Genomic DNA, 57,046 nt, shown 5'->3' with positions numbered 1-57,046 from the left:
TTTCCAGAAGCGCGGCAATGAATATTACAAGGATGGCCGCACCAAACTGGCCTACGCCATCCAGCTTCTGAGCGTTTCGCTGATTGCCTTTACCCAGCGCAACGACGCCGACATTGCGGCCGGTGAAAAGCTGGTGGACCAGCTGATCGACCAGGCCGCCACGCGATACCGCCAGGTCCGTCCCAAGCACTGATTGGGCAGGGGCGCGACTGGCTTGAACGGTGTGTTCCGGGCCCTTGCCAGTCCGGACACCATAGGCCAAAGTCACGCCCGGGAAGCCTTTGTTCCGGGCCATTCGAACGGGACACGACATGCCAGCACGGATTTCTCGCGCCACTTACGCCGATATGTACGGCCCCACCACGGGTGACCGCGTCCGCCTCGCCGATACCGAACTCTTCATCGAGGTGGAGAAGGATTTCACCACCTATGGTGAGGAGGTCAAATTCGGTGGCGGCAAGGTCATTCGCGACGGCATGGGCCAGTCCCAGCGCACCCGGGCCGAAGGGGCCGTCGACACGGTCATCACCAATGCGCTGATTGTCGACCACACCGGCATCTACAAGGCCGATATCGGCCTCAAGAATGGGCTTATCGCCGGCATCGGCAAGGCGGGCAATCCCGACACCCAGCCCAATATCGACATCATCATCGGGCCCTCGACCGAGGCCATTGCCGGCGAAGGCAAGATCATCACCGCCGGCGGCATGGACGCGCACATCCACTTCATCTGCCCCCAGCAGATCGAGGAAGCGCTGATGAGCGGGGTCACCACCATGCTTGGCGGCGGCTCCGGTCCCGCCCATGGCACGCTGGCCACCACCTGCACCGGCGCCTGGCATATCGAGCGCATGATCGAAAGCTTCGACGCCTTCCCGATGAACCTGGCCCTGGCCGGCAAGGGCAATGCAGCAGTCGCGGCGCCGCTCGAGGAAATGATCCTTTCGGGCGCCTCCTGCCTCAAGCTGCATGAAGACTGGGGCACGACCCCGGCGGCCATCGACAACTGCCTCTCGGTCGCCGACGCCTATGACGTGCAGGTGATGATCCACACCGATACCCTCAATGAAAGCGGCTTCGTCGAAGACACCGTCGGCGCCTTCAAGAACCGCACCATCCACGCCTTCCACACGGAAGGCGCAGGTGGTGGCCACGCCCCGGATATCCTGAAGGTCGCGGGCCTGCCCAATGTCATTCCCTCCTCGACCAATCCGACCCGCCCCTACACGGTCAACACCATTGCAGAGCATCTCGACATGCTCATGGTGTGCCACCACCTCGATCAGTCGATCCCAGAGGACGTTGCCTTCGCTGAATCGCGTATTCGCAAGGAGACCATCGCCGCCGAGGATATCCTGCACGATATGGGCGCGCTTTCGATCATTGCGTCGGACAGCCAGGCCATGGGCCGTGTCGGCGAAGTGCTGATCCGCACCTGGCAGACCGCCGACAAGATGAAGCGCCAGCGCGGGCGCCTGCCGCAGGAAACCGGCGACAATGACAATTTCCGCGTCCGTCGCTACGTCGCCAAATACACCATCAACCCGGCTATCGCGCATGGCATGAGCCAGCACATCGGCTCGGTGGAAGTGGGAAAGCGCGCTGATCTGGTGCTCTGGAACCCGGCCTTTTTTGGCGTGAAGCCCGAAATGGTGCTGCTTGGCGGCTCCATTGCGGCTGCGCCCATGGGCGATCCCAACGCCTCGATCCCGACGCCACAGCCCATGCACTACCGGCCCATGTTCGGCGCCTATGGCAAACTGGTCAGCCGCTCATCGGTCGTGTTCATCTCCCAGGCCGCGCATGACGCAGGCCTGCGCAATCGCCTCGGCGTCGACAAGCAGTTGCTGCCTGTCTCCAATACCCGTGGCGGCATTGGCAAGGCGGCCATGAAGCTCAATACGGCGACCCCGGAAATCGACGTGCACCCTGAAACCTATGAGGTCCGTGCCGACGGTGAATTGCTCACCTGTGAGCCGGCGACGGTATTGCCCATGGCGCAGCGCTATTTCCTGTTCTGATGGCAAGGCAATTGTTGTTCGCGAGCCGGCAAATGTTGGACAAATAAGGCGGAACCCTGTTTCCCCGCGAGAGCTTTCACTCTGTCACTCCCCTCGGGCAAGATAGACCATGCAAGAATCGAGGAGCCAGACCATGCCCTATTTCCAGCGCGACCGCGGGACCCGGACACCCTCGCAACGCAAGCTCTATGCGCTTTACGAACTGGCCTACACGCTGATCGATGTGTCGGCTGCCCTGCTCTTTCTCGTCGGGTCGATCATGTTCTTCTACAATGCGCTCGAGACCCCGGCGATCTGGTGTTTTGTTGCTGGATCGGCCTTTTTCGCCTTCAAACCAATTTTGCGGATCATCCGTGAAATTCACCTTGCCTCGCAAGGCGACTTCGAAGATCTGGCACAGCGATTCAATGGCTGATCGACCGGCAGAGATTGTCTCTCCCCGCAAACGCCATGATTATGGGCGCGCAATGACTGCCCTGCTGCCAAAGGACACTTCCATGCTCTCGCCCAAAGCCCTGATTGCCGTCGGATTTTCCCTGCTCGCCGTTCCGGCGGCCCTTGCCCAGGCTGACGTGACCACGCTCGCCACGGTACCGACGACGCCCGCAGCTTCGGCCGCGCTGACCCTGACGCTGGAAAGCGCCAGCAATATCGAGCGCCGCACAGTCAGCTATCTCTGCAACGACGAGTCCGCGTTGAGCGTGCAATATATCAACGCCGCCCCTAATTTCCTGGCGATTGTACCGGTCGAAGGCCAGAACCTGGTCTTTGCCACGACGCTTTCGGCCTCGGGGGCGCGCTATGTTTCTGGGCCCTATGAGTGGTGGAGCCATCAGGGCGAAGCCACCCTGCGCGACCTGATGCAGGACGAGGACGCCGTGCCGCTCGTTACCTGCACCGAAGCCAGCAACACGCCCTGATCCGCCCATGGTGCCCGACATTGCCCAGCAACTGTTTCCCCATATACGCATCGTCATGGGGACGATCATCGGCCTGGGGATCACCCGGCTGCTGATGACCATTGCGGGCATCATCCAGCATCCACACCGCGCCAAACGCTCGCTTTTGCACCTGCTCTGGATCGGCTCGATGCTGCTTGAGCTGGTGCTGTTCTGGTGGTGGGAATTTGCCTTGCACGAGATCGCCGTCTGGTACTTTGGCCTCGTGCTCTTCATCATGGGATACGCCACCACGCTGTTCCTGATGACGGCCCTGCTCTCACCCGATTCCATCTCCGAATATACTGGCTACGAAGACTTCTTCCTCCAGCGGCGACACTGGTTCTTCGGCCTGTTGGGCGCCACCTTCGTGCTCGACACGATCGATACGCTGATCAAGGGCCAGGCCCATTGGGCTCAGTTCGACTGGAGCTATTTCGGTCAGGTGCCCCTGGGGATTCTGCTCTGTGTCCTGGCTTGGCGCAGTGCCGACAAGCGCCTGCACCTCAGTATTGTGGCGGTGCATATCGCCTATCAAATCTTCCTCATCATCCGCTATTTCAACACGGTCAGTTAGTTTCCATGCGCCGCGCCACTGCTCATTTGCCCGCCAATCACGGCAAGACCCCCATCATCGACACCATCACCCTGGCCCATGACGAGCGCCGGCTACGGCGCAAACTGCTGACCGGCGCCAAGGGCACTGAAGTCATGGTGGATTTTCCCGGCACAGTGACCCTCGACCATAACGGGGCGCTGGAACTGGAGGGCGGCGAGCTGGTCGGCGTGTTGGCGGCCCAGGAACCGCTCTACGAAATTCGCGCCCGGGATGCTGGCCATTTGCTGCGCCTCGCCTGGCATATCGGCAATCGACATACCCCGGCGCAACTGGAACCCGACCGCATCCTGATCAAGCGCGATCACGTCCTCAAGACCATGCTGGAAGGGCTGGGCGCCAGCGTCGCAAATGTCACCGAACCGTTCTTTGCCGAACATGGCGCCTATCATGCCCACACCCATGGCGATGGCGGCCACGCCCTGTTGAACCGCAAGTGAGCGCCGACCTGCAAAAGCTGCTGACCTGGATGTCCCCGGCCTTCCCGGTCGGGGCCTTTGCCTGGTCCGCCGGTCTTGAGACCGCTATTGCGCAGGGCACCGTGTCCGACCGCGCGACCGCCCAGGACTGGATTTCCGGCGTGCTGCATCACGGCACCCTCAAGACCGACGCGATCCTGCTCGGCCATGCCCATAAGGCTCATGCCGACAAGGCAAAGCTGGCCGAACTTGCCGATCTATGCCTCGCCTTGACCGCCGCCCATGAGCGGCACGCCGAAACCACCATCACCGGGAACGCCTTCGTGCTCGCCAGCGCGGCATGGCCGGCCGCAACGCCGGTGCCGCTCCCCGTGCCCTGCCCCTACCCCATCGCCATTGGCGCCTTGGCTCGTGCCCATGGCATCGATCGCCGCGACACGCTGATCGCCTTCCTCACCACAACCGCCCATAGCCAGGTGTCGGTGGCCGTCCGCCTCGTGCCCATCGGCCAGACTGACGGCCTCGCCATCATGGCGGCGCTCGAACCGGCCATCGCGCAAATGGCCGATCTGTGCCTTCATGCCGCACTGGACGATATTGGCGGCGTGGCCTATGGCGCAGATATTGCGCAGATGCAGCACGAAACGCTCAGAACGAGGATTTTCCGGTCATGAACATGCTTTTCGCCTCATTGATGTTCATCGGCCTGTTTTCTGTCTCGATTGCCCATCTGATGTGGGCCCTCGGCCGCACCTGGCCGATCCGCGATGAGAAACTGCTGGCCCAGACGGTGGTGGGCTTCAAGGACATCGAGCGCATGCCGCCCAGACTGGCTTCGCTCGCTGTCGCCGTGGCCACATTCACCGCCGGTTGTTTTGCCCTGGCCCTGGCCGATCACGACAGCGGCGGATGGCAGCTCAATCTGACCGGTTTCGGCTTCGCTGCCGTGTTCCTGGCCCGCGGCATCATCGGCTATACGCCCTGGTGGGCGGGGGTGACGCCCGAACCCAATTTCCGTCTCAATGACCGCCGGGTCTATTCCCCGCTCTGCCTGTTCCTGGGGCTGGGCTTCCTGCTACTCATCTATCTGCGTCTCATCTGAAACACACATGGAGCAAGTCATGTCCAAGAGCCTCAACGGACCCCTGCGTATCGGCATTGGCGGGCCTGTCGGCTCGGGCAAGACCACCTTGTGTGAAATGCTGCTCAAGGCGATGCGCGACCGCTATTCCATGGCCGTGGTGACCAATGACATCTACACTCAGGAGGACGCGCTGATCCTCTCGCGCGCCCAGGCCATTTCCGAGGACCGCATTGTCGGCGTCGAAACCGGCGGCTGCCCGCATACCGCCATCCGCGAAGACGCCTCGCTGAACCTGGCCGCCATCGACGATCTCAACCGCAAGTTCCCCGATCTGGACATCGTGCTGATCGAGAGCGGCGGGGATAATCTGGCGGCCACCTTCTCGCCCGACCTGGCTGACCTCACCATCTATGTGATTTCGGTCGCCCAGGGCGAAAAGATCCCGCGCAAGGGCGGCCCCGCAATTTCGCGCTCTGACCTCCTGATCATCACCCATACCGACCTGGCGCCCTATGTCGGCGCCAGCCTCGAGGTGATGGAAAGCGACACGCAGAAGGTGCGCGAGGGCCGGCCCTATGTCTTCACCGACCTGCTGCGCCGCGAAAGCCTCGACCAGATCATCGGCTTTATTGAAAAGCATGGTGGGTTTGTCGCCGCGGCGGCGGAATAGCGCTCAGGCATATTCGCCAAAGGTGATGCCGGTCATCTGCTCGGACAGGGTCCAGAGCCGCCCGGCGACCGCTTTGTCCAGCGCCTGCTGCGGCACTTTCGATGGTGCCGGATAGCCGCGGGTTTCCGACAATCCATTGGGGCCGTAATAGCCGCCGCCCTCGGCATCCGGCGCCGTCGCCGCATAAAGCGTCGGCAAGGCGCCCTGTGCCGCCGGCTGGAACAGGAACCACAGATAGGTCCTGACCAGCCCCTGCGCGCTCATCCGCCCCGGAGCGTTATGCAGCAGATCAGTGCGTGACACGCCGGGATGGGCGGCGATGCTGGTGATGCCCCAATTGCCGGCCAGGCTCCTGCGTTGCAGTTCGAACGCAAACATCAGGCAGGCCAATTTGGATTGGCCATAGACCTCCATCGGCACATATCCCGACGCATATTGCAGATCGGCAAAATTGATCTGGCCGTTGCGGGCCGCAACGCTGGAAAGAGTCACCACGCGCGGTTGCTTGCTCTTGCGCAGGAGCGGCATCAAACCCGCCGTCAGGGCGAAGTGCCCGAGATAATTGGTCCCCAACTGCAACTCGAATCCGTCCGCGGTTTCCTTGCGCTGCGGTGGCACCATCACCCCGGCATTGTTGATCAGGAGGTCGATATGGCTCCGCTGCTGATCAAGCCGTGCGACAAAGGTCGCAACCGATTTGAGACTTGCCAGGTCGATCTCCCCGAACTGGACTTTGGCGCCCGGCACCTCGCTGCGGATCCTGTCTACCGCTTGGGCACCCTTGCGGGCACTGCGCCCGGCAATGATCACCTCCGCCCCGGCCCGCGCCAAGGCCAGCGCATCCTCAAGCCCCAGGCCGCCCGTTCCAGTGACCACTGCCACACGTCCTTCTTGCGGAGGCATATCCGCCGCAGTCCATCTGTTCATCTGTCTAGCCCTTCCGATTTTGCACTCAGTGCAGAATTAAATATTGCACTCAGTGCACAATTGCAAGAGGGCGCCTTCCGCGATAGGACAGCGTCAGGACACTTGGGATGAAAATGGGACTCCGGGAAGAAAAGCGGCAACAGACCCTCAAGCGCATCACCCAGAGCGCCATGAGTCTGTTTACCAAACACGGCTACGAGGCAACGACGCTAGACGCCATTGCGGAGGCCGCAGGCATTTCGCGGCGAACCTTCTTTCACTATTTCAAGTCCAAGGATGAAATTCTGCTCTCCCAGCAGGCCGGACTGGGTGAGCAACTGGTGGGGGCTCTGGCATCCGAACCCACTCGCGGTTCACCCGCAGAGACCCTGCAGGCAGCCATGCGGAAGATCGCAGCGTCCTATCCGCTGGAAGAACTGGTAGCCATAGACAAGCTGATGATGTCGATCGAAGCGGTGCAGTCGCGCAAGCAGGCGAACTACATCCGCGACGAGCATTTGCTGCTTGAGGCGCTGCGTGAACGCTGGCCAGAGGAAAGCGACATGTCCCTGCGCCTTGCTGCCCAGATGGCGATCGGCCTGACACGCCTGTCACTCGATGCGTGGCGCAGCGATGGCAGCACGAGGCCGATCATCGACTACCTCGATCTTGCCATCGCCGAATTGCGCCGGGAGTTTGGCGGCGCCTAGCTGGCCTTGGGCCGCACCAATGCCACCACGGATCGGGGCGGCAAGGTTGCCGTGCCTTCAGTGAAGGCGACCTCGAATGACTGGTCGGACTGGATGCCGACGGCCCACTCCCCTTCTGGCAGACGCGCCACGACCGGCTCCACGCGACGGTTGAACCAGACCAGCACGTCATCGTCCTTGTGCCGCAGATGCATGCCCAGCACCGAGGCGCCGGAATCGTTCCAGTCCGCTTCGGTCATTTCGCGTCCATCCGGGTGCAGCCAAACGACATCGCGGGCACCATTGCGATCCTGGCCGGTCAGCCAGTGGTCATGACTGACCGCGGGATGCGCCTTGCGGAAAGCTTGCAACGCACCGACGAAATCCACCAGCGCACCGTCGCCATTCTCCCAGTCGACCCAGGTGATCTCATTGTCCTGGGCATAAGCGTTATTATTGCCCTGCTGGGTGCGATACATCTCGTCGCCCTGCTGGATCAGGGGTGTCCCGCGTGAGAGGAACAGCGTGGCCAGCAGCGCCCGCACATCGCGCTTGCGGGCATGATTGATCGCTTCGTCATCTGTTTCGCCTTCAACCCCGCAATTCCAAGAGGAATTGTGGTTGTGGCCGTCGCGATTGTTCTCGCCATTCGCTTCGTTGTGCTTGTCGTGATAGCTGACAAGGTCACGCAGGGTGAACCCGTCATGCACGGCCAGCATGTTGACCCCGGCGCTGGGCTTGCGGCCCGCAACATCGAAGATTTCCGCCGATCCCGACACCTTGCCGGCCAGCGCCCCGATCTTGCCGTTCTCGCCTTTCCAGAAGGCGCGGATCTCATCGCGGTAGGTATCGTTGTGCTCGGCAAATTCCTTGCCGAACTTGCCCAACCCATAGCCGCCCGGACCCGGATCCCAGGGTTCGGCGACCAGGATCGCCTTTTTCAGCACCGGATCGGCCTTGATCTTTTCCAGCATCTCGGCTTCCGGGTTGAATCCCGGATCACGGCCCAGAATGGTCGCCAGGTCGAAGCGGAAGCCCGATACGCCCAACTCCTCGACGTAATAGCGCAGGCTCTCGATCACCAGACGCTGCACGGCGGGATGGTCGCAGCGCAGCGTATTGCCGGTGCCGGTATCGTTGACCAGATGCTTTTTGCCATCCACCTCGACCCAGCGATAATAGGTCTGCGGATCAAGCCCCATCATCGAGAGGATCGGGCCCTGGCTGTCGCCCTCGCCGGTGTGGTTATAGACCACATCCAGGATCACCGAGATGCCGGCCTTGCGATAGGCATCGGTCATCACCCGCATTTCCTGCGGGCCGCGTGGGGCCAGTCGCGGATCCACCGCAAAATAGGCCACCGGGTTGTAACCCCAGGCATTGGTGAGCCCGAGCTGGGGAAGATGTCCCTCGTCGATCCAGGCCGCTGTCGGCATGAGCTGAATGGTATCAACGCCCAGATACTTGAAATGATCGATCACCCGCCGCGTCGTCAGCCCGGCCACGGTCCCGCGCAGCGGACCCTGCACGCTGGGATGCCGCATGGTGAACCCGCGCACATTGAGTTCGTAGTAAAGGCCCGGCGCCTTTTTTCGGGGCTGAGCGGGGTCATTGCCGCCGCCCGGCACGATGGCCTTGGGCACCAGCTCAGCGGTATCCACCGCATCCTCGCGCGCCAGCCTCAGGCGCGGCGAGCGCACGAACACCCGGTCCAGATGGCGTGCGTAGGGATCAACCAGAAGCTTGTTCGGATCGAAGAAATAGCCCTGGTCGGGATCATAGGGGCCATCGGCCCGCAGGCCATAGCGCGCGCCTGGTCCGACATTGGCGATCAGCCCGGCATGCACATTGTCCTGGTGGACGTCCAGCTCGAACCGGTCGATCTCCTTGTCCTGCTCGTCAAACAGGCACACCCAGATCGCGCTCGCGCTTTCAGAATAGACGGCGAAATTGACGCCCTCCGTCGTAACGGAGGCGCCCAGATGGTCTGTGTGCCCACCATGGGGCACCAATGCTGGCTTGGTGGACAAGGCGAACCTAGGTGATGACGCTGGGGGCATCTCGCCCAGTTCTGGATTTGACCCCGGCAAGGGCCTCGGCGATCCCGATAAGGGGCTCGAGTGCGAGCTGGGTATCGAGATCATGGCGTCCATCGCTGGCCTCATAGCGTTCAAGGTAGAGCCGCAACGTGGCGCCCACCGTGCCGGTTCCGGAAAGCCGGAGCACTATTCGCGAGCCATCGGTAAAGCCAATGCGAACGCCCTGCTTGGCGCTGGTCGAGCCATCGACCGGATCGTGATAGGTGAAGTCGTCGGCAAAGGCGACCTGCAGGTCATCTTCGAAAATCCTGCCGGCCAGGTTCGGCAATTGCGCCCGCAGATCCTCGACCAGCTTGCCGGCGATGGCCGCATCGACCTCTTCATAATCGTGCCGCGTATAGTAGTTGCGGCCATAGATCTTCCAGTGTTCGCGCACGATCTCGTCGACGCTCTGCTTGCGCACTGCCAGGATGTTGAGCCAGAGCAACACGGCCCAGAGCCCGTCTTTCTCGCGCACATGGTTCGAACCGGTACCGGCACTTTCCTCGCCGCAAATGGTGACGCGGCCGGCATCAAGCAGATTGCCGAAGAATTTCCAGCCCGTCGGCGTCTCATGCATCTCTATGCCAAGCTTTTCGGCCACGCGATCCGCGGCCGCACTGGTCGGCATGGAGCGGGCGATGCCGGCAATGCCTTGCTTATAGCCCGGCGCCAGATGCGCGTTGGCCGCCAGCAGCGCCAGCGAATCCGAAGGCGTCACGAAGCGGTTCTTGCCGATGATCAGATTGCGGTCGCCGTCACCATCGGAGGCCGCGCCAAAATCGGGGCCGTCCGGGGTCATCAGCAGGTCGTACATGTCCTTGCAATAGACCAGGTTCGGGTCTGGATGCCCGTTATTGAAGGTGGGCGAAGGCGTGCCGTTGACGACCGTGCCTTTGGGTGCCCCAAGCATGCCTTCAAGAATGGCGTGAGCGTAGGGGCCGGTCACCGCATGCATGGCGTCGAACGTCATGCGGAAGCCACCGGCAAACATTGCACGGATAGCATCGAAGTCGAACAGGCTCTGCATCAGCGCTGCGTAATCGGCCACCGGATCGATCACCTCGACCACCATGCCGCCGACCTGCTGCGTGCCAATCAGATTGAGGTCGATATCAGGCGTGTCGAGCGTCTTGTAGCTGTCGATCACCTGGGTTCGTGCATAGACCGCGTCGGTGATCCGCTCGGGCGCCGGACCGCCATTGCCCACATTGTATTTGATACCGAAATCGCCATCCGGTCCGCCCGGATTGTGGCTGGCCGACAGCACCAGCCCGCCAAAGGCCTTGTAGTGGCGGATGATATTGCTGGCCGCCGGGGTAGAGAGAATACCGCCCTGACCGACCAAGACCTTGCCAAAGCCATTGGCCGCGGCAAGGCGAATGGCCTTCTGGATCGCGACATCATTGAAGAACCGGCCATCCCCGCCAATCACCAGCGTCTGGCCAGCAAAGCCTTCCAGGCTGTCAAAGATCGACTGGATGAAGTTCTCGACATAATTGGGTTGGCTGAAGACCGGCACCCGTTTCCTCAGACCAGAGGTACCGGGTTTCTGGTCGGTATAGGGTGTTGTCTCAATCGTCTTGGCTGTCATCTGTCGAATATCCGATCAATGAGGCATAAAGCTGGGCATAGCGGTTGGCGCTGGCTTCCCAGCTCACATCCGACTTCATCCCCCGCCTCTGCATTTTTTTCCATGATTTTTCATCGGCATAGAGCACCAGGATGCGCCGGATCGCATCCGCAAGGGCCGCTTGGCTGGGCGGCGCGAACTGCACGCCGGTCGCCACCTCGGCCTGGATCGCCGCCACATTGGCGTCAATGATGGTGTCATTGAGCCCGCCCACCCGGCTGACCAGCGGCACGCAGCCATAGCGCAGCGCATAAAGCTGGGTCAGCCCGCACGGTTCGAATCGGGAGGGCACCATCATCACATCGGCCCCGCCCTGCACCAGATGGCTGAGCGCTTCATTGTAGCCAGTCACCAGGCCGACCTTGCCCGGATGGGCCTTGGCTGCGCTGCGAATGGCATTTTCAAGCTCCGTATCGCCAGAGCCAAGCACCGCCAGTTGCCCCCCCGATTCCACGATCAGCGCAATATTGGCGGCGAGCAGGTCTATGCCCTTTTGCCAGGTCAGCCGGCTGACCACGGCAAAGAGCGGCCCGTCCAGAGGCTCCAGTCCAAACGCCTCCTGCACGGCACGCTTGTTGACTGCGCGCCCCTGCACGGTACCGGCTGTATAGGTCTGCGCCAGCGCCGGATCCGTGGCCGGATTCCAGGTATTCATGTCGATGCCGTTGAGCACCCCATACACCGTGGCCGAGCGATTATTGAGCAGCCCGTCGAGCCCCATGCCAAAGTCTGGCGTACGGATTTCGGCGGCATAGGTGGGGGATACCGTGGTCACCACATCGGCACATTCCACGCCGGCCTTGAGATAGCCCACCCCGCCGTAATATTCGACGCCATCCACGGAGAAGGCACGGGCCGGCAATCTGAGCTGCGCGAAGATCTCGGCCCCGAACGTACCCTGGAAGGCCATGTTGTGCACGGTCATCACTGTTTTGATGGTCGAGGACGGCCCGAACTTGACATAGGCAGGCGCCAGCCCGGCCTGCCAGTCATGGGCATGGATCACCTGCGGCCGATAGCCCTCCACCAGCCCCATCCCTAGTTCGGACGCCACCCAGCTCAACGCCGCGTAGCGCTTCCAATTGTCCGGCCAGTCCCAGCCTTCGGGCCCCATATAGGGATTGCCCGGCCGGTCATAGAGCGAAGGGGCGTCGAGCACGATCAGGTCGAGCCCTTCCACCCGCCCGGCAATCAACCGGGCGGACACGCCGAACAGATCTTCGAACCGCGCCACTTCCCGCCCACCGGACATCTTGCCCAAGACCGCCGGATAGCCGGGCACCAGCGTGCGCATGGTGACCCCGGATTCGCTGAGCGCACCGGGCAGCGCGCCAGCCACATCGGCTAGACCGCCAGTTTTGATCAGCGGATAAATTTCGGAAGCGACCGAGAGAACTTCGATCATCGATCCGCCAGATATCTGTTGATCATGGCCTGGGTAATCAGCGTCACGCCTTCATCGGACCGGCGGAACCATTTGGCGTCGAACTCGGGATCTTCGCCCACCACCAGGCCTTCGGGAATGTTGACACCGCGATCAATCACCACCCGCTTGAGCCGCGCATTGCGACCGATATCGCAATAGGGCAGCACGACTGCTTCCTCGAGCATGGAATAGGAGTGCACTCTGGAGCCGGTCGACAGCAGCGTGCGCTGCAGATGCCCGCCCGAGATGATGCAGTCGCCAGAAACCAGCGAGTTGACGGCGGAGCCGCGGCGGCCGTCGAAATCGTGTACGAACTTGGCTGGCGGGGTGATCTCGGCATAGGTCCAGATCGGCCAGTCGCGATCATAAAGATCGAGCTGCGGCTTGATGTCGGTCAGGTCGATGGACGCTTTCCAGTAGGCGTCGATTGTGCCCACATCGCGCCAATAGCTGACTTCTTCATTGCTCGAGCGGACGCAGGAACGCGGGAAGCGGTGCGCCCAGGCAGTGCCGTTCTTGACGATATAGGGGATGATGTCCTTGCCGAAGTCGCGATTGGACCCTTCGGTCGCCGCATCGCGCTTGAGCTGCTCCATCAGGAAGCGCGTCTCGAACACATAGATGCCCATTGAGGCCAGCGCCATGTCGGGCTTGTCGGGAATGCCCGGAGGATCCTTGGGCTTTTCGACGAAATCAACCACCCGATCGCGGCCATCGACATGCATCACGCCGAAACCGGTGGCTTCCATGCGCGGGACCTCGAGGCAGCCGATGGTAACATCCGCGCCCGTGTCCACATGCTGGCGGAGCATGATTTCGTAGTCCATCTTGTAGATGTGGTCGCCCGCAAGAATAACGATGTAGCGGGCACCGGAATCCTCGATGATGTCCATGTTCTGGTACACCGCATCGGCAGTGCCGGCATACCACATGTCCTCGCGCACCCGCTGGCTGGCCGGCAGCACGTCAAAGCTCTCATTGCGTTCGGGCCTGAGGAAGTTCCATCCGCGCGACAGGTGACGGATCAGGGAATGCGCCTGATACTGCGTGGCCACTGAGATACGGCGAATGCCCGAATTGATGGCATTGGAAAGCGCAAAGTCGATGATGCGCGACTTGCCGCCAAAATACACCGCCGGCTTGGCACGCCGGTCGGTCAGTTCCATCAGACGCGTACCGCGCCCACCCGCCAGCACATAGGCCATGGCCTCACGCGCCAGCGGCGATGGTACTCGATAGTCAGCCATATTATTTCCCTCCGCTTGAGCCCGGCTTCTGCCGGGTCTTATCTCACCCGAGCCGCCTCAGGCCGGCTCATATTTCAGAAACAGTGTCGCCAATGGCGGCAGATAGATTTCCGCCTCGGCCGGCCAGTGCTGCCCCTCGACAGCCTTGGCAACGACCGCGCCCTGGTTGCCGGTGTTGCCACCCGAATACCAACCGGCATCGGTATTGATCCGCTCCACCCAGCGCCCGGCCTTGGGCAGTGGTACCTTGTAGTGACTGCGTGGCACTGGCGTGAAATTGGAGATCACCAGCACCGGATCGGCATCTGGCGCCTTGCGCAGCCAGGCCAGGACCGAATTGGCCTGATCATTGCCGATCACCCATTCGAACCCCTCTGGCTCGCAATCGCGTTCGTACAGCGCCGGCAGGCTGCGATAGGCCGCATTGAGGTCCGCCACCAATCGCCGCATGCCTTCATGGCTCGGCGCGTCGAGCAGATACCAGTCAAGCGCCTGACTCTCGGACCATTCTTCGCGCTGAGCGAACTCCTGGCCCATGAACAGCAGTTTCTTGCCCGGATGGCCCCACATGAAGGCCAGATAGGCGCGCAGATTTGCAAATTGCTGCCAGTCGTCTCCAGGCATTTTCGAAAGCAGCGCGCCCTTGCCGTGCACCACCTCGTCATGGCTTAGCGGCAGCACGAAATTCTCAGTAAACGCGTACATCAGCCCGAAGGTCATATCGTTGTGGTGGAACCGGCGATGGATCGTTTCCCGGCTCATGAACCGCAGGGTATCGTTCATGAAACCCATGTTCCACTTGAACCCGAAACCCAGCCCTCCGGCATAGGTCGGTGAGCTCACACCGGGCCATGCCGTCGATTCTTCTGCGATCATGAAAGCACCGGGGTACTGGCGATAGACCTCGGCATTGACCCGCTGCAGAAAGGCCACGGCCTCCAGGTTCTGGTTGCCGCCATGCTGGTTGGGCACCCACTCGCCGGGCTGTCGCGAATAGTCGAGATAGAGCATTGAGGCGACCGCATCGACCCGCAGCCCGTCGATATGGAACTGGTCGAACCAGAACAGGGCATTGTTCGTGAGGTAGGCCGAAACCTCCTTGCGCCCGAAATTGTAGATCGCTGTGTTCCAGTCCGGATGAAAGCCCTGGCGCGGGTCTTCATGCTCATAGAGCGCGGTGCCGTCGAAATGCGACAGGCCATGCTCGTCCGTCGGGAAATGCGCTGGCACCCAATCCAGGATCACTCCCAGCCCTGCCTCATGGGCTGCATTGACCAGTCGCGCAAACCCGGCCGGATCGCCGAACCGCGCCGTCGGGGCATAAAGCCCGGTCGGTTGATAGCCCCAGCTCGGATCGAACGGATGCTCGGAGATCGGCATCAATTCGAGATGGGTGTACCCCATGTCAGCCGCATAGGGCACGAGTTGCTCGGCAAGCTGGTCATAGGACATGAAGCTGCCGTCGGGTCGCCGCCGCCAGGACCCCAGATGTACCTCGTAAATGGACATGGGCGTGCGGCGCCAGTCACGCGTTGCGCGTTCTTCCATATATTTCTGGTCGGTCCAGGTGAACGGCGTCGGGTCGGGGACCACCGAAGCGGTTCGCGGCCGCATTTCCGCCTGTCGGGCATAGGGGTCCGCTTTCAACGGCAGGACCTGCCCGTTTGGCCCGACGATCTCGTACTTGTAGATGGTGCCCGTGCCCAGCACCGGGATGAACACTTCCCAGATGCCCTGGCGATTGCGCATCGGGTGGCGCCGGCCATCCCAATCATTCCATGGTCCCACCACGGAAACGCGTTGCGCATTGGGGGCCCAGACGGCGAAATGCGTGCCGTGGATGCCCTCGAACTCCATTTCGTGGGCGCCCATCTTGTCGAACAGCCGCAAATGGCTGCCTTCACCGATGTAGTAGTCGTCCATCGGACCGAGCACGGGGCCGAAGGAATAGGGATCATAGACCGTCCAGCTTCCGCCGGCATTTTTGGCCTCATAGCGGATCGGCTGCCGCTCGGTGATGTCCACCTTGGCCTCAAAGAACCCGCCCTTATGGCGCGGGATCATGTGCCCGAGTGGCGCCCCGTCGAGCGTAAAGGCGTTCAGCGTGTCCGCATGGGGCACGAAGGCCCGTAGCACCCGGTGCCCGGCCACCTCGTGAAGCCCAAGAAAGGCAAAGGCATTGCTGTGGCGCCCCGCCACAATGGCTTCGATTTCCCGTTCGTCCGCCTGCCAGCTTTCCTTGCTCACACTCACTCTCACGCTCCCCCAACGGCCTGCCAATCATCCCGGCCGGCCCAACAAAAACTCTGCGCGCAATCCTGATCTTGCGTCAGGTGCGACTGCGCGCGCTTGCGCTCTAGGACGTCGATACGCCCCAGATATCTTCTGCATATTGCCGGATCGTCCTGTCCGACGAGAAAAAGCCCACGCTCGCGGTGTTGCGGATGGCCATGGCCGTCCACTTCTTCTTGTCGCGCCAGATGGCATCGACCTTGGCCTGCGCCGCCACATAGGCATCGAAGTCCCGCGCCACCATGAACCAGTCATGATCATAGAGCCCGCCAATCAGATCGCGATAGCGATGCGGATCATCCGGAGAGAACACACCGGTGGAGATGGAATCCAGCGCCTCGCGCAAGCGCGGCGACGCGTCTATCGCTGCACGCGGCACTTCTGAACGGGCCCGCTTGTCCTCGACCTCGTCCGTGGTCAGCCCGAAGATGACGATATTCTTCTCGCCAACCTCCTTGTGCATCTCCACATTGGCCCCATCCATGGTGCCGATGGTGATGGCGCCATTGGCCATGAACTTCATGTTGCCGGTGCCCGAGGCTTCCATGCCCGCGGTCGATATCTGTTCCGACAGATCCGCCGCCGGCACGATGACCTCGGCCAGGCTCACATTGTAATTGGGCAGGAACACCACCTTGAGCAGGCCACGCACCGCCGGGTCGTTATTGATGACCCGCGCGACGTCGTTGATCAGCTTGATGATCAGCTTGGCGTTCCAGTAACTCGGCGCCGCCTTGCCCGCGAAGATCTTGACCCGTGGCACCCATTCCTTTTCCGGATGGGCGCGGATTTCATCGTAGAGCGCCACGGCATGGATGATGTTGAGCAATTGCCGCTTGTATTCGTGGATGCGCTTGATCTGCACATCGAACATGGCATCGGGGGACACGGTGATGTTCAGCCGGTCCTTGATGAGCTTGGCCAGCTTCTTCTTGTTATTGAGTTTTACCTCGGCGAACTGCTTCTGGAAGCTGGGATCCTCGGCGTGTGGCAAAAGCTGGTGCAGCTTGTCGATATCATCCAGGAATTCCGGCCCGATCCGGTCCGACACCAGTCGCGTCAGCGTCGGGTTGCACTGCATCAGCCAGCGCCGCGGGGTGATGCCATTGGTCTTGTTATTGATGCGCTCGGGATAGAGCCTGTGCAGATCGGCAAACACCGTCTGCTTCATCAGTTCGGTATGCAGCGCCGACACGCCATTGATCGAATGTGATCCGACAAAGGCCAGTTGGCCCATGCGCACCCGGCGGCCGCCATGCTCGTCAATCAGCGACACATTGGCGATCTGCTGATCGGAGAACTTCGTCTTGTTGCGCGCTTCGGCCAGCACATCGGCATTGATCTGATAGACGATCTGCATGTGACGCGGCAGCAGGCGTTCGAGCAGGGCCACCGGCCAGCTCTCCAGCGCCTCGGGCAGCAGGGTATGGTTGGTATAGCCGAACGTGCCCCTGGTGATCTGCCAGGCCTTGGCCCATTTGATCCCGTTGTCATCGACCAGAATGCGCATCAGCTCGGCCACGGAAATGGCGGGATGCGTATCGTTGAGCTGAATCGCCACCTTGTCGGCCAGCGAGCCCAGATCACCATATTGCTGCAGATGGCGGCGGACGATGTCCTGCAGTGAGGCCGAGGAGAAGAAGAACTCCTGGCGCAAGCGCAGCTCCTGCCCCGCCGCTGTCGAGTCTGCAGGGTAGAGCACGCGGGTGATGGCTTCCGCCTTGGCGCTTTCTTCGAGCGCCCCGATATGGTCACCGGAATTGAACTTGTCGAGCAGGATCGGGTCGATGGGTTGCGCGCTCCAGAGACGGAGCGTATTCACCCGCGCCCCGCGCCAGCCGACAATCGGCGTATCAAAGGCCACGGCCAGAAGATGCTCATTCGGCCGCCATTCCTGACGCACCTCACCATCGGGATCGGTGACCGGCTCGACATGGCCGCCAAACCCGACTTCATAGGCACTCTCGCGTCGCTCGAACTCCCAGGGATTGCCGTGAGCCAGCCATTCCTCGGGCAGTTCGACCTGCCAGCCTTCGCTCATTTCCTGCCGGAACAGGCCATGCACATAGCGAATACCATAGCCATAGGCCGGGATTTTCACCGAGGACATGGACTCGAGGAAACAGGCCGCCAGGCGCCCAAGGCCGCCATTGCCCAGCGCTGCGTCTGGCTCGAGATTGATCAGATCGCCCAGATCGACATCGAGATTTTTCAGCGCTTCGGCCACCGGCTCCATCAACCCGACATTGCTCATGGCATCGCGCATCAGCCGCCCGATGAGGAACTCAAGGCTGAGATAGTAGACCCGCTTGTTCGAGGTTCGCCACGTCTCGCGCGAACTCTCCATCCAGCGGTCCATGATCCGGTCGCGCACGGCCAGAATGGTGGCGCGCAACCAGTCATGCGGTCGGGCGACAATCGGATCCTTGCCGACCGAATAGATCAGCTTTTCAAGGATCTCGGCCTGAATGGCCTCAACTGTTATCGCGCGGGGTTCGGGTGTGGGCGCATCGTAAACGATCGGCTTTTGCGGCATCTCGCAATCCAGTGTTCATATCGATGTTCCCCTCAGAATAGGTGCAGTGTTGCACTTAATTTATGCAGGGGAAAGCCCCCGAATATTTCATTGGTGACTAGCTGCCCCGCGCTTGTTCCGCGGACTGGCTTGCAGCAGCCTCTGCCGTCTCCTCGGGAATGGACACGCCACCCTCACGCGCCTGATCCCGCGCATTGCTGATCAGCAATTGGGTCAGGTTGCGCCAGTCCTCGCCACCCAGTTGCAGCTCGAAACGCTGCCGGTCGCGGCTGCGCACGCCCTCGATGACTTCATCGGCCTCTTCATCGGTTGCACCAAGCATCCGGATCGCCTCGCCACCAAAGTTGATCGCCGACTCAAAGGTCTCGCGAATTTGGTATTCCACCCCTGCCCGCACCAGCTCGATGCCGTGCGAGCGATCAAAGGCCCGCGCCATCACCCGCGCGAGAGGAAACTCATCGCGCAGCAATTCGGCAATTCGCGTGGTCTGCGCGCGCTGATCGGTACAGATCAGGATCAGGTCGGCCGTCGATGCGCCCGCCGCCCGAAGGATATCGAGCCGCGTCCCGTCGCCATAATGGACCTTGAATCCGATCTGCGCCGCGGCCCTGATCATATCCGTATCGTTGTCGATAATAGACACAGTGTGTTTGAGGGCCAGCAGCGGCTGGCTGACAATCTGTCCGAAACGGCCAAAGCCGATAATCAGCACCTTGCCGCTCAGACCATCGGCCTCTTCCACTCCATCCATGGACTGCACCGCTTTTGGCATCAGATAGCGCATGCCGATGATGGCAAAGGGCGTGATCACCATCGAGATGATCACCGTTGCCGTGAAGATCGCATTGGTGGGCGCGTCGATCAGGCCGCTGGTGGCGGCGGTGGTGTAGAGCACAAAGGCGAATTCGCCGCCCTGCCCCATCAACACGGCGCGCTCAAGCGCCTCCGCATGATCCGACTTCAGCAGCCGTGCAATGACATAGATCGCTGCCGCCTTGACCAGCATATAGCTTACGACGCTGATCGCAATTAGACCCCAGTTTTCACCGACGACGGACAGGTCGAGCGACATGCCGACCGCCAGGAAGAACAGGCCCAGCAGCAGTCCCCTGAAGGGTTCCACGTCGGCCTCGAGCTGATGCTTGAATGTCGAAGTCGACAGCAATACGCCGGCGAGGAACGCGCCCATGGCCATGGACAACCCGCTGACCTGGAACAGCAAGGCGGCGCCCAGCACCACCAGCAGCGCTGCCGCCGTCATCACCTCGCGCACCTTGGCCTGGGCCAGCAGCGCGAAAAACGGATTCATGATCCGCCGCCCGAGGAAGATCAGCAGTACGATCGCGCCGACGGCGACACCGAAGGAAACCAGCCGGGCGGTCATGCTGACATCGCCGGTCGAGGGCGCCATCAACGTGACAACGGCCAGCAGCGGCACGATGGCGAGGTCTTCGAGCAGCAGCACCGACACCATTTTCTGGCCGCCGGGTGTCGCCAGCTCACCGCGTTCGCCCAGGATCTGCATGACGATCGCGGTCGAGGTCAGCACAAAACCCATGCCGAAGACAAAGGCGACGACGGGCGCGAAGCCCAGCAACACGCCGATTCCGGTCAACAGCGCACCTGAGACCGCGACCTGAATGACGCCCAGGCCAAAGATCTGCTGGCGCAGGGACCAGAGCCGGCCCGGCTCCATTTCCAGCCCGATGATAAAGAGAAACAGCACTACGCCCAGTTCGGCCGCGTGCAGCACCGAGGCCGGATCTGAAATCAGGCCGATGCCCGAGGGCCCAAGCAGCAGGCCCGCCGCCAGATAGCCAAGCACCGAACCGAGACCGATTCGCCGAAATATCGGAACTGCGATGGTTCCTGCTGCCAGCAAGGCCACAACCGGCACAAGGTCGAGACCGTGATGGGCTGCCTCTGCCGCATGGGCCGCTACTTCACCTGCCATGGCTTTTCCCCGTCGCCGTTATTCGGCTGGACACTGGTGTGTCAGACCGATGCCGTCAAGCGCTTGGGAGCGGATGGCAGCTTCCTAGCTGGTGGAGGGCTCGACCCCGGTTGGTCCCGTACCTTGAGGCGGCTCCTCGCGCTCCTGCTTGCGGGCCTCGCTCTCTTCGTCCTGGCGCTTCTCGGCTATCGCCTGAGCCGCATTGGCCAGCAACTCTTCGCGGTCGCTCATCTGGCGCGTACGGCGCACCGGCTTGCGCGGCGCGACTGGCTTGCTGGGCAGGGCATGGGCAATCACCGACTGGGCAATCAGCAAGGTTGGCACCGCCACGAGCCCGCCAACCGGGCCCCAGGCCCAGATCCAGAAGGTGATCGAGAGAAAGATGATGAACGGATTGAGCGTTAGCGATCGGCCAATGAAATGCGGCGTGAAGATCTGACCTTCGATAAAATTGATCCCTGCGTAGCAGGCGACCGGCAACAGGATCTGCCAGAGCTCGGTCTGCGTCCCCAGGCCCACCGCGATCAACACCGTGACCATGATCGCCTGGCCCACATAAGGAATGTAGTTGAGGACAGCCGCCATGGCGCCCCACAGGAGCGGCGACGGCATGCCGATGGCCCACATGGCAATCGACACCGCCGTGCCGACGCATAGATTAATCAGGGTGACCGAGAGCAAAAACCGGCTGACCTTGAGTTCGACATCGCGGAAAACATGAGCCGTGCGCCAGCGCATGCGCCGCGTTACGCACATGGAAAGCACCGACATGCGGATATGATCGCGCGTGGCAACGAAGAAGTAGAGACTGGCCAGGAAGATCGCCACCTGCGCCAGCGCCGCGGGAGCCAGCATGGCCACACCCGTCACCGTGCTGGCATCTTCCACCTGCACGGACATCGCGCCATCTGTGCCGAGGACCGAGGTCAACTGCTCCTGGAACTGGCCGATCGACTCCAGCGGCTCTTTCAGATTGGCCAGTTGCGCCTGCAGCTTCTCCCAGATCAAGGGGGCGCGCGCCACCCATTCGCTCAGCGGCACGGCGAACAGTGTGGCGAACCCTGCAATAACCGTAAGCAGCAGCAGCACCACGACGCCAGCCGAAAGCGCTGGCGGCACGCCCCAGCTTTCCACCCGGTCAGCCACCGGCCCGAACATCAGGCCGACCACAATCGCCAGCATGACAGGAGCAAGAAACACTTGCCCTGCCTGCAACACTGTCAGCAGCACGGCAAACCCAATACCGACCACGGCCAGGCGCGCGGCATTGTTCAGCACACGCTCAAACTGGCTTTGATCGACATCGGCGGGAAGGCCGGCATGGGGATGACGCATTTGGATTTCCACAACTGGGAGGAACTGCAAAAACGCGTCTCGAGCAGCTTTCGTTCCGCCGCGACCAGTTGGTGCATCGACCGCGCCCACGGCCTTGGATAAACTCCGGCCCAAAATCAACGCCTGAGTCTTTTGGAAGCCTTCATGTCCCGCAAGATCATTATCGACACCGACCCCGGACAGGACGATGCCGTCGCCATCCTTCTCGCCCTGGCTTCGCCCGAAGAGCTCGATGTGCTGGGCATTGTCGCGGTGGCCGGCAATGTCGGACTGGCGCAGAATGCGATCAATGCCCGCAAGGTCGTCGAGCTGTCCGGCCGCACCGATATTCCAGTATATGCCGGCTGCTCGCGTCCGATGCGCCGCCATCTCGTCACCGCCGAACATGTGCACGGCGAAACCGGTCTCAACGGCCCCGAACTACCAGATCCTGTCATCCCGCTGCAGGCCCAGCACGGCGTCGACTACATCATCGAAACGCTGATGAACGCCGAACCGAAGACCATCACCCTGTGCACACTGGGTCCCCTGACCAACATCGCCATGGCCCTGGTCAAACAGCCGGCCATTGCCGAGCGCATCCAGGAAATCGTGATGATGGGTGGGGCCTATTTCGAGGTCGGCAACATCACCCCGGCAGCCGAATTCAACATCTATGTCGACCCCGAAGCCGCCGATGTGGTGATGCGCTGCGGTGCCCCGATCACCGTCCTGTCGCTTGATGTCACCCATATGATCCAGTCGACCCCGGCGCGCCTCAAAGCCATCAAGGCGCTGGGCAACCAGTCGGGCGAGGCCGTGCATGCCATGTTGACCTTCTCCGAGACGTTCGATCTCGAAAAGTACGGATGGGATGGCGCGCCCCTGCACGATCCGACAGTCATCGCCTATCTGCTGCAGCCCGAGCTGTTTGAGGGCCGCCACTGCAATGTGACCATCGAAACGGCAAGCGAGCTGACCATGGGCATGACCGTGGCCGATTTCTGGCATGTAACCGGCCGCAGCTACAACGCAACATGGATCCGCAGCGGCGACGCGAATGGCTTCTATGCCCTGCTGACCGAGCGTCTCGCCCGGCTGCCCTGACTTCACGCGAGCGTGATGTGGGGGCTGAAACTGCCCTCACAAGCGCCGCGTAGCTCTCTGTGATCGGACCGGCGAACAAGAAATCGCCGGTCGACACAACAGGGAGAAAAGTCATGTCATTTGCCAAGGCGTCCATCGCCGCTGCCGTTTTTGCCTTTGCCTCGAGCGTCGCTATTGCTCAGGACAATCCCATGGTCGGCGGCGCCGCCATGTTTGCCGACAAGAACATTGTCGAAAACGCCGTCAACTCGGCCGACCACACCACGCTTGTCGCCGCTGTCACGGCTGCCGGCCTTGTCGAAACGCTCCAGAGCCCCGGCCCGTTCACCGTGTTCGCCCCCACCAATGATGCCTTTGGCAAGCTGCCCGATGGTACCGTCGACACGCTGTTGATGGAAGAAAACAAGGACCAGCTAGTCAAGGTGTTGACCGCCCATGTCGTGGCCGGCAAGCTTTCCGCAGGCGATCTGGTCAGCCGCGCCCGCGCCAATGGTGGCCGCTACAACATGCAGACCGTCAGTGGCGATGCCCTCACCGCCGAAGTGCGCGGCTCGCATGTCTATATCTATGATGAAGCTGGCGGCGCGGCCCTGGTGACCATTGCCGATGTCAATCAGTCCAATGGTGTGATTCACGTCGTCGACGACGTCTTGCTGCCGCGATAATCCTTCCTCCCGGCGCGAGAACGGGTCCTGCTGCGATATGGCAGGGCCCGTTTCCGCGTGCGCATCTAGACCAGCGCAAACTCGCGGGTCACCCCGATATTTTCCAGAAATGAGCGGTCGTGGCTGATCACCAGCAGCGCGCCATCATAGGCGCGAAGCCCGGCCTCCACGATCTCGATCGCCTCGATGTCGAGGTGGTTGGTCGGCTCATCCAGCACCACCAGCATGGGCGGGGTCTTCCCACCCAGCACACAGGCCAGGCCCGCGCGCAGCATTTCCCCACCGCTCAGCGTGCCAACGCTCTGCAGGGCCGCGTCATTGCGGAACTTGAACGCGGCCAGCACCGAGCGGCAATCATTGACTGTGCTGTCCGGATTGAGTCGCTGGAAATTGGCCAGGACGGTGTCGCGCCGCTCCAGCAGCCCGACCTGCTGGTCCAGCAGGGCCATTGGCCCGCCAATATGCACATTCCCGCCACGCGGCTGCAAGGCGCCGGTCAGCAGCTTGAGCAATGTGGTCTTGCCCGACCCGTTCGGACCGGTGATGGCAACGCGCTCTGGGCCGATCATTTCAAGACTGGCATTTTTGATGATCGGCGCTTCCGGGTCATAGCCGCCTGTCAGGTCGCTGGCGCGCAGAACCACCTTTCCCGCCGGCAGTCGGCTTGGCGCCAGCTTCACCGCAAAGGGCGACAGCACCTCGATTTTTGAGCGGGCCTCGGCCGCTTGGATCTGTGCCGCATCTGCCTGCTTCTCGGCCAGACGATCCAGCCCGCCGGCGGTCGCTTCGGCGCGCCGCTTCATGCCACCGAGCAGGATCTTGGGCATGTCGCCCTTGGCCGCCTTCTTGCGGCCGCCGGCATCGCGCCGGGCCTGACGTTCGCGCGCGTCCTGCGCCGCCCGCGCTGCATCGCGCACCTGGCGCTCGGCAACGCTGAGGTCACGCTGGACCGCCGCGAGCTCCGAGGCCTTCCGCTCCCGGTAATGGCTGAAATTGCCCCCATAGGTGGTAGCGCCGAGACTGGTCAGCTCGACGATGGCATCCATACGGTCTAGCAGATCGCGGTCATGACTGATGACGATGGCGGCACCCCGCCATTGCGCCAGCATGTCGGCGACGGCTGCGCGGCCATCGGCGTCCAGATTATTGGTCGGCTCGTCGAGCAGGATCAGATCGGGCGCATCGAAGACCAGAGCCGCCAGCGCCGCTCGAGTGCGCTGGCCGCCGGAAAGCGTCCAGAGCAAAGTGTCAGGTCCGACTTCCAGCGCAAGTGCATCGAGTGCCTCGGCCAGTCGCGCCTCAAGCGTCCAGTCGGCCTCTGCCAATTCATCGGCATCGGCTGCTCCCGCCATGGCGCGTGCGAGCAGATCCAGCCCGGCCCGAACGCCAAACAGATCGGCAATGGTTTCATCGGGCCCAGGCTGCACGGACTGGCGCAACACACCAATCCGGCCAACCAGATTGATGGTCCCGGAACCCGGTGTCAGCTCGCCGGTTATCAGGCGCAGCAGCGTGGTCTTGCCCACGCCATTGCGGCCGACTAGCCCGGTGCGACCGGTGCCAAAGCTGAGATCGAGATTGGAGAAAAGCGGCCGGCCGTCAGGGCCGGAATAGGTCAGTTGAGAAAGCGTCACGGAAGGCATGGTTCGTCATATCCTCAGGGGCAAGGCAGATGGGCGTTGCTGTGAGGATGCGATCCATTGGGAACCGTCCGGTCGAGTTGCGCTGGCTCTTACTTAATCGAGCCAGCGGCTGCGTCAACCTCCTGCTGGCCAAATGGCTGACGCGGGGCTAGTGTCCGCCACCACATATTGCCGGATGCCGCCATGGACCTGTTTACCCTTTCCGCCTTCACCATCGCCTATGCCATCGCCGTTCTGGTGCCGGGGCCCGGCGTTGCGGCTGTCGTCGCCCGCGCCCTTGGCGGCGGCTTCAAGGGCGCCTTCCCCATGGTGCTGGGCATTCTGGCCGGCGATTTGGTCTATTTCTTCTTTGCCGTTTTTGGCCTGGCCGCCATCGCCACCTGGTTCGGCCCGGTCTTCACCATCGTGCGCTGGGCCGGCGCCGCCTACCTGCTCTATATCGCCTATAAATTCTGGACTGCCCGCCCCGGCTCCGAACAGATGAAACCTAAGAACGAAGGCCGCTGGAAGACATTCCTGGCCGGATTTTCGCTGACCATGGGCAATCCCAAGACCATTGTCTTCTATCTGGCGATCCTGCCTACAGTCGTGCCGCTGGGCGAGATGACCCCGCTGGCCTTCATCGAGTTGACGGCGATCGTTGTGGTCGTGCTGCTGTTGATCGGCTGCGGCTATGCCTGGCTGGCCTCCGCCGCGCGTGACATGTTCCGCAGCGAAAAAGCCCTTGGCCGCCTCAACAAGACCGCCGGCGCCATGATGGCTGGCGCCGCCGGCCTCGTGGTGACCCAGCACTGACGCCTTTACCAGTCGCTAACCATTTAACGCCCGATTAACCATAATCGGCGAAGCTTGATGCATGGCGTACGGCAGCACCAAGATCAACCGCTACAACATGCATCAGCTCTCCCCTTATGAGCGGATACAGTATCAGCGCGAGCGCCGGGCCGCTGCCGCCGAGATCACCCAGAGAAATGCCAGCATGGCGAATAGCTTCGCCTCGATTCAGAGCAATAGCGCAGTGGAAACCGGCAATCTGTTTTCCAAGATGGCCATGCAGCGCATCTCCAAGACCGCCTGAATATCTGACTGATTTACTTGAAAACCTGTTTGGTCTAGCGAAGCACTGCGCAGCCGCCACAAAACAGACCGAACAAATTTACTTGCCGTAAAGCGCCAAGGTTCAGGCTTGCGCCATGAGCTATTCAGGCAAGATTACGCGCTTCAACATGTATGAGCTCTCATCCTACGAGCGGCTGCAGTATCAGCGTGGCCGCAGGGCGGAGGCTTTGGCCATGGCGCAGAAGCAGGCCGCCCTCGCCAATAGCCTCGCGGCAATCCAGCAGAACCAGGCGGTGGCGATTGGGAACCTTGTCTCCAAGGTTGCCATGCAGCGTATTTCCAAACGCGTCTAGCCTTGGATGGGCGTGATGCGCCGCAGCAATGCGGACAGTTCCGCGGGCGGCTTCTGTTCTATGCGCCGATAGGTGCGCCCGTCGCGCGTCCGCGCGACATAGCCCATATCCACCAGCGCACGCCGCAACAGGGCATGGTCGCCAAAACTGGCCAGACCATTGAGCAATTCGGTATTTTCCCGGTCGGCATAATCCCGCCCCGGCTCCATCCTGGCCCAAAGTGCCCATAGGCATAGCGGCTGCAGGCTGTTCCGCGACGGCCAGCGCATCAGCACGCCCTGGGCATCGAAGTGCCGGGACACTTTCTCCACCAGCGTCAAATCCACGGGTTCGGCCGGTGGCCGCTCCGCACTGGCCGCCTTGAAATGCTGGTAGTTGCGGAACCCCGCGGCCCGCGCCAGCATGGTCAGCATTTCGACGTGGCTGGGCGTGTCATCGGCACCGGCAAGCTGGGTCCGCAGCGATTTGGCGAAGGCCGATAGATCGGGAATGGTCAGGGATTGAATCTGTCTCGACATGGCGCATCCTCAGCGTGCCCAGAGCTGCCTGAAGGGCAGTGTCGGTGGTCGCCGGCTTGCGACGGGCACGAGGAAAGTGCGAGTCGAAGATCGAGATCAGGCAGGTTTAGCTTCCCTTGTCGGGACGGCGACGCCTCGGTGAACTGCAGACCTCCTGACCGGATACGCTGCTCCCCCGCCAAAAGCAAGCGCCCGGCACCGGGCCGGGCGCCTGTCGTCTTACATTGGCACTTGCGCATGTTCGCCATCATCCGGCGCCTTGGGCAGGAAGCGGCCGATGAAGCGGCTGAACTGGTCGATATAGGTCAGCAACACCGGCACCACGAGCAGCGTCAGGGCGGTCGAACTGATCAACCCGCCGATCACAGCATGGGCCATCGGAGCATTTTCGCCGCTGCCGCCATGCAGGTTGAGGGCCAGCGGCAACATGCCGAAGATCATCGCCAGCGTCGTCATGATGATCGGCCGGAACCGCGTCGAGCCCGCTTCCACCAGCGCCTCATAGAGGTTCCAGCCCTCCTTGACGTGCTGATTGGCGTTGTCGACCAGCAGGATGGCGTTCTTCACCACCAGACCCATCAGCATGATGAACCCGATGGCCGAGAACATGTTGAGCGTCGACCCGCCAACCAGCAGCCCCACCATCACCCCGATCAGGGCCAGCGGCAGCGAGCCCATGATGGCAATCGGTTGCAGGAAGCTGCCGAACTGGCTGGCCAGCACCAGGTAGATAAAGATCACCGCCAGCAGCAGGGCCGAACCAACTGCGCCCATGGTCTCGGCAATCTGTTCGACGTCGCCGCCAAACGAGGTGCGGTAGCCTGTGGGCAGCGTCAACGCCGCCACGGCCGCCTGCAATTGCGGCGTTACGGTCCCCAGTTCCACCCCTTCGAGATGGGCTTCGACGGTCACGCCACGCTGCAGATCCTGGCGGTTGATGGTGGCTGGACCGACGCTTTCCACCACATCTGCGACCTGGCCAAGCGTCACCATCTGGTTTGAGCCAGTGGCGCCGGATTGAGCGATGGGCAGGTTTGCCAGCGAAGTCGCATCGTTGCGCAGGGATTCGGGCAGGCGCACCACGACCGAATAGACCTGACCGTTCTGGGCCGTCCAGTCGGCAACATCCTCGCCTGCAATCAGCGGCCCGAGCGTGGCTGCAATCTGGCCCATGGACACGCCGAGATCGTCGGCCAGGTCGCGATTGATACGAATGCCGACAACCGCCTGCGCTTCATCCAGGCTTGATGATATATCAATCAGGCCCGGTATCTCGGCCATCCTGGCTTCGAGCTCGTCGCCCAGCCGGCCAAGCACTTCAAAGCTGTCGCCGTAAAGTGTCACCGAGACCGGCGCCGAACTCCCGCCCATGCCGGAGGCCGCCGACACCTGGAAGGTGGCGCCTGGCACCGCCTCCAGCGCCGCGCGGACCCGCGGCATCAGCTCGACCGGTGTGATGTCGCGCAGCGCCTTGTCGACCAGCGTCACCGTCATCGTGCCCGAATTGGCCCCGGCAGCAGCCACCCCGCCACCAATGGTGGAATAGATCGTTTCGACCTCGGGGAAGCTGTTGATGACCGTTTCGGCCTGGTAGAGCTTGGCCGCCGTCGCCTCCTTGGAGGAGCCGGACGGCGTTTCCACCGAAATGGTGAAATTGCCATTGTCCGTCACCGGAATGAACTCCACACCCACCTGCGGAAACAGGAAGAAGGTGCCAACAAAGGACATCAGCGCAATCAGCAGCACCGACTTGCGGAACTTCAGCCCCCAGCGGATCAGGTGACGATAGCCCTGGGTGAACCAGGTGAAGAGCCGGTCGAACTGATGCACCGCACGGCCGATCGGCCCGCGTTTGGCATTGGGATTGGCCGCCGGATCATACCACACACTCGACATCATCGGGTCGAGCGTGAAGGCCACGAACAGCGAGATCAGCACGGCCACCGAAACGGTGACACCGAACTGCAGGAAGAAGCGCCCCATGATCCCGTCCATGAAGGCGACGGGCAGGAACACCGCCACGATGGACAAGGTGGTGGCCATCACTGCCAGGCCGATTTCATTGGTGCCGTCAAACGCCGCCTGCCTGTGCGATTTGCCCATATGCAGGTGCCGGGTGATGTTCTCGCGCACCACAATGGCATCGTCGATCAAGATACCCACCGCCAGCGACAGCGCCAGCAGGGTCATCATGTTGAGCGTGAAGCCGAGAAAATTGAGCGCGATCATCGTGCCGATGATCGAGATCGGCAGGGTCAGCCCAGTGATGACCGTGGACCGCCAGGAATTGAGGAACAGGAACACGATGACGACGGCCAGGATCGCGCCTTCGATCAGCATGTTCTGAACCGCGTGGAAGGAATTTTCCACCGGCTCGGCATTGTCGACCACGACCTCGATATTGACCCCATCGGGCAGTTCACTCTCGAGAAGATCTTCAATGGTGTGGCGGATCTCCTCGGCAACGCCGACGGTGTTGGCGCCCTGGGTCTTGAGAATATCCACCGCCAGCGCCCGCTGGCCATTGAGAATGGCCAGGCTGGATGCCTCGCCGGTCCCATCGACAATGGTAGCCACGTCGCGCAGCGTCACCGGCTGGCCGCCCTGGTTGCCCACGGTAACCTCATAGAAATCCTGTTCGTCTTCGAGCCGACCCAGCACCTGGATCGACTGGACGATGCTGTCCTGGGTAATCGAGCCGGCCGCCAGGTCCTTATTGGCTGCCTGCAGCGCCGACACCACGGAGCCCGGGCTGATATTGAACGCGGCCAGCCGGTCCGGGTCGATCTCGATATTGAGCTGGCGCGGCACGCCACCGACCACGGTCGCGCTGCCCACGCCGTCAATATTGGAAATGCGGCGGGCAATGACATCTTCGGTCAATGCCGTCAGGTCCCGATCCGACAATGTATCCGAGCTGACAGCCAGCGAGAGCACCGGCAAAGCACTCGGATCAAAGCGCAATACGCGCGGATCCCCCGCCCCATCGGGAAGCAAGGCCTTGATCGGGTCGATCTTGTCGCGAACGTCGAGCGCCTTTTGCTGCGAATCCGCTTCGAGATTGAAGATCATCAGCACCATGGCCTGACCGGCCTGTGCAGTGGACTGGATGGTGTCCAGCCCGGCGATCGTATTGACCGCATCCTCGATGGGTTCGATCACATCGGCCTCGACCGCCTCCGGAGACGCGCCGGGATAGCTGACGACGACGGCCACGACCGGAAAGTCGATATCGGGCAATTGCTCGATCGGCAGGCGCTGATAGGAATAGACACCGAACACCATGATTGCGACCATGATCATGGTCGCAAACACGGGATGATTGACGCTGATGCGGGTCAGAAACATGGCTTACCCTTCCACGAGTGTGTAGGCGTTTCCGGCCTCAAGCTCGGATAATGGTGCCGAAACGATCACGTCACCAGTGTTGAGACCCGTCACTTCGATCAGCCGGCCACGCTCCCATTCGCGCACCACTTCGATCTCCTGGCGCTCCAGCGTGCCATCCACCAGCTTGAGCACAAACGGTCCCTCCGCATCTTCGCGCAAAGCCGCAGCAGGCACGGCAATAGCCTCCTCTGCCTGCTCGACCGTAATGTGCCCTGTGGCAAACATGCCGCCGCGCAATTGGCCGCCTTCATTGCTGAGCTCGACATAGATCGGCACCGTGCGTGTACCGCTGAGCGAAACCGGATTGACCCGCGTTACTGTGCCCTCAAAGCTCTGGCCGTCGAGCCCGGTGACATCGATGGCCACCTGCTGGCCAGGCGCGACACGGGCGCTCGACGTAACCGAGGCCGTCGCATCGAACTCCATTTCATCAAGATTGACGATGGTGAACAGCGGCGTGCCGGCCGAAACCGTCTGGCCCGTATCCACCGAGCGCGAGGAAACCACGCCGTCAAGCGGCGACTTGACCGTCGCGTTGCTCAGGGCCAGTTCCGCCGACTCCACAGCACTTTCCAGCGCCGCCAGATTGGCGCGCAGCGCTTCGGTCGAAGACCGCGCCTGATCCAGTGTCGAAGGACTGGCCAGCCCCTGCCGCGCCAGCTCCTCGGTCCGCGTCAGGCTCTGCTCGGATGAATTGAGCTGGGCCCGGGTTGCATTGGCGGTGGCGCGTTGCTGGTTGAGCTGCAACTCAAGCGGCGCCCGGTCGATCTGCGCCAGCACATCGCCCTCGCTGACCGCTTCGCCCGGCCGCACCATGACCGCCATAACCCTGCCCGAGGCCTGCGAGGCCACGTCGGACTGACGCGCCGGCACCAGTGTCCCGGTCACCTTCACCGTTTCGCGAAGGGTCTCGGGCGCTATCGTCGTGGTTTCGGACTGCCGGACCTGCATGACCACTGGGCCGGTTTCGGTCATTTCGGTCACCGGCGCCTCGGCCGGCCGCAGCACCACAAAACCCACCACCCCGGCAACGATCACCGCCAGGATGATCCAGGGCATGATCCGGCGCTTGGGCTTGAGACCCTGTGCCACGCGCGCCGCGTTTTCCTTTTCGCGGCGGCTCTGCGCCCATTCGGGCTTGGTCAGCGCGTCGGTCATTTCTCGTCCTTCTTATGCTCGTCCGCAGCACGGAGCGTCGTCACCCAATGGGTCAGGATTTCGGCAGACTGCGCCAGAAAGCTCTGGACCACCGCCGCGCGCCGGGCCGCCTCAGCGTCCTCGGCCTGCATGTCCTCGACACAGTTTTTGATTGTTTGCGCCTGTCGCTCGAATTGCGCGGCAAGGTCGCCCACCACATCGATCTCGCTAAGGCTGACAAGTTGGTAATAATCCTGCCGGTCCCCGGCATGGGTGCGCAGCTTGAGAATGCCCTTGCGCGCCAGGTCGCGCGCGTTCGTGCTCGCGCTCGCCCGGCTGATCGATAGCTTCTCGCTGATCTGCACCAGGTTGAGTTCCTGCCCCTCGACCACCATCAAGCCGATCAGACGGCCGGAAATCCGCGATTCCCCCCGCTCCTGGGCAATCAGCCCCATTTCCTCGATAAACCGCGTCGTCGCGCTCAAGCTGCACCTCACCTTATCGTTCAATTCATACTGAATGAACTGAACGAAGTAAATGCTGGCGCTTTGGCGAAGGGGCAGAAGGTTAGTGAGGGATGAATATGAAGAACCGATCGGGCGCACGCGGCGATCCGGGCCCCGGAGACGTGTCGCCAACAAAACAGCCGATGCTTGCAGACCATGCGTTGATTGCCGTCGTCACCGACCGACTGCCGCCGGTCATCAGGATTGAGGCGGCGGCTTGACGCTCACGATCACTCGAGCGAGCGGGCGCTGATGACAAAGCGATTGCACCGCGGCTTTCCAGCACACTCAGGCAGGGTCGAAGCCTGCAAAGGAAGTTATGGGCACCAGACCCTTGGCGAAGCGGCGCGCGTTCTGCACATAGCCTGATGCAGAGCGCTTGAGGGAGGCGATTGCATCTGCATCCAGTGTCCGGAGCACCTTTCCGGGGCTACCAACAACCAGTGACCCATCCGGGATCTCCTTGCCTTCCGTGATCAACGCGCCGGCTCCAATCAGACAGTCACGGCCAATACGCGCGCCATTGAGCACGGTCGCGCCCATGCCGATCAGGGTATTGTCGCCGATCGTGCAGCCATGCAGCATCGCCTTGTGGCCGATGGTGCAGCCTTTCCCGATCGTCAGCGGATGCCCCATATCGGTGTGCAGGACCGTATTCTCTTGCACATTGCTGCCCACCCCAATCGTGATCTCTTCATTGTCTCCACGCGCGACCACCCCAAACCAGACGCTGGCGTCGGCGTGCATGACGATCTTGCCCACCAGAACCGCCGTTGGCGCTATCCAGGCCGCTTGCGGGTCGATTTTCGGTGCATGTCCATCAAGGGCATAAAGGGGCATCTCGGTCTCCTCCCAAACGAAACTCCACCCGGACTGATCAGCATTGGCCGCGACGCCGCGCCACGGTCCCTTGCTGCGTTCCGCGCACGTGTAGACGGCATCCTATGCCACAGCATGATACCGGGCAGGATTAGCGCCACCATGAGGGCCAATTCGAAGTTGAACAAGGCCATCGCGGGTAGGTTCCGGCCATATCCGCTGAACGGCGCCAGCCTGTTCGCCACCGCCGGGAGGGCGATGCAGCATCAATGCGCCCAGTCCTTCTTCTTCGAGGTCTTGCCGATACCCGGATTGAAACTGTTGGTCGGATCGAGCGCGCGGTAGAAATCACGCAATGCCGGCTTGGCATGATAGAGATGGCCGACATTGTGCTCGGCCGGATACTCCGCGCCGCGCTGGTCCAGCAGATAGAGCAACTGTTGCTCTATCGCCTCCAGATCTCCGCCCCTTTGCACGAGATATTCCTGATGCATGACGTGGCAGAAGAAGTGCCCGCAATACATCTTGCGCACGAACTGGCTCTCGAGCGCCGCCGGCAGGGTTTCAAACCAGTCCCTGGTGTTGCGCGGCAAGGCAATATCGAGGGCCAGGATGTCCTCAACCTGGGCCGGATGCACGTCGCGGAACCTTACGACAGAGCCACCGACGGCAAAGCGGTTGAGGAATGCGTCCTGCCCCTCGGTCCGGGTGCACTCAAGATAGTTTCCGCTGGCCGTCGGAAAACGGGAGGAGAGATATCGGCGTGCTTCCTCGACGCCCCCACCGCCCATCTTGAGCAGCAGATGATGCTCATAGCGGTCCCGGTAATTGTTCAGTCGTTGCGGCAGATGCTCCGGCAACAAGCGCATGACCGCCTGCAGCAATCGATCGGTGAGATGGCCGCCCAGGCCGATGCTTTCGGTCAACCCGTCCAGCCAGCTCTTGACCCCGAAGGCAGCGGGTACATGGTCCGTCCCAAAGTATTTAACGAACAGAAACAGATCCTTGCCGTAATCCTGCGACAACTCATAGGCGCCGCGATGCATGTATTCGCCGGCAATAGGCAGATGCTCGAAGTCGGTGAGGATGTCGCGCCGGATGGTCGCCAGTTCCGAAGGATCATTGCTGCCAACATAGAAAACCGTCACATCCTTGTCGGCCTCGAAGGTATCGAGCCTGAGGGCGAACACGGCAATCTTGCCTGCCGATCCCGAGGCTTCATAGTGCCGTCGCGGATCTGCGTTGAAGCGGGCGGGCGTTGACGCATCAACGTCCCGGAGATGTTCGTGATAGCCACGGTCCGAGGCCCATTGATTGTCGCTGCCCAGCACATCGGCCGGGCTATAATCTGCCTTGTCCAGACGCTGCAAGATCTCCTCGGCATCGCCGCCAAGTTCGATCCCCAGATGATTGACCAGGTGCAGCTTTCCGGCGCTGTCGACCTGCGCAAACAGGGCAAGTTGCGTATAGGCCGGTCCACGCCGGATCAGCGAGCCGCCTGAATTGTTGCAGACGCCGCCTGTCACCGAAGCGCCGATGCAGGACGAGCCGATGACCGAATGCGGCTCCCGACCGATATTCCGCAAACGCTTTTCCAGCTTGTCCAGTGTCGCCCCGGGCAGGCAGAGGACCTGCCGGCCCTCGTCCAGCAGGTCAACGCGGTCCATGCGCATGGTATTGATGATGACAATGGGGCGATCATAGCCCTCACGATCCGGCGTTGAGCCTCCTGTCAGGCCCGTATTGGCCGCTTGCACGATGACGATGACGTCATGGGCCACGCAAGCCTGGATGATCCGCCATTGCTCGACCAGGGAGCCGGGGCGCACGGCAGCGAGCACGCGGCCCTCGCCGAAGCGATAACCCTTGCGGAAACGCCGCGTCTGCCGGTCTCCCACCAGAACATGACGGCGCCCGACGATGGTTTGAAACGTCTCGATAAGCGGGTGCACGTCATCTCCCGGCGGTAAGAGCAGGCGCCCGAAGACGCCTGCATATCCGCTTTACCAGGGGCGTTCTTCCAATTCGACAGTCTTGTCGAAGGGCATGCCCAGCTTCTCATAGAAGGCGCGGCGCATGCGGCGGTCCTTGTCCTGAACCATCCAGGCCCGCTTGGCGATTTCTTCGCCGTCTTCCTGTGGGATCACCACGATCCCGTCGTCATCGGCAATCACACCGTCGCCCGGCCGCACATAGACCCCACCGCAGGTGATCGGCTTGCCCATTGAGGAGAGCTCGAGCCGGCCCGCCATGTGGCGCATGGAGCGGACCGAGCAGAACACCGGATCCTTCTGCATGATGCATTCACCCGAGTCGCGGCAGGCGCCGTCAATGATGAAGCCGACCGACCCTTTGACACGCGCATCGAGCAAGTTGTTCGAGCCCAGCAGGCCACAGCGGGACTGTTTGGTGTCCACGACGTGCACTTCATCAGGAGCACCGAAACTATGGCCAGCCGGCCATAGGGCGTCAGGGTGCGTGCTGCGGTCCGGATTGCGCTTGTACTGGCGATCGTCGAACTCTTCATAGCTCATCGCCGGGATGGTGCGGTTGATGATGTTGAACTCGGCGGTCGTGGCAATGCCGGCAAAAAAGATGCCGGGGAACATTGGGCGCAGCCGCGGATCCATCTCATAGGTATTCATGTAGCCCATGGAATCCAGGGCGTCGGTCACATCTGAGGTGCGTACCTTACGCAGGATCTCGAGTGTGCTGCTATTGATAGCCATATTACTTTCCTTCTGGTGATTTCAGGTTTGACGGCGCCCGCACATGCGGGCGCTGATGAGCTCAGTTGAGGATCGACAGGCCGGTCTCGCCGTCGAAGAAATGCATGCGGGTGGTGTCGAACCAGACAGTCACCGTGTCGCCCAGGCGCACCTGGCTTTTGGCGTTGAAGCGGGCGATGCAGCGCGCCTTGCCGGCCTTGGACTTGATCTCGTCCAGGCTGTCCGAGCTGCGCACCTCGGCCGGCTTTGCGTCGATGCCGATATGGACGATCACATCCGAACCAAGGGCTTCGACCAGATCGACTTCAGCGGCGATGCAATCGGACGGATCGGCGTTGGCAATCGAGGATGCCTCGGCAAGATCCTCGGGCCGAATACCTACGATCAGCTTGCGTCCGGCATATTGCGACAGGCTGGAAAATTGCTCGACAAGCGTTGCCGGAAGCTTCAACCGATTGTCGCCCAGCCGGAGGAAGAGCGTATCGCTCTCCTTTTCGAGTTCGGCCCAATACATGTTCATGGTGGGCGAACCGATAAAGGCGGCGACGAAGGTATTGCGCGGCTTGTTGTAGATATTGGACGGGGTATCGACTTGCTGCAGCACACCATCCTTGAGCAGCGCCACCCGGTGTCCCATGGTCATCGCTTCCACCTGATCATGGGTCACATAGACGGTCGTGACACCCAGCCGGTGCTGGATCGACGCAATTTCCGCGCGCATCTGCACCCGGAGCTTGGCATCCAGGTTGGACAGCGGTTCGTCCATCAGGAATACGGAGGGCTTGCGAACAATCGCCCGGCCCATCGCGACGCGCTGGCGCTGGCCGCCGGATAGCTGGCCGGGACGCCGCTTGAGATAGGCTTCGAGTTCAAGCACACGCGCAGCTTCCTGCACCCGCTTGTCGACCTCCTCCTTGGGCATCCTGGCGATCTGAAGCGGGAAGGCGATATTGTCGTACACGCTCATATGCGGGTAGAGCGCATAAGACTGGAACACCATGGCGATGTCGCGATCCTTGGGATGCGTGTCGTTGACGAACTCATCGCCGATCCACACGGCCCCGTCGGTGATCTCTTCAAGTCCGGCGATCATGCGCAGGGCCGTCGACTTGCCGCAGCCCGAGGGGCCGACCAGGACGAGGAATTCCCCATCCTCGATCTCCAGGGAAACATCGTTGACGGCGCGAAGCTGTCCACCGGCATAGGTTTTGGTCAAATTCTGTAGCGTTACACTGGCCATGGGTCTGCTCCGGGCGGATCACTTGAAACCTTGCGTGGCGATGCCCTTGGTGAGCAGTCGCTGCGAGGCGAGGAAGAAACCGAGCACCGGTCCGATGGAGACAAGTACCATCGCAAACAGTCCGCCAAAGGAGGAGGAACCACCACTCGGATCGAGGAAAAGCCGCAGAGCTACCGGAACCGTCATCCGGTCGGTGTCGGTGAGGTAGATCAACTGGCTGAAGAAGTCGTTGTAGGTGTTGATGAAGGTGAACACGGCCGTGGTGGCCAGAGCCGGCATGGAAAGCGGCAGAATGATCCGCCAGTAGCGCTGCCAGTAGGACGCACCGTCAACGATCGCTGCCTGTTCCAGTTCATTAGGCAATGAGCGCATGAACTGGACCATCAGGAAGATAAAAAAGGCATCGTGCGCCAGGAATTTCGGCACCACCAGGGGCAGGATGGTGTTCACCCAGCCGATGTTGAGAAAGAAGATATATTGCGGGATCAACTGCACGTGGATCGGCAGCATCATGGTGCCGAGCATGATGGCGAAGAGCCACCACTTGCCGCGGAATTCGAGCCGCGCAAAGGCATAGGCCGCCATCGAGCAGGCCAGAAGATTGCCGATAATCGCCAGGGCACAGATGATGAACGAGTTCACATAGAACTGCGTGAACGTGAGATCCCCATAGAGCTGCCAGCCGCGCACGAAGTTCTCGAGCGTCCAGTTGGTGGGGATGAACCCCATGTCGCCGAAGATCTCGGTCTCCGGGCGCAGCGCACTCAGCACCATCCAGATAACCGGGTAGAGCATGACACCCAGGATGGTGATCAGCAGGGCATGCAGGCCCAACCCCTTTAGCCGGCGGATATTTTCGCGCTTGCGCCGCTCGGCGCGCAGCAGCTCGGGATCGTATGTCTTAACGGTCGCCATAGAACACCCAATAGCGTGAGGACCAGAACATCAGCGCCGTTGCAAGGCCGATAGCGATCAGCAGGATCCAGGCCATCGCAGAGGCGTAGCCCATCTGCAGTTGCTGGAACGCCTGCTGGTAGAGATAGAGTGAATAGAGCAGCGTCGAATCCACCGGCCCGCCCCGCCCGTTGGACACCACGAAGGCCTGGGTGAAGGACTGGAACGAATTGATCAGCAGCAGCACGGTGTTGAAGAAGATAACCGGCGTGATCAGCGGCAGGGTGATCCTGCGGAACCGCTGCCAGGCATTGGCCCCGTCGATCGAGGCAGCCTCATAGTAGGATTCCGGGATCTGCCGCAGCGCGGCCAGAAAGATCACCATGGACGCACCGAACGTCCAGACGTTCAGCGCAATGACCGAGGGCAAGGCAAAGGTCGGATTGTTGATCCAGCCACGGCCAGCCACACCGAACAGGGCCAGGATGTCATTGACGACGCCACGCTCGCCGAACACTTCCTTCCAGAGCAGGCCGATACCGACGCTGGCACCGATAAGTGAGGGCACATAGAAGAGCGAGCGGTAGATCGCCAGCCCCCGCAGGCCGCGATTGAGGGCAACTGCAATGGTCAGCGAGAACAGCAGCACCAGCGGCACCGAGAAACCCACATATTTCAGCGTCACCCATATCGAGGTGATGAACCGCCGATCCGATGTGAACAGCCGCACATAATTGTCGAACCCGACAAACGAGGGCAGGCCGATCACCGCGTAATTGGTGAAGCTGAGGTAGAGCGAAACCAGCATAGGCAGGGCCGTAATCAGGATGATGCCGGCAAACCAGGGCAAGAGGAACATATAGGCCGCCCTGTTATCGGCCTTCTTGAGGGCAGACCCGGTTCTATTGCGAGGGATTTCCCGCACGGACTTCGCCGTTTCCGACGCGGTCAGTACCGGATCATTGGCGGCATCAATCGAGCTCAATTCAGTCTCCCTTTTCGCCTGCCTGACGCAGACCATGCTGGGTCGAAATCAGCTTCGGCCATTCGCCGAAATGGGCGCGCGGGCACTCACCGGCCCGCGCGCCAGCGCTAGATTAGCGGGCAGCCTGAGAAAGCTGCTGCTGCAGATCGGCGATGAGCTGATCAGCACCCTGTTCGGGGGTCAGTTGACCAAAGGCCACCGCATCGTAGGCGCGATTGAGCGTATCGGTCAGAGCCTGATATCCACCGGCCGGCCAGAACACCGGATTGGCGGTATCGATAATCTGCTGATAAAGCTCGATATGCTGTACCTGGGTCGGCTGCGTATCCGGATCTTCGGCCTGCGCGGTCGCCAGGGCGGGAATGGACACCACGCCGTTATCCGACTCGTAGATCCCGGCCGCTTCTTCGTTCTGCGTCCAGAAATTGATCCACTCGGCGGCCACGGGGATTTGCGCCTCATCGCAGCTTGCACCGATCGCGATACCATTGGCACCGATATCCATGCCAACCGTTCCATCAGGACCAACCGGATAGGGCGTGATCCCGATCGTGGTGCCGGGGCTCACGGTATCCACGGTCGTCTGCACCGAACCAAGCTGGTTGGGCGGACGGTTGGTCATGAAGCCACGATTGTTGGCAATGTTGGATTCCTCGATCAACGCACTATTGTCGCTGATCATGACCTCGGGAGGCTCGGTGACTCCGGCCGTGCGCAGGGCTTCCCAATATTCGAACCACTGGACGGCAATATCCTTGCTGAAGGCGACATTCGAGCCGTCGAACACATCTTCGCCATGCGACTGCACCCAGGTCACGAAGGCATCCTGCTCGCGACCCATATTGTGCACCGAGGCCGCCCCTTCGGGCAGGTGCGGGAGGATGGCGGTCAGATATTCAGCGAACTCGTCCCAAGTGTAGGGGTATTCGAGCGGAGCAACCCCGGCATCAGCGGCCGTCTGCGCCATCTGCTCATTATACATGAGCGCAAAGTAGAACACGCCATGCGGGATCATGTAGAGATTGCCATCTGCACCGCGCGCTGAGTTCAGCACGGGCTCAGGAATACCCGACACATCCAGGGTTCCGTTCTCGACCAGCTCATCGAGTGGCATCAGGATGTCGGGACGCGCATAGGTTGCCAGCCAACGCGTCTGCATGGTGATGGCACAGGGCTGGTTGTTGCCCGTCGACTGGATCGTCAGACGCTCCCAGTAAGGCGCCCAGTCTGCGTTCTCGCGAACGATGGAAACGTTCGGGTGCTGACCTTCGAAAAGCTGGATGATCCGGTCAGTCTTGTCGTTGCGGACCTGACCACCCCACCAGCTAAACCGGATCTCGCCCTGCAGGTCACTATCCTGCGCGGCCGCGCCGTTTGGCAGAACGGCCATGGACAGAGCCAGGATCGAGGTAGCGAGCAGTGATCCAGCCACCCTCTTCTTAAGACGGAATTCTTGCATGGTTTCCTCCCTTTGCACATTCCCTCGCCTGCGCGTCTGACAACCAGCCTGCAGGCAATTTCTGTTCTGGCGCGACACGCCACTCACCCCTCCGCGAGAATTCGGCGCCTCGTTGCTGGACTATTCTTGTATGCAAGAACTGCCACTGTCAACGATAATGAGTCACTAATTTGTCGCTTCTCCTGTCTGGCGCGGATTCCCCTGCAGATCACTCTGCACACCTTGTCCAACAAGGAAGAAATGCGAGAAAATCAAACCAAGGAGCCCCCTATGGACGTGTGTACAGGGATGCAGGGCGCATTCGGCGACCGCGATCGGCGAAAGACTATTGTATGCAACTATCCAGACAGTCCGTCAGGTCGCTTCATGAACCAGTCCCATCGGGACACTGTGAGGCTTTCGAACACGCCCTGGGTCCAATATGGGTCGGCAAAGGCAAATTTTTCGGCGGCCTCTTGCGACGCCGCGCGCATCACGATCATGCTGCCGATCGGCTCTCCAGCCGCATCTAGATAGGGACCAGCAAGAACGAGATCTTCGTCCAGTCCGGCATAATAGGCACGGTGCTGCAGGCGATGCTCCAGCCTGCCTGCCATGCCATCCGCCTTGTCGCGGCCACTGACGATGAACAGCACTGCACCCTCCCCGGCTAGCCAGTGGTCTTTTGGTAAAGGCGCGACACCGACGCGCCGTCTTCCATTTCGTTGCCGGCTTCCGCATAGAGACGATATTGCCGCACGGCGACATCGAGCAGGGGCAATTCAAGCCCCAGATCGTGCACGAAATGCTCCACCGATTTCAGGTCCTTGTTCACCTGGCGCACATAACTGCGCGGTGGGTCGAAGTCCTCGGCACTCATCTGCGTATAGATGCGTTGCAGGATCGCGCTGTCCGCGAGCCCGCCCTTGAGGCAGACGGGCAGAAGATCCGGGTCAATCCCGGCGGCGCGGCAGCTCGCAAGTATCTCGGCCATAAGGATGTAATTGGCGCCCACGATTGCCTGATTCAGGATTTTGGTCTTCTGACCCGCGCCCAGCGGCCCCATCAGCGTGACGTTCTGTGCAATGGCGCGCAGCAAGGGCTCCACAGCTCCGAACGCCGAGGGATCACCACCCGCCATGACCGTGAGTTCCCCCTGGCGGGCCGGTGCCGGACCACCAGACATCGGCGCATCGACCCATTTTGCGCCCAGCTCTTTTTCCAGACGGCCTGCCAGCTCCAGCGTCGCCTCCGGCGAAGTGGTCGAAAGATCAACCAGCATCCGTGCGCCACGGCCAGCCGCGGCGAAGCCACTCGCGCCGAAACAGACGCTTTCGATGGCTGCGTCGCCCAGAACGCAGACAAACACAACGTCGGAGTGTTTCCAGACTTCGGCCGGGTTCGAGGCCCATTTCGCGCCGCTGTCCCTGACGGTGTCAAAACGCTCCGGCTCCAGGTTCCAGACCGTGAGCTCATAGCCTTGCTCTCGCAGCCGCTGTGCAATGGGCGCCCCCATGATGCCCAGGCCCACAAGGCCAAGGCGGGTCGAGGTGTCGAAGGCAAGTCCGGTCACGGCGCCACTCCTTCCTGGGGCTGAACACGATAGATGCGGGCGGCATTGTCATGGAACAATGCCTGCTGGTCCGGTTCGGGCAGGTCACTCACGCAAGCCATGAACCCGTTGAATATGGTGCCGAAATCAGCCACCAGGCTGTCGACCGGAAAATTGGACGCGAACATGCAACGCGCCACACCGAAGATTTCGATAGTGTCGCGCACGACAGGGCCATTTGCCTCGACGGTCCAGGGAAGATCCTTCTGACCCAGCCCCGAAATCTTGATCGCGATATTGGGACACGCGGCGGCCCGCTTCAGGGCACTGCGCCAGGCATTGAGGCCATCCGCACTGCGGTCGGAAGGCAGGCCGGTGTGATTGATGATGATCTGGGTGTCCGGGAAGGCCGCCGCCAGATCCGCGGCCTCCGCCAGATGCCACCAGGGCGTTTGCAGATCAAAGCTAAGACCATTTGGTTGCAGCATGACAAAACCCCGCCGGAAGGCCGGGTCACCCATGCTGCCAGGCGCACCTTTCTCAACATCCTCGGGGCGCGCTGCTGCCTTTGGCTTGTGCCGGATGCCACGGACAAATTCGGTGTGGCCATGCGCCTCAAGCACGGACGCAGCGTCATCCCGGTCCAGCCAGGCCTGCGCGACCATCACGCTCGGCAGCCCTTCCTTCTTGCGAAGCGCCTCGACCCAGGCGACCTCGCCGAGCGGATCAGCCGGATTCCATTCGGTTTCGATGAAGACGCTTCCGGCCAGCTCGAACGCTGCGGCATCGCGCCGATAGTCGCCAGGCAGATAATTGCGCTTGAGCGCATCGTAATTGCCGTAGCGAAAGTTCACCGGCTTGTCGGCGAGCCAAGGCAGATAATTGGCGTCAAGATCCCAGAAATGCTGGTGTGCATCGATAACCCGCACAATCCCCTCCCCTTGCGGGAGCCGGATCATCCGGCTCCCGACATCGATATCGCTAGGCCTGAAGCTCAGCGTAGTAGCGATCAATGGCGCCGGTATCGACACTCTCGTCATGGGGCCGCCCAAGGGCATCGTAGCGCTTGCGCCGGGCGTTCATGTCCGCGATCAGCACCGCCTTGGCATGCAGGGCGACCTGCTTGGCGATCTCGATCGGCACGACGATCAGGCCATCGTCGTCGCAGCCCACAATGTCGCCAGGACGCACCTGCGCGCCCCCGATGCCAATCGTGGTGTTGAGTTCGACAACCTCAATGCGTCCGGGGATGATGGTGCGGCCGCGCTCCCGGCAAACCATCGGCGTCTTCTGCATGGTGACTTCACCGGTGTCGCGGCAATGGCCATTGGTGACGATACCCACTGCACCGGCGGCTTGCAGGGCAAGGACATTTTCGGACCCGAAGAAACCAACCTCGCCCGAGCTGCCCACATCGGTGACAACGACGCTGCCGTCCTTCACCAGGTCATTGAGACCGCGGCCATTGTGCCCGTGCTTGTTGAACCAGATACCGTGCGCACCAACGATTTCCTCGGTCGTTTCGAGCGGCCACATCGGCTTGTTGGCCGGAACGCAGCGCTGGGTGACCGCAGGCCCCCAGAACTTCATGCCCAGCCAGAGCGGACGAATATCCTGGGACACCAGACCAATATTGAAATAACCAAGGCCATCCATGGCGTCCGCGACATCGACGACGCGCAAGGGCTCGAAAAATTTGCGGATATGATAGGGATCCACGGCGTTGCCGTCGGCATCCTTGGGCTCGTAAGACATGACGAATCCTTGCTGGCGCTCGATTGGCGCCACCCTTTGAATGAAGTGATTTGGATGGGCTCCCCCCGATCCACACACCATTCTTGTATGCAAGGTTTCAGTGAGTCAACGCTTTTCGGCGCATATTTTTCGGCGAACAGGAATTCACCCAGGCATCATGCCCGAAAACTGGGCGAACGCCGCACCGCTACTCTAGTCGTCATTTTCCAGGCGAGACTGCAGGAATGGCAGGCTATTCAGGAAGTGCTCCCTGGTCAGTTGCGCGAGCAATTGACCATCACGGGACGCCAGCGCCGTGAACATCTTGGTGTGCTCGAACAGCGCTCCGGTCCAGCGGCCGGTATCCAGATTGGCCAAGGCACGCGCACGCTCCACCCTCGGCACAAGCGACTGCCATACCGTATAAAGCACTGGGTTCGCAGCAATTTCCACCGTTCTTTGGTGGATCTTCTGATTGATCTGCATATAGGGCGCCCGCTCCTTGCGGGCGTGATAATCGATCATCTCCGCCAGCAACCGGCCAATCTCGCCAATCTCGGCTTCGGTGATTTTCTGGCAGGCCAGTTCTGCAGCAATCCCTTCAATCGCGCCAAAGACGACGAAAAGATGCTCCAGATCCGGTGCGTGCAGTTCGGACACAACGACACTGCGGTTGGGCAAAAGATCAACCAGCCCTTCCGCCGCCAGCGTCCGCAGCGCCTCGCGGACCGGCGTGCGCGATACGCCAAGTTGTTCACATAGCTGCATTTCTCGCAGCCGCTCACCCGGCGGAAGCTCGCCGGACAGGATCATGCTCCGCAGTTTGCCGGCAGCTTCTGCATGCAACTGTCCCTTTTTCCGACCTGAAGTGTCACCGGATTCGTCTGCCCAGGGGCCGTTTTCTGCAGTTTTGTCCATGCTTGCTCGTATGCAGCTTTCACAAAAAAAGCAAGATCACGGATTTCCACCCTTGATTTTCGACCAACACCAGTCTTGTATACAAGAATAGACAACAGGAAGGGGCTCGGCGCCGCCTTTCTGCACTTGGGAGGAGCCGATGTCCGAACGCGCTGCCAATTCCAGCCAAACTGGAGCGCCCGATAACCTGCCGCCATTGACCGGCTTGCGCGTGCTCGATCTCAGCCAGGTCATGGCCGGCCCGTTCTGCTGCATGTTGCTGGGTGACATGGGCGCGGATGTCATCAAGGTGGAACCACCCGGCACCGGCGACCAGACCAGAAAATCGATGGGTTTTCGCATGAAGGGCGAGGACAGTCCTGGTTTTCTGGCCCTCAACCGCAACAAGCGCAGCATCACGCTTGATCTCAAGACACCGGAAGGCCAGCGCACATTGCACAAGCTGGTCGAAACCGCGGACATCCTGGTCGAGAACAGCCGTCCGGGGGTCAGCAAGAAGCTTGGTGCCGACTTCGAGACGCTGTCGCGGATCAACCCACGACTGATTTATGCCAGCATCTCGGGCTTTGGCCAGACCGGGCCGTGGTCACAGCGCCCCGGTTTCGATTTGATTGCCCAGGCCATGGGCGGCGTCATCAGCGGCACCGGTATTCCAGGCGCAGAACCGGTCAAATCGGGCATTCCTGTGGGCGACCTCGGCGCCGGCATGTTCGCTTGCTATGGCATCCTTTCGGCTGTGCTTGGGCGCGAGCGCACCGGCAAGGGCCAGTACATAGACACCTCGCTACTCGACGCGGCTCTTGCGCTATCGGTTTGGGAAAGCACTGAATATTGGGCGACAGGCAAGTCGCCAGGACCACTGGGCACCGCCAATCGCATGAGTGCCCCATATCAGGCCTTTGCCGGATCGGATGGCTACTTCGTGGTCGGCGCGGCCAATCAGAAGCTCTGGCTGATCTTCTGCGATGCGATCGGCCGCCCCGAACTCAAGGACGACCCGCGCTACGCCAACAATATCGACCGCGTCCAGCGGCGCGGCGAGTTGGCGGACGAGCTGCGTCCGACTTTCCTCACCCGCACTGCCGAGGAATGGGTCGATCTGTTCCTGAGCGCTGGCGTTCCCGCCGGCCCGATCAATGACTACAGCGTTGCGCTCGACAATGAACATGTCCATCACCGCAAGGCGGTGATCGATATCGAGCATCCGGTAGAGGGCAGTTTCAAGGCATTGGGGTTTCCGGCAAAGCTGTCACACACCCCCGCCGCGGTCCGTCGCCCGCCCCCTCTGCTGGGCCAGCACAATGAAGAGATACTGGCTGAACTGGACCTGATCGACCAGCAGAACCGCAAAGCGGTCCCGGTATGACAGAACCCGTTGACCAGGGGCGCGTGCGTCTTGATCGGGATGGCGCCGTCGCACGGATAACTTTTGACCGGCCCAAGGCGCACAACGCCTTTACCTGGGCCATGTATGAAGAACTCGACGCCATTCTCGCTGCCTTAAGCCAGGATAGCGAGCTGCGGGTCGTGACATTGCGGGGCGCCGGTGGCAAGGCCTTCGTTGCCGGGTCCGATATTTCCCAATTCAGGGAATTCAGCGGCGGCGACGATGGCATTGCCTATGAAGCCAAGATGAACCGCTATTTCCAGCGCATCCTGGCGGTACCGGTACCCACTGTGGCTATTGTGGATGGCTGGGCGGTTGGTGGCGGGCTCAATATTGCGGCGTGCTGCGATATCCGCATTGCCAGCACCCGGGCCAGGTTCGGCAGCCCGATCGCGCGCACCATTGGCAATTGCGTATCCATGCAGACCTATGCCCGTGTCGTTGGTGGCTTTGGCGAAGCGCGTGCCAAGCGCATGCTCCTGCTGGCCGAGTTTATCGCGGCAGAGGAAGCCATGACGGCAGGATTTCTTGCCCGTCTGGTAGAGCCCGAAGAAATCGACGAGGCAGCGCAGGAGGTGGTCGAGCGTCTGCTCGAAAATGCCCCCATTACCTTGCGTGTCAGCAAGGCAGCCATAGGCCGCGTCCTGGCCCGCGATATCGACCCGGCGGACGACCTCATCGGCCTCACCTATGGCAGTGAGGATTTTCGGCGCGGCGTCGAGGCGTTCGTCAACAAAACCAAGCCTGAATGGCAAGGCCGCTGAAGCGGCAGGAGGATGACTGTGAGCACGTCCAATAACCGCACCAAGGTTTGGACCAGGATTGACCTAACCTTCAGGGCCAGCACCAATTTCGACAACCCCTATGCCGACGCGCTGGTCTGGGTGGACCTTGAGGGGCCAGATTTCTCCAGGCGCGTATACGGGTTCTGGAACGGCGGAGACGAGTGGGTCGTCCGCGTGCTTGCCAACGCCCCGGGCGAGTGGCACTGGACCAGTGGCAGCAGCCTCAATGATACCGGACTATCGGGGCAATCCGGCAGGTTTGTCGCCGAGAGCTGGACGGCCGCGGAGCTGGATGCCAATCCAAACCGGCGCGGCATGATCGGGGCGAGCGCGAATGGTCGTGGGCTGCAATATGCCGACGGCACCCCGTTCTTCCTTCTGGGCGACACATGGTGGTCGCTTCCCAGCTTCCGCTTTCCGCTTGCAGAGACAAATGAGACCACTGGCACGCTCGGTCCCCAATCCACGCTCAACGACTATGTGGCCGTGCGCAAGGCGCAGGGGTTCAATTGCGTCGGCCTGATTGCTGCCCAGCCCGCCTGGGCCAATGATGGCAAGCCGAACAGCCTGCAAATGGATGACGGCACCTGGGTGCGGGCCGCCTGGAAACAGCCGGGTACCCAGTCCGCCAAGGACATGCACAATGAAGGCGGCCGGCCCTTCGAATTCCCCGGCAAGGTGCCAGGCTTCGAGGACGTATTTCCCGACATGGACCGCATCAATCCGGACTATTTCAAGGTTCTTGATCGCAAGATCGACTACCTCAACGACCAGGGCATGGTGCCGTTCATCGAGATCTCGCGGCGCGACAGCGGCCAGTGCTGGCATAAATTCCATGACTGGCCGGAATCCTACGCGCGCTATGTGCAGTACATGATCGCCCGCTATGGGGCCCATATCACGCTGCTGAGCCCCATCCACTACGACTACTACGAACAAACGATCCCGGCAGAAGACTATAATGTGCCGATCAACCTGGCGCTCGAGCGCTATGGAAAGCCGCCATTCGGCACCCTGCTGACGGCCAATCCCAATCCTTCGACGCTGGTCAATTTCGGGCCGGACAGTTGGATTGACCTACACCAATCGGGCAATGTGCGCGAGCACTATACCTATTGGTACCTGACCGAGATGTTCGAGGCCGAGCGCAAGCCGGCGATCAATGGCGAACCCTATTATGCCGGCCTGCACCAGCTCGGCGAGCCCTATCCATTGCGGGTGCCGCCCGACAGCGAGGACGATCGCATCTATGTCCGCTCCGGCCTATACGGCAGCTTCCTCTCAGGTGGACTGGCCGGGTTCATCTATGGGGCCGAGGGCATCTGGCAATCCGACGTCGAGCCGGAATCGCTGCATAAGATGTGGGACAGCTTCGGCTGGGAATCGGGCAGTCAGGTTCAGCACCTCAAGACCTTCGCCACTGTCGAGGGCCAGCGTTATCTTGAGCTGACGCCCTGCACCGAAATGGTGGTCCCCAACAAGACGGGGCCAGGCTATGCCTATAAGGGGTGGAGCTATTGCGCGGCCACGCCGGACCGCTCCTTGGTCATGCTCTATTTCGAGGCCGACGCGCCGATGGAGGCACGGCTGCGCGGCGTTAAGCCGGGTGACCGGTTCCAGCCACGCTTCTTTGATCCGCGCAACGGCAAATGGCACGAACCGGGCGAGGCGGTTTCGGTGCCGCGAAATGGTGTGCTGCCCTTGCCGCCCCGTCCCGATGCGATGGATTGGGGCCTGATGCTGCAGCGTCTCTGAAAAACGGAACTTCCTCCCAGGGAATGAAGGCGCCTGGCCCGAAAGGGCCGGCGCCTTCGCTTTGGTCGATGGGCATTGGTTTAACGAAAAGGGGCGCCTTGCAGCGCCCCCTCGAAACCTGTCGTCTGATCTCCGCTATTTCTTCCGCAGCCGCTTCATGAAATCCTCGCGGTTCTTCTTGTAGGGGTGCGGCGGCATGTCGGGGAACATGGACTGGGTGGACTCATCGGGGGCAATGCCAAGCGCTTCGAAAAGCATCCCCCGGTCGTAGCGATCATTCTCGGATTCCTGTTTGGCGTAATACAGCACATCATCAATCACGTCCTGGGGCACCACGATGGCGCCATCGCCATCGGCCACCACAAGATCGCCCGGTCGGACCGTCGCGCCACCGATCTCCACCGTTGAATTGGGCTCCCCGAATTCGACGCGCCCCTGATACATCGGCTGCACCACCCAACGATGCCAGCATGGCATGGCCTTCTGGTAGAGCTGTTCATCGGTATCGCGGGCCCCGCCATTGGTCAGGACACCCTTCACCCCGTTCGCGGCCCAGACCATGGAGTCCATCGAGCCAATGGCCGGTGTCTTCTGGCCCATGGTGTCAATGACCAGAAAATCGCCCTCGCCGACCTGGTCCTTAAAGTCTCCCATGTTCCACAGCTGGCGATACCAGTACTCATAGGCCCACTTGGTGTAGTCCTCTGGTGACAGCTCCGGCACCCGCTGCTGGGTCGGAATGTGCCGGTAGGTCTGGGCAAAGCCCGCTGCCTTGGTGCGGTAAAGCGGCCGGATTTCGGGGTCGACCGTACCGACATGATGCAGCCCGACCCAATCCATGCCATCGCGGATATCGGTCACCCTGAGCTTGGCGACTGTGTCAAGAATTTCCTTGCGTTTCTTGGCGTCCATTGATGCCTCCCTTGTTGACGATCTCTCATTCGCCGCGCTGGCGATCCATCTCGGCCAGCTTCTCTACACGGCGGCGGAAATGCGGTTCTGTGCTGAATTCTGCGGCGAGGAATGCCCGGGTGACGTCGGCTGCGATCTGCGGCCCGATGATCCAGCCGCCAATGCAGAGCACATTGACATTGTCATGCTCGACGCATTGCCTGGCGACATAGGTGTCATTGGCTACTGCGGCCCGGATGCCCGCAATCTTGTTGGCCGCAATGCAGGCACCGGCGCCCGTGCCACAGACCAGGACCACACGCTCCACCTTGCCCCTCTGGATCAGGCCGATGGCCGAACGGGTGACATCGGGAAAGTCCACCGGCTCTTCCGAGGTCGCGCCCATCTCGATTACCTCATCGCAATGCTGGGCCAGGACGTCCCGGATGAACCGCTTCATCGGGAAGCCCGCATGGTCACAGGCCAGTCCGATTGCGGCCCGGCGCGGTATCTCCAATCCCCTCGCTGACAGCGTCTCAGTCACGTCGATCCTCCTCGTTTCCAATGAGTTCATACCGTGGTATTACCACTTTGACAAGGACCGGAAATTTATCCCGCGCTTGACAGGACCGGGCCAAGCCAGCCAATTCGCGCGGCACAACGGGGAAGGACGGGGATGGGAGCAGGACTGACGCGAGAACCCGCCGACGCGGCCACCGGGTACGATCAGGTGTTCGCCTTTGTGCGCGAACAATTGCTCTCGGGACAGATGAAGGCCGGCGACCGGCTGCTGCCAGAGCGAGAACTGGCCACGCGGCTCGGCGTCAGCCGGCCGGTGATCCGCGAAGTGCTGCGCGCGCTGGCCGCCATCGGCGTGATCGAAATTCGCCACGGCTATGGCAGCGTCGTCCGGCGCCCGGATTTCGCCGAGTTGGGCGACCTGTTCACCATGATGCTCGCCCAGCAGGGCGAGGTGGTCGAGGATGTCATGGAAGCGCGCATCGCCATCGAGCGACAGGCCATCAGACTGGCCTGCGCGCGCGCGACCTCATCTGACCTTGCGGCGCTCGGCGAGGCGCTGCGGCGGGTTGAGGAAACCGTGAAAGACCCACAGATCGGTGGCGATGCCGACTTTGACTTTCACGCCGCGCTGATCGCGGCCGCACACTCCCCGACCCTGGCAAGCCTTCATGCAGCAATAGCCGTCCTGCTCAAGCGCTCACACCTGGAGCGCCGCGAACGCATCACCAGCCTGGACGGCATCGAAACCTATCTGGTCGAACACCATCGTGAATTGCTGGCGGCTGTGGCCGCCAGAGACGCTGACAGCGCCGATCGCCTGCTGATGCAGCACTTTGCGATCGGCACTGAATATCAGCGGCGCGCGGCCGCCGAGCGTGACCGGAGCCCGCCTACCAGCTAACCGCGATATATTTGGTCTCGCAGAATTCGAGAATGCCGTGGTGAGCGCCCTCACGGCCCAGCCCGCTCTGCTTGGTGCCTCCAAAGGGCGCCGCCGGGTCGGATGCCAGGCCACGATTGAGCCCGACCATCCCTGACTCCACCTTTTCGGATACGCGCAGGCCACGCGCCAGATCCTGGGTGAACACATAAGCGATCAGGCCATATTCGGTATTGTTGGCAAGGGCGATGGCCTCGTCCTCTGTCTTGAAGAGCGCAATGGGAGCCACCGGGCCAAAGATCTCCTCGCGCATCAGTTTTGCCTGCGCCGGAACCGATGTGAGCACAGTGGGCGAGAGGAAGTATCCGTCTCCGCTCCCCACCTCGCCCCCGGTCAGGACCTTGGCGCCACCCTCGACCGCTTCGCCGATCCAGGCATCGATGCGCGACACCGCATCCTGGTTGATCAGCGGACCGCACTGGGTTGCTGCATCATAGCCCGGCCCGACCTTGAGCGCCTTCATCCGCTCGGCAAGCCCGGCAGAGAAGGCTTCGGCGATGCCCTCCTGCACATAGAAGCGATTGGCTGCGGTGCAGGCCTCGCCGCCATTGCGCATCTTGGCCACCATGGCGCCATCCAGCGCCGTCTCAAGGTCGGCGTCATCGAATACGATGAAGGGCGCGTTGCCGCCCAATTCCATTGAACAGGAAATGACCGTATCGGCGGCTTCCCGCAACAGCCGGCGTCCGACTTCCGTCGACCCGGTGAACGACAATTTCCGCACGCGCGGATCATGCAGCATGGCGCTCACAGTGGCACCCGCCTTGGAAGTGGTGATGACATTGACCACGCCATCGGGCACACACGCCTCGCGATAGATTTCCGCCAGGGCATAAGCCGTCAACGGGGTTTCTGTCGCCGGCTTCAACACGCAGGTGCAGCCGGCAGCCAGGGCCGGTGCGATCTTGCGAGTCGCCATGGCCGCCGGGAAGTTCCAGGGCGTGACGAGCACGGCGACCCCTATAGGTTGGTGCTGCACCAGAATGCGATTGGCGCCGCTCGGCGCAATGGACAGATCACCATTGAGCCGGACAGCTTCCTCGGAAAACCAGCGGAAGAACTCTGCCGCATAGGCCACTTCGCCCTGCGCATCGCCGAGCGCCTTGCCATTCTCAAGGGAAATGAGCTCCGCCAGCATCTGCTTGCGCTCGATCATCAGTTCAAAGCAGCGCCGCAGGATTTCACTGCGTTTGCGCGGAGCCGTGGCGGCCCAGCCGGACAGGGCATCATGAGCGGCCGCGACGGCATCCATCGCGTCATCCACGCTGGCATCAGCCACCCGCCCGATGACGCTGCCGGTCGAGGGATCAATCACATCGATATCGCCACCGCCCCTGCCCGGCCGCCATTGCCCCCCAATGAACAACTGGCCGGGAATGCTGGCCGGATCAAAACTCAGATGCCCGGAGATTTGCGGATCCATGCTCATATCAGTTCGCCTCAGGTTCGAAATTGTCGTTGCGCAGAGATGCGCGGTCGCCGCGATAGGCAGCCTGCACCAGTCGTTTCATGGACTGGGCGTCCAATGGCCGCGGATTGTTTTTGACCAGCCGCGTCGCCGCCAGCGCCTGCTCGGCTGTCCAGTCCAGCTTATCCTCGGCAAGGCCAAGCGACCGGATATCGGGGGGAATACCAATGCCGGCAAACAGATCCGCCACGCCATCTACTGCTGCTGCGGCCCGCTGGGACTGGTTCAGTTCATTGACCGGCACCCCCAAAGCGGCAGCGATTTCTGCCATCTCGGGCCGGGCCATCGGCAAGTTGAATTCCATGACATAGGGCATCATCGCCGCCACACCCAGGCCGTGGGCAGTGTGGGTCAATGCCCCGACGGGATATTGCACGGCATGAGCCGCAGCCGTTCCAGCGGTGCCAAAGGCCAGGCCCGCAAGCGTCGCCCCGCGCATCATGTCTGCGCGCGCTGCGTGGTCCGTTCCGTCACCGACAGCCTTGGCGAGACTGCCACCGATCAGTCTGATGGCTTCCAGGGCATAGAAATCGCTCAGGGCGTTCTTGCCCAGAAAGACATGATCATGGACAGTTGACGCTTCGGGCTGGCGCCGCGCCGTCGTGAAAGCCTCGATGGCATGCGTCAGCGCATCGGCGCCGGAGACGGCGGTCAGTCCGGGAGGGCAGCCATAGGTCAGTTCCGGATCGCAAATGGCGGTATGCGGAATGAGATGCGGGCTGGCGATGCCGACTTTGACGGCGCGGTTCTGGTCGGAAACCACAGCCACCGGAGTGACTTCAGAGCCGGTGCCGGCGGTGGTGGGCAATGCGATCAGCGGCAGCACCGGGCCGGGCACTTTGAACTCGCCATAATAGTCCGAAATATCACCGCCATGGGCGAGCAGCAGCGCGATGATCTTGGCCGCATCCAGGCAACTGCCGCCGCCAATCCCGACGATCAGATCGGTTGAAAAAGCCGCACCCTGATCAACGCCGGCGGCAATGCATTCGGCTGGCAGTTCCGCTTCGACCCCGGAGAATATGGAAACCGAGACCCCGGTCGCTTCTACCGCCCGGACCAATTCGCCAAAACTCGCCTCTCCCGCCATACGCTCATCGGTGACCAGCAGGGCGCGTTGGCCTAAAGCCTTGGCAAATTGAGGCAGGGCGAGGCGCTGTCCTGCACCGAACACCAGGTTGCGCGGTCCTCTGACCACGCCGAAGCCAGTTTCCAGCATGTCTCTCAAGCTCCTCTGTGCCCGGCCTCATCGGCCAATTGCTGCAGGTCCTGCCAAAGGCCATCGGCCAGCGGCACACCGTCGCGCAGGCGTTTGGCCCGGCAGGCCCGCCCGCGCTCGCCGGGGATCAGGACCTGTTCTACGCCCTCGGCCGGTTCGGTCTGCCGCAGCAGGTCGAGATAATCTTCCAGCGCGGTGGCCGGGCCATCGATGACGATGAACAGATCACCCTTATTGCAGATCGCATCAGAATCCAGAGTGCCGCGCACATCCCGTCCAAGGGCTGCGCCCGCCAGGCTCGATGTCAACAGGCCGAAGGCCAGACCGAGCGCATAACCCTTGGCTCCGCCAAAGGGCGCGAGCGATCCGGACTTCGCCGCAACGGCATCGGTGGTCGGGTTCCCCTCGGCATCCAGTGCCCAGCCCTGCTTCAATGGTTCGCCGCGATTGGCGTAGTCGTGCACCTCGCCCATCGAGACGATACTGGTGGCCGTGTCCATGACGAAGGGGGCCCCGTTGGTCGGGACGCCAATTGCGATCGGATTGGTCCCCAGCATGGCTTTTCGCCCGCCCCAGGGGTGCACCAGGGCCTCGCTGGTGGAAAAGGCCAACACCGTTTGTCCAGCCGCAGCGACCCGCTCGGCGTAAAATCCCAGCATGCCGATATGGTTGGAATTGCGAATGGCCGCAACAGCAATGCCCGTCTGCCTGGCCTTGGCGCAGACCGCCTGAAGCGCGGCATCGGCAACCACTGGCCCCAGCCCCATTTCCCCATCGACTTCAAGGAAAGCGTCCCGGCGCCAGACGTGATGCCCCGTTGCAACGGGATTGGCGCAGCCATTGGCGATACGCTCCACGATGCGGCGGAGCCGGAGCAGGCCGTGGGAAGGGACGCCGCGCAACTCGGCCTCGAGCAGCAGGTCCGCCTGCAAGTCCGCCAGCGGTTCCGGCACGCCGGCATGCATCAGGATGCTGGTCGCAATCCGGCGCAGGTCATTGACATCAATTTGGGGCACGCCAAATCCTATAGGATATCTGATTGTCGCCGGGCCATACTGGTGGTATTGCTCTGGCACTGTCAAGACGAGGGACGGCAATGCGTTCATTGACCGACATCCGGCGCCCCCCGGCATTGACCGAAGAGGTTCATGCCAGGCTGTTCGAGCAATTGATGACCCACAGCATTGCGCCGGGCACCAAGCTTTCGGTCGATGCCTTGGCCCGCTCGCTCAACGTTTCTCAGACCCCCATTCGCGAGGCGCTGGCGCGCCTTGAAGCCCAGGGTCTGGTCGTCAAGGTTCATCTGGTCGGCTATCGCGTCGCTGATCGCATCGCACCGGACCGCCTTGAACAGATCTATGAGTTTCGCCTGCTCACCGAACCGCACATGGCGGCGCGCGCCGCAGAAAGAATGAGCACGCAGGAGCGCACCAGCCTGCTCGCGCAGTGCCGGCGCATGGAGTCCGATCACGACATCCATACACCTCAGGACTATGCCGGTTTCTCGCGCCTCGACGAAACCTTCCACCACACCATCGCCGTGGCCAGCGGCAACACCGTCATAAAAGACGCGCTGTCCGCCCTGCACCTCCATGTGCATCTGTTTCGCATGTCGCAGCCACCGACAGCGGTGTCCGACGCCATCGAGGAACACAGCCGTATTGCCCAGGCGATCGCGGCGGCGGATCCGCAAGCCGCGGCAGACGCCATGCGCAATCACATTCTCCGCTCGCAAAGCCGTTTTGCTTGACGCCAAGACCAGCCAGACCATGGCCCGCCGCGGCGCGCAGGATGCGTTCCGGGGCTGGGTAGCCACTGGACCAAGATCTGCGCCATCGCACGCGGTGCTGGCATATATGCGCCTGGGATAATGCGACCATAAAATGTTGAGTCGATCCGCCCCCGCATTCTGGGGCTCGGCAAAAAGCCGAGAGTCGACTGGACCACGTTTTAAGAGTCGATTCTCGACCCGCGACCGTGAACCGTGAGTCGATTGGGCCGATTTGGCCACGTTTTATGAGTCGATCGGGTGCCGAAGTGGAGGCGTGGCCTGGATGAGCGGCAAAATCAAATCCCCGGTTCGCCAAAAGGGCGACCAGGGTCATGCAGGCGCAAGCCTGGTTATCGAAGATGTGGATGTGCGCGCCCTTCAAGGGACGAAAACGCTAAGACAAATCGCCTCCTCCGCCTGAACCTCAGGCGGAGGCTTCGGCGCCTTGGCCCTCAAGCGTTCATGTTGACCGGTCGAAGGGCACGACGATCATTATTCCGGTAAGCTGCGACAGCCTGGCGACTCGCTAAAAGGCCATGGCTGGCGCAGACTCCTCGGAGTTCTCCTCACTATCTGCGACCAGGGTACGACCAGGACTCCATTCGGGCTCTTCTTCGAACTTCAGGATGACGCTGACACCGAGTCGATTGAGGACGCGATAAAGGCGGTCCGAGCTGAACTCTTCGAAATGCCCCCGAACCATGCTGGAAATCTTGGGTTGAGCTATCCCGGTGATCGATGCTGCCTGCGCCTGAGTCAAGTTACGCTCTCGGATGACACTGGCGATCTTCGCAACGATCCGTGACTTTGCCAGCTCCTCTTCAGGATTTTCCAAACCGAGGTCCGCGAACACGTTCCCGGTTCTATAAGCGACAAGCTTCTCGTCCATCATTTTCTCCTGTACTTCGACCCGGGCATCTCGGTCGTCTCTTTAAATCGTACCGCTTCAGCGTATTCGGCTTTCATCTCCTGGATGATCTTCTGGCCTTCGGGTGAAGCCCGAAATTCCTTCAATCTCTTCAGCCGCCTGACGATCCTTTCGATGTCCTTCTGTGGTGTGCTGATCCCAGAGCTGGATTTCTTGACGAAAACGTCGATCACCCAAATGCCCTCTTCGAACTCAACCGTCGCTGCCAACCTATAGGTATTACCATCGGCTCCGTTGACGACCACCTTCGTGAGATGAGCGATCCTGTCGTCCTCACCGAATCTCTTGATGTCTGGGCTCTCCTGCTCATCACCGTGCTGCAGCAGACTTAGCTTATACCCGAACTCCCTTCGGACAGCCTTGGGAAGGTCAACGAGCTCGCTGATCGACGGAGTCAACCAACTCAGGGGCTTTTGTACTCCTGGCATATTTATACCTTTTACGGGATAAGGTCAAGTTTCTTGAAGGTTAAGGCTTGATCTGGCGAGACACCACGGCTGCCGTGCGCCTTTCGCCTCATCCGCCAGATAACGTCACAATCTTAGTCAGCTTGACCACCATTGGCGAACAAGAGCCGGTCGAAGCCGTCCACCAAATCGGAACGTGGTAGCGGGATCAGCCCACCCCTCTTTGTGCACCGGCGATGCATCTGGTGCTTCCGAAGGGCGAGACCGCCAGAACACAACGACAGGGTCGAACGGCTGGTCAGAAGACCACACGTACGAGCCCGCCTGACGACTATTTGTTGATTGTCGCCAGGAACTGACCCGGGATTGTCATTGAGAACTGACCCGGTTGGACGATAGTTTCCCGCGCTGCGGGGACGGTCAAGTGGCGGGTTTTTCCTTTCGTGTTTTGGGCGCCGCGGCG

At 61.5% G+C, this 57,046-nt stretch carries 54 protein-coding genes (1 of these 54 cut by a window edge); 21 read left to right on the top strand and 33 right to left on the bottom strand.

Features of this window, described 5'->3' with window-relative positions; translation table 11 throughout:
- The 9 genes from DDE76_RS16065 to ureG all read left to right on the top strand — a co-directional run.
- Window positions 1-193 carry the 3' end of a hypothetical protein gene (locus DDE76_RS16065; RefSeq protein ID WP_104893796.1) on the top strand. 209 nt of this gene lie to the left of the window's left edge, so only the last 193 of its 402 coding nucleotides appear in the window; its start codon lies off the left edge, out of view; it ends in the stop codon at window positions 191-193.
- Between the two features lie 118 nt (window positions 194-311).
- The gene (ureC, locus tag DDE76_RS16060; RefSeq protein ID WP_104893795.1) at window positions 312-2,021 is read left to right on the top strand and encodes an urease subunit alpha; all 1,710 of its coding nucleotides are present in this window, start codon (window positions 312-314) and stop codon (window positions 2,019-2,021) included.
- A 133-nt stretch (window positions 2,022-2,154) separates the two neighbouring features.
- Window positions 2,155-2,436 carry a YrhK family protein gene (locus tag DDE76_RS16055; RefSeq protein WP_104894972.1) on the top strand — a complete coding sequence of 94 codons (282 nt, stop codon included), beginning with the start codon at window positions 2,155-2,157 and terminating at the stop codon, window positions 2,434-2,436.
- A gap of 82 nt (window positions 2,437-2,518) precedes the next feature.
- The gene (locus DDE76_RS16050; protein WP_157955857.1) at window positions 2,519-2,941 is read left to right on the top strand and encodes an MliC family protein; all 423 of its coding nucleotides are present in this window, start codon (window positions 2,519-2,521) and stop codon (window positions 2,939-2,941) included.
- A gap of 7 nt (window positions 2,942-2,948) precedes the next feature.
- A complete protein-coding gene (locus tag DDE76_RS16045; protein WP_104893793.1) occupies window positions 2,949-3,536 on the top strand; it encodes a hypothetical protein in 588 nt (195 codons plus the stop codon).
- Window positions 3,537-3,541: 5 nt separating this feature from the next.
- Window positions 3,542-4,015, top strand: a complete 474-nt coding sequence (locus tag DDE76_RS16040) for an urease accessory protein UreE (RefSeq protein ID WP_104893792.1) — start codon at window positions 3,542-3,544, stop codon at window positions 4,013-4,015.
- Entirely contained in the window at window positions 4,012-4,668 is a 657-nt protein-coding gene (locus tag DDE76_RS16035; protein ID WP_245892007.1) for an urease accessory protein UreF, read from the top strand. Before DDE76_RS16040 ends, DDE76_RS16035 begins: the two co-directional genes overlap by 4 nt.
- Window positions 4,665-5,096: a DUF3995 domain-containing protein gene (locus DDE76_RS16030; protein ID WP_104893791.1), complete on the top strand. Its 432-nt coding sequence runs from the start codon at window positions 4,665-4,667 to the stop codon at window positions 5,094-5,096. Before DDE76_RS16035 ends, DDE76_RS16030 begins: the two co-directional genes overlap by 4 nt.
- Before the next feature lie 19 nt (window positions 5,097-5,115).
- Window positions 5,116-5,748 carry an urease accessory protein UreG gene (gene ureG / locus DDE76_RS16025; RefSeq protein WP_104894970.1) on the top strand — a complete coding sequence of 211 codons (633 nt, stop codon included), beginning with the start codon at window positions 5,116-5,118 and terminating at the stop codon, window positions 5,746-5,748.
- Window positions 5,749-5,751: 3 nt separating this feature from the next.
- Here ureG and DDE76_RS16020 read toward each other — a convergent pair whose 3' ends face one another.
- Window positions 5,752-6,675 (bottom strand): SDR family oxidoreductase, encoded by a 924-nt coding sequence (locus DDE76_RS16020; protein WP_104893790.1) that lies wholly within the window; start codon window positions 6,673-6,675, stop codon window positions 5,752-5,754.
- Window positions 6,676-6,782: 107 nt separating this feature from the next.
- Between DDE76_RS16020 and DDE76_RS16015 the strand changes: the two genes are divergently transcribed.
- Window positions 6,783-7,364, top strand: a complete 582-nt coding sequence (locus tag DDE76_RS16015) for a TetR/AcrR family transcriptional regulator (RefSeq protein WP_104893789.1) — start codon at window positions 6,783-6,785, stop codon at window positions 7,362-7,364.
- Here the strand turns inward: DDE76_RS16015 and glgX are convergent.
- The 8 genes from glgX to DDE76_RS15975 all read right to left on the bottom strand — a co-directional run bounded on the left by glgX (window position 7,361) and on the right by DDE76_RS15975 (window position 21,844).
- Window positions 7,361-9,373 (bottom strand): glycogen debranching protein GlgX, encoded by a 2,013-nt coding sequence (gene glgX, locus DDE76_RS16010; protein ID WP_245892006.1) that lies wholly within the window; start codon window positions 9,371-9,373, stop codon window positions 7,361-7,363. The two genes, DDE76_RS16015 and glgX, sit on opposite strands and share 4 nt — an antisense overlap.
- 7 nt (window positions 9,374-9,380) lie before the next feature.
- The gene (locus DDE76_RS16005) at window positions 9,381-11,015 is read right to left on the bottom strand and encodes an alpha-D-glucose phosphate-specific phosphoglucomutase (protein WP_104893787.1); all 1,635 of its coding nucleotides are present in this window, start codon (window positions 11,013-11,015) and stop codon (window positions 9,381-9,383) included.
- On the bottom strand, window positions 10,996-12,456 hold the full coding sequence (gene glgA / locus DDE76_RS16000) for a glycogen synthase GlgA (protein WP_104894969.1): 1,461 nt from the start codon (window positions 12,454-12,456) through the stop codon (window positions 10,996-10,998). The genes DDE76_RS16005 and glgA overlap by 20 nt, the downstream gene beginning before the upstream one ends.
- On the bottom strand, window positions 12,456-13,727 hold the full coding sequence (gene glgC, locus DDE76_RS15995) for a glucose-1-phosphate adenylyltransferase (protein ID WP_104893786.1): 1,272 nt from the start codon (window positions 13,725-13,727) through the stop codon (window positions 12,456-12,458). Before glgC ends, glgA begins: the two co-directional genes overlap by 1 nt.
- Window positions 13,728-13,784: 57 nt before the next feature.
- Window positions 13,785-15,986: a 1,4-alpha-glucan branching protein GlgB gene (gene glgB / locus DDE76_RS15990; protein WP_104893785.1), complete on the bottom strand. Its 2,202-nt coding sequence runs from the start codon at window positions 15,984-15,986 to the stop codon at window positions 13,785-13,787.
- A 97-nt stretch (window positions 15,987-16,083) separates the two neighbouring features.
- The gene (locus tag DDE76_RS15985; protein WP_104893784.1) at window positions 16,084-18,555 is read right to left on the bottom strand and encodes a glycogen/starch/alpha-glucan phosphorylase; all 2,472 of its coding nucleotides are present in this window, start codon (window positions 18,553-18,555) and stop codon (window positions 16,084-16,086) included.
- Between the two features lie 97 nt (window positions 18,556-18,652).
- The gene (locus DDE76_RS15980) at window positions 18,653-20,509 is read right to left on the bottom strand and encodes a monovalent cation:proton antiporter-2 (CPA2) family protein (RefSeq protein ID WP_104893783.1); all 1,857 of its coding nucleotides are present in this window, start codon (window positions 20,507-20,509) and stop codon (window positions 18,653-18,655) included.
- 84 nt (window positions 20,510-20,593) lie between these two features.
- Window positions 20,594-21,844, bottom strand: a complete 1,251-nt coding sequence (locus DDE76_RS15975; RefSeq protein ID WP_104893782.1) for an AI-2E family transporter — start codon at window positions 21,842-21,844, stop codon at window positions 20,594-20,596.
- A gap of 144 nt (window positions 21,845-21,988) precedes the next feature.
- Between DDE76_RS15975 and DDE76_RS15970 the strand changes: the two genes are divergently transcribed.
- Window positions 21,989-22,930, top strand: coding sequence for a nucleoside hydrolase (locus DDE76_RS15970; protein ID WP_104894968.1), 942 nt, complete (start codon window positions 21,989-21,991; stop codon window positions 22,928-22,930).
- A 113-nt stretch (window positions 22,931-23,043) separates the two neighbouring features.
- Complete coding sequence (locus tag DDE76_RS15965) at window positions 23,044-23,595, top strand: fasciclin domain-containing protein (protein WP_104893781.1); 552 nt, start codon at window positions 23,044-23,046, stop codon at window positions 23,593-23,595.
- Between the two features lie 65 nt (window positions 23,596-23,660).
- Here DDE76_RS15965 and DDE76_RS15960 read toward each other — a convergent pair whose 3' ends face one another.
- On the bottom strand, window positions 23,661-25,238 hold the full coding sequence (locus DDE76_RS15960) for an ABC-F family ATP-binding cassette domain-containing protein (RefSeq protein WP_104893780.1): 1,578 nt from the start codon (window positions 25,236-25,238) through the stop codon (window positions 23,661-23,663).
- Window positions 25,239-25,421: 183 nt separating this feature from the next.
- Between DDE76_RS15960 and DDE76_RS15955 the strand changes: the two genes are divergently transcribed.
- The 3 genes from DDE76_RS15955 to DDE76_RS15945 all read left to right on the top strand — a co-directional run bounded on the left by DDE76_RS15955 (window position 25,422) and on the right by DDE76_RS15945 (window position 26,650).
- On the top strand, window positions 25,422-26,033 hold the full coding sequence (locus DDE76_RS15955) for a LysE family translocator (protein WP_104894967.1): 612 nt from the start codon (window positions 25,422-25,424) through the stop codon (window positions 26,031-26,033).
- 61 nt (window positions 26,034-26,094) lie between these two features.
- Window positions 26,095-26,316 carry a hypothetical protein gene (locus DDE76_RS15950; RefSeq protein ID WP_104893779.1) on the top strand — a complete coding sequence of 74 codons (222 nt, stop codon included), beginning with the start codon at window positions 26,095-26,097 and terminating at the stop codon, window positions 26,314-26,316.
- Window positions 26,317-26,431: 115 nt separating this feature from the next.
- Window positions 26,432-26,650, top strand: a complete 219-nt coding sequence (locus DDE76_RS15945; protein ID WP_104893778.1) for a hypothetical protein — start codon at window positions 26,432-26,434, stop codon at window positions 26,648-26,650.
- Here the strand turns inward: DDE76_RS15945 and DDE76_RS15940 are convergent.
- From DDE76_RS15940 to DDE76_RS15925, 4 genes are all read right to left on the bottom strand, one after another.
- Window positions 26,647-27,168, bottom strand: coding sequence for a DUF2087 domain-containing protein (locus DDE76_RS15940; RefSeq protein WP_104893777.1), 522 nt, complete (start codon window positions 27,166-27,168; stop codon window positions 26,647-26,649). The two genes, DDE76_RS15945 and DDE76_RS15940, sit on opposite strands and share 4 nt — an antisense overlap.
- A gap of 219 nt (window positions 27,169-27,387) precedes the next feature.
- The gene (locus tag DDE76_RS15935; protein ID WP_104893776.1) at window positions 27,388-30,516 is read right to left on the bottom strand and encodes an efflux RND transporter permease subunit; all 3,129 of its coding nucleotides are present in this window, start codon (window positions 30,514-30,516) and stop codon (window positions 27,388-27,390) included.
- Window positions 30,517-30,519: 3 nt separating this feature from the next.
- On the bottom strand, window positions 30,520-31,716 hold the full coding sequence (locus DDE76_RS15930) for an efflux RND transporter periplasmic adaptor subunit (protein WP_104893775.1): 1,197 nt from the start codon (window positions 31,714-31,716) through the stop codon (window positions 30,520-30,522).
- Window positions 31,713-32,180, bottom strand: coding sequence for a GbsR/MarR family transcriptional regulator (locus DDE76_RS15925; RefSeq protein ID WP_104893774.1), 468 nt, complete (start codon window positions 32,178-32,180; stop codon window positions 31,713-31,715). Before DDE76_RS15925 ends, DDE76_RS15930 begins: the two co-directional genes overlap by 4 nt.
- 92 nt (window positions 32,181-32,272) lie before the next feature.
- Here DDE76_RS15925 and DDE76_RS19630 point away from each other — a divergent pair, with 92 nt between their 5' ends.
- Window positions 32,273-32,422 (top strand): hypothetical protein, encoded by a 150-nt coding sequence (locus tag DDE76_RS19630; protein ID WP_157955856.1) that lies wholly within the window; start codon window positions 32,273-32,275, stop codon window positions 32,420-32,422.
- Window positions 32,423-32,489: 67 nt separating this feature from the next.
- Here the strand turns inward: DDE76_RS19630 and DDE76_RS15920 are convergent, their stop codons facing one another.
- The 12 genes from DDE76_RS15920 to DDE76_RS15865 all read right to left on the bottom strand — a co-directional run bounded on the left by DDE76_RS15920 (window position 32,490) and on the right by DDE76_RS15865 (window position 44,510).
- Window positions 32,490-33,041 (bottom strand): gamma carbonic anhydrase family protein, encoded by a 552-nt coding sequence (locus DDE76_RS15920; RefSeq protein ID WP_104893773.1) that lies wholly within the window; start codon window positions 33,039-33,041, stop codon window positions 32,490-32,492.
- Between the two features lie 245 nt (window positions 33,042-33,286).
- Window positions 33,287-34,972: a D-lactate dehydrogenase gene (gene dld / locus DDE76_RS15915; protein WP_104893772.1), complete on the bottom strand. Its 1,686-nt coding sequence runs from the start codon at window positions 34,970-34,972 to the stop codon at window positions 33,287-33,289.
- 51 nt (window positions 34,973-35,023) lie between these two features.
- The gene (locus DDE76_RS15910) at window positions 35,024-35,749 is read right to left on the bottom strand and encodes an RraA family protein (RefSeq protein WP_104893771.1); all 726 of its coding nucleotides are present in this window, start codon (window positions 35,747-35,749) and stop codon (window positions 35,024-35,026) included.
- A 61-nt stretch (window positions 35,750-35,810) separates the two neighbouring features.
- A complete protein-coding gene (locus DDE76_RS15905) occupies window positions 35,811-36,989 on the bottom strand; it encodes an ABC transporter ATP-binding protein (RefSeq protein WP_104893770.1) in 1,179 nt (392 codons plus the stop codon).
- Window positions 36,990-37,007: 18 nt separating this feature from the next.
- Window positions 37,008-37,904, bottom strand: coding sequence for a carbohydrate ABC transporter permease (locus DDE76_RS15900; RefSeq protein ID WP_104893769.1), 897 nt, complete (start codon window positions 37,902-37,904; stop codon window positions 37,008-37,010).
- A complete protein-coding gene (locus tag DDE76_RS15895) occupies window positions 37,891-38,868 on the bottom strand; it encodes a carbohydrate ABC transporter permease (RefSeq protein WP_245892004.1) in 978 nt (325 codons plus the stop codon). Before DDE76_RS15895 ends, DDE76_RS15900 begins: the two co-directional genes overlap by 14 nt.
- A 112-nt stretch (window positions 38,869-38,980) precedes the next feature.
- Window positions 38,981-40,327 carry an ABC transporter substrate-binding protein gene (locus DDE76_RS15890; RefSeq protein WP_104893767.1) on the bottom strand — a complete coding sequence of 449 codons (1,347 nt, stop codon included), beginning with the start codon at window positions 40,325-40,327 and terminating at the stop codon, window positions 38,981-38,983.
- 338 nt (window positions 40,328-40,665) lie between these two features.
- Entirely contained in the window at window positions 40,666-40,962 is a 297-nt protein-coding gene (locus tag DDE76_RS15885; RefSeq protein ID WP_104893766.1) for a YciI family protein, read from the bottom strand.
- A 14-nt stretch (window positions 40,963-40,976) separates the two neighbouring features.
- Window positions 40,977-41,879, bottom strand: coding sequence for an NAD(P)-dependent oxidoreductase (locus DDE76_RS15880; RefSeq protein WP_245892003.1), 903 nt, complete (start codon window positions 41,877-41,879; stop codon window positions 40,977-40,979).
- Window positions 41,876-42,787 (bottom strand): amidohydrolase family protein, encoded by a 912-nt coding sequence (locus DDE76_RS15875; RefSeq protein ID WP_245892002.1) that lies wholly within the window; start codon window positions 42,785-42,787, stop codon window positions 41,876-41,878. Before DDE76_RS15875 ends, DDE76_RS15880 begins: the two co-directional genes overlap by 4 nt.
- A gap of 52 nt (window positions 42,788-42,839) precedes the next feature.
- Window positions 42,840-43,613, bottom strand: coding sequence for an RraA family protein (locus tag DDE76_RS15870; protein ID WP_104893764.1), 774 nt, complete (start codon window positions 43,611-43,613; stop codon window positions 42,840-42,842).
- 192 nt (window positions 43,614-43,805) lie between these two features.
- On the bottom strand, window positions 43,806-44,510 hold the full coding sequence (locus DDE76_RS15865) for a GntR family transcriptional regulator (RefSeq protein ID WP_104893763.1): 705 nt from the start codon (window positions 44,508-44,510) through the stop codon (window positions 43,806-43,808).
- 139 nt (window positions 44,511-44,649) lie between these two features.
- On the opposite strand from DDE76_RS15865, the gene DDE76_RS15860 reads away from it, so the two are divergent.
- From DDE76_RS15860 to DDE76_RS15850, 3 genes are read left to right on the top strand one after another with little or no spacing between them, the layout of a single operon-like run.
- Window positions 44,650-45,876, top strand: a complete 1,227-nt coding sequence (locus DDE76_RS15860; RefSeq protein WP_104893762.1) for a CaiB/BaiF CoA transferase family protein — start codon at window positions 44,650-44,652, stop codon at window positions 45,874-45,876.
- Entirely contained in the window at window positions 45,873-46,661 is a 789-nt protein-coding gene (locus DDE76_RS15855) for an enoyl-CoA hydratase/isomerase family protein (protein WP_104893761.1), read from the top strand. Before DDE76_RS15860 ends, DDE76_RS15855 begins: the two co-directional genes overlap by 4 nt.
- Window positions 46,662-46,679: 18 nt before the next feature.
- Window positions 46,680-48,437, top strand: a complete 1,758-nt coding sequence (locus DDE76_RS15850; protein WP_158672412.1) for a glycoside hydrolase family 140 protein — start codon at window positions 46,680-46,682, stop codon at window positions 48,435-48,437.
- A gap of 135 nt (window positions 48,438-48,572) precedes the next feature.
- Here the strand turns inward: DDE76_RS15850 and DDE76_RS15845 are convergent, their stop codons facing one another.
- Both DDE76_RS15845 and DDE76_RS15840 read right to left on the bottom strand, forming a co-directional pair.
- A complete protein-coding gene (locus DDE76_RS15845) occupies window positions 48,573-49,349 on the bottom strand; it encodes an RraA family protein (protein WP_104893759.1) in 777 nt (258 codons plus the stop codon).
- Window positions 49,350-49,374: 25 nt separating this feature from the next.
- The gene (locus DDE76_RS15840) at window positions 49,375-49,872 is read right to left on the bottom strand and encodes an RpiB/LacA/LacB family sugar-phosphate isomerase (RefSeq protein WP_245892000.1); all 498 of its coding nucleotides are present in this window, start codon (window positions 49,870-49,872) and stop codon (window positions 49,375-49,377) included.
- A gap of 132 nt (window positions 49,873-50,004) precedes the next feature.
- Here DDE76_RS15840 and DDE76_RS15835 point away from each other — a divergent pair, with 132 nt between their 5' ends.
- Window positions 50,005-50,751, top strand: a complete 747-nt coding sequence (locus tag DDE76_RS15835; RefSeq protein ID WP_104893757.1) for a FadR/GntR family transcriptional regulator — start codon at window positions 50,005-50,007, stop codon at window positions 50,749-50,751.
- Here the strand turns inward: DDE76_RS15835 and DDE76_RS15830 are convergent.
- From DDE76_RS15830 to DDE76_RS15820, 3 genes are read right to left on the bottom strand one after another with little or no spacing between them, the layout of a single operon-like run.
- The gene (locus DDE76_RS15830; protein ID WP_104893756.1) at window positions 50,741-52,219 is read right to left on the bottom strand and encodes an NAD-dependent succinate-semialdehyde dehydrogenase; all 1,479 of its coding nucleotides are present in this window, start codon (window positions 52,217-52,219) and stop codon (window positions 50,741-50,743) included. The two genes, DDE76_RS15835 and DDE76_RS15830, sit on opposite strands and share 11 nt — an antisense overlap.
- 1 nt (window position 52,220) lies before the next feature.
- Complete coding sequence (locus DDE76_RS15825) at window positions 52,221-53,477, bottom strand: iron-containing alcohol dehydrogenase (RefSeq protein ID WP_104893755.1); 1,257 nt, start codon at window positions 53,475-53,477, stop codon at window positions 52,221-52,223.
- A 5-nt stretch (window positions 53,478-53,482) separates the two neighbouring features.
- Window positions 53,483-54,493, bottom strand: a complete 1,011-nt coding sequence (locus DDE76_RS15820; protein WP_245891998.1) for an Ldh family oxidoreductase — start codon at window positions 54,491-54,493, stop codon at window positions 53,483-53,485.
- A gap of 80 nt (window positions 54,494-54,573) precedes the next feature.
- Here DDE76_RS15820 and DDE76_RS19625 point away from each other — a divergent pair, with 80 nt between their 5' ends.
- On the top strand, window positions 54,574-55,227 hold the full coding sequence (locus DDE76_RS19625; RefSeq protein WP_157955855.1) for a GntR family transcriptional regulator: 654 nt from the start codon (window positions 54,574-54,576) through the stop codon (window positions 55,225-55,227).
- A gap of 547 nt (window positions 55,228-55,774) precedes the next feature.
- Here DDE76_RS19625 and DDE76_RS15805 read toward each other — a convergent pair.
- A complete protein-coding gene (locus tag DDE76_RS15805) occupies window positions 55,775-56,137 on the bottom strand; it encodes a helix-turn-helix domain-containing protein (protein ID WP_198650934.1) in 363 nt (120 codons plus the stop codon).
- On the bottom strand, window positions 56,137-56,604 hold the full coding sequence (locus DDE76_RS15800) for a type II toxin-antitoxin system RelE/ParE family toxin (RefSeq protein WP_104893752.1): 468 nt from the start codon (window positions 56,602-56,604) through the stop codon (window positions 56,137-56,139). Before DDE76_RS15800 ends, DDE76_RS15805 begins: the two co-directional genes overlap by 1 nt.
- Window positions 56,605-57,046 lie beyond the last annotated feature (442 nt).

The sequence above is a fragment of the Devosia indica genome, from assembly GCF_003056405.1.
GTDB lineage: Bacteria > Pseudomonadota > Alphaproteobacteria > Rhizobiales > Devosiaceae > Devosia > Devosia indica.
The sequence above is the reverse complement of the archived record's forward strand: the minus strand, read 5'-3'. Positions and strand labels throughout refer to the sequence as shown.

Excerpts from the sequence above, each read along its gene's own strand:
- ureC (WP_104893795.1), top strand. The coding sequence starts at position 312 with ATGCCAGCACGGATTTCTCGCGCCACTTACGCCGATATGTACGGCCCC.
- DDE76_RS16055 (WP_104894972.1), top strand. The coding sequence starts at position 2,155 with ATGCCCTATTTCCAGCGCGACCGCGGGACCCGGACACCCTCGCAACGC.
- DDE76_RS16050 (WP_157955857.1), top strand. The coding sequence starts at position 2,519 with ATGCTCTCGCCCAAAGCCCTGATTGCCGTCGGATTTTCCCTGCTCGCC.
- DDE76_RS16045 (WP_104893793.1), top strand. The coding sequence starts at position 2,949 with ATGGTGCCCGACATTGCCCAGCAACTGTTTCCCCATATACGCATCGTC.
- DDE76_RS16040 (WP_104893792.1), top strand. The coding sequence starts at position 3,542 with ATGCGCCGCGCCACTGCTCATTTGCCCGCCAATCACGGCAAGACCCCC.
- DDE76_RS16030 (WP_104893791.1), top strand. The coding sequence starts at position 4,665 with ATGAACATGCTTTTCGCCTCATTGATGTTCATCGGCCTGTTTTCTGTC.
- ureG (WP_104894970.1), top strand. The coding sequence starts at position 5,116 with ATGTCCAAGAGCCTCAACGGACCCCTGCGTATCGGCATTGGCGGGCCT.
- DDE76_RS16020 (WP_104893790.1), bottom strand. The coding sequence starts at position 6,675 with ATGAACAGATGGACTGCGGCGGATATGCCTCCGCAAGAAGGACGTGTG.
- DDE76_RS16015 (WP_104893789.1), top strand. The coding sequence starts at position 6,783 with ATGAAAATGGGACTCCGGGAAGAAAAGCGGCAACAGACCCTCAAGCGC.
- DDE76_RS16005 (WP_104893787.1), bottom strand. The coding sequence starts at position 11,015 with ATGACAGCCAAGACGATTGAGACAACACCCTATACCGACCAGAAACCC.
- glgC (WP_104893786.1), bottom strand. The coding sequence starts at position 13,727 with ATGGCTGACTATCGAGTACCATCGCCGCTGGCGCGTGAGGCCATGGCC.
- DDE76_RS15985 (WP_104893784.1), bottom strand. The coding sequence starts at position 18,555 with ATGCCGCAAAAGCCGATCGTTTACGATGCGCCCACACCCGAACCCCGC.
- DDE76_RS15980 (WP_104893783.1), bottom strand. The coding sequence starts at position 20,509 with ATGGCAGGTGAAGTAGCGGCCCATGCGGCAGAGGCAGCCCATCACGGT.
- DDE76_RS15975 (WP_104893782.1), bottom strand. The coding sequence starts at position 21,844 with ATGCGTCATCCCCATGCCGGCCTTCCCGCCGATGTCGATCAAAGCCAG.
- DDE76_RS15970 (WP_104894968.1), top strand. The coding sequence starts at position 21,989 with ATGTCCCGCAAGATCATTATCGACACCGACCCCGGACAGGACGATGCC.
- DDE76_RS15965 (WP_104893781.1), top strand. The coding sequence starts at position 23,044 with ATGTCATTTGCCAAGGCGTCCATCGCCGCTGCCGTTTTTGCCTTTGCC.
- DDE76_RS15960 (WP_104893780.1), bottom strand. The coding sequence starts at position 25,238 with ATGCCTTCCGTGACGCTTTCTCAACTGACCTATTCCGGCCCTGACGGC.
- DDE76_RS15955 (WP_104894967.1), top strand. The coding sequence starts at position 25,422 with ATGGACCTGTTTACCCTTTCCGCCTTCACCATCGCCTATGCCATCGCC.
- DDE76_RS15950 (WP_104893779.1), top strand. The coding sequence starts at position 26,095 with ATGGCGTACGGCAGCACCAAGATCAACCGCTACAACATGCATCAGCTC.
- DDE76_RS15945 (WP_104893778.1), top strand. The coding sequence starts at position 26,432 with ATGAGCTATTCAGGCAAGATTACGCGCTTCAACATGTATGAGCTCTCA.
- DDE76_RS15940 (WP_104893777.1), bottom strand. The coding sequence starts at position 27,168 with ATGTCGAGACAGATTCAATCCCTGACCATTCCCGATCTATCGGCCTTC.
- DDE76_RS15935 (WP_104893776.1), bottom strand. The coding sequence starts at position 30,516 with ATGTTTCTGACCCGCATCAGCGTCAATCATCCCGTGTTTGCGACCATG.
- DDE76_RS15930 (WP_104893775.1), bottom strand. The coding sequence starts at position 31,716 with ATGACCGACGCGCTGACCAAGCCCGAATGGGCGCAGAGCCGCCGCGAA.
- DDE76_RS19630 (WP_157955856.1), top strand. The coding sequence starts at position 32,273 with ATGAATATGAAGAACCGATCGGGCGCACGCGGCGATCCGGGCCCCGGA.
- DDE76_RS15920 (WP_104893773.1), bottom strand. The coding sequence starts at position 33,041 with ATGCCCCTTTATGCCCTTGATGGACATGCACCGAAAATCGACCCGCAA.
- DDE76_RS15910 (WP_104893771.1), bottom strand. The coding sequence starts at position 35,749 with ATGGCTATCAATAGCAGCACACTCGAGATCCTGCGTAAGGTACGCACC.
- DDE76_RS15905 (WP_104893770.1), bottom strand. The coding sequence starts at position 36,989 with ATGGCCAGTGTAACGCTACAGAATTTGACCAAAACCTATGCCGGTGGA.
- DDE76_RS15900 (WP_104893769.1), bottom strand. The coding sequence starts at position 37,904 with ATGGCGACCGTTAAGACATACGATCCCGAGCTGCTGCGCGCCGAGCGG.
- DDE76_RS15890 (WP_104893767.1), bottom strand. The coding sequence starts at position 40,327 with ATGCAAGAATTCCGTCTTAAGAAGAGGGTGGCTGGATCACTGCTCGCT.
- DDE76_RS15870 (WP_104893764.1), bottom strand. The coding sequence starts at position 43,613 with ATGTCTTACGAGCCCAAGGATGCCGACGGCAACGCCGTGGATCCCTAT.
- DDE76_RS15865 (WP_104893763.1), bottom strand. The coding sequence starts at position 44,510 with ATGGACAAAACTGCAGAAAACGGCCCCTGGGCAGACGAATCCGGTGAC.
- DDE76_RS15860 (WP_104893762.1), top strand. The coding sequence starts at position 44,650 with ATGTCCGAACGCGCTGCCAATTCCAGCCAAACTGGAGCGCCCGATAAC.
- DDE76_RS15855 (WP_104893761.1), top strand. The coding sequence starts at position 45,873 with ATGACAGAACCCGTTGACCAGGGGCGCGTGCGTCTTGATCGGGATGGC.
- DDE76_RS15845 (WP_104893759.1), bottom strand. The coding sequence starts at position 49,349 with ATGGACGCCAAGAAACGCAAGGAAATTCTTGACACAGTCGCCAAGCTC.
- DDE76_RS15835 (WP_104893757.1), top strand. The coding sequence starts at position 50,005 with ATGGGAGCAGGACTGACGCGAGAACCCGCCGACGCGGCCACCGGGTAC.
- DDE76_RS15830 (WP_104893756.1), bottom strand. The coding sequence starts at position 52,219 with ATGAGCATGGATCCGCAAATCTCCGGGCATCTGAGTTTTGATCCGGCC.
- DDE76_RS15825 (WP_104893755.1), bottom strand. The coding sequence starts at position 53,477 with ATGCTGGAAACTGGCTTCGGCGTGGTCAGAGGACCGCGCAACCTGGTG.
- DDE76_RS19625 (WP_157955855.1), top strand. The coding sequence starts at position 54,574 with ATGCGTTCATTGACCGACATCCGGCGCCCCCCGGCATTGACCGAAGAG.
- DDE76_RS15805 (WP_198650934.1), bottom strand. The coding sequence starts at position 56,137 with ATGGACGAGAAGCTTGTCGCTTATAGAACCGGGAACGTGTTCGCGGAC.
- DDE76_RS15800 (WP_104893752.1), bottom strand. The coding sequence starts at position 56,604 with ATGCCAGGAGTACAAAAGCCCCTGAGTTGGTTGACTCCGTCGATCAGC.